Source organism: Pseudomonas sp. ARP3 (assembly GCF_001029595.1).
Taxonomy (GTDB): Bacteria; Pseudomonadota; Gammaproteobacteria; order Pseudomonadales; family Pseudomonadaceae; genus Aquipseudomonas; species Aquipseudomonas rhodesiae.
On sequence record NZ_LEKF01000006.1, the window covers coordinates 1 to 57,671 of the forward strand.

Here is a 57,671-nt window from a genome sequence, read left to right on the forward strand (position 1 = left end):
CCCGCCGATCCCGTTCAGCGACGATACCCCCAACTACGAACTGACCCGCCCTGCCCCCAGCCCGCCCTCGGCGGTGAACTGGCTGGGCACCGACGATCAGTCGCGGGATGTGCTGGCACGGGTGATCTTCGGCGCGCGGGTCTCGATTCTGTTTGCCCTGGCGCTCACCGCGATCAGCGCGGCCATCGGCATCGCGGCCGGCGCGTTGCAGGGTTACTACGGCGGCTGGGTGGACTTGATCGGACAGCGCGTGCTTGAAGTGTGGTCCGGTTTGCCGGTGTTGTACCTGCTGATCATTCTGTCGGGGTTCGTGGAGCCGAATTTCTGGTGGCTGCTGGGGATCATGGCGCTGTTTTCCTGGCTGGCGCTGGTGGACGTGGTGCGCGCCGAGTTCCTGCGCGGGCGCAACCTGGAATACGTCAAGGCCGCAAGGGCCTTGGGCCTGGGGGACGGCAAGATCATTGGCCGGCACATCCTGCCCAACGCCATGACTGCGACCTTGAGCTACCTGCCATTCATTTTGACCGGGGCAATTTCCACTTTGAGCGCCCTGGACTTCCTCGGTTTCGGCATGCCGGCGGGCAGTGCGTCCCTCGGTGAATTGATCGCCCAGGGCAAACAGAACCTGCAGGCGCCGTGGCTGGGCCTGACCGCGTTTTTCACCTTGGCGCTGATCCTGTCGCTGCTGGTCTTTATCGGCGAGGCGTTGCGTGACGCCTTCGACCCACGCTCATGAGTGATTGCAAATGAACCTGATCGAGATCCGCGACCTGTGCGTCGCCTTCAACGGCCAGACCGTGGTACACAACTTGAGCCTGGATGTGCGCCCCGGCGAATGCCTGGCACTGGTGGGTGAGTCGGGCTCGGGTAAGTCGGTGACCGCCCATTCGATCCTGCAACTGTTGCCCGAAGCCGGCACTGCCACCACCGGCTCGGTGAAGTATCGCGGCAAAGAGCTGGTGGGCGCCCCGGCGGCGACCTTGCAGAAACTGCGCGGCAACCGTATCGCCATGATCTTCCAGGAGCCGATGACCTCCCTCAACCCGCTGCACAGCATCGAAAAGCAGATCGGTGAAACCCTGTTGCTGCACAAAGGCCTGGACGGCAAAGCGGCGCAGGCGCGTATCTTGGAACTGCTCGACATGGTCGGCATCCAGAAACCGAGGGAGCGCCTCAAGGCCTATCCCCACCAATTGTCCGGCGGCCAACGCCAACGGGTGATGATCGCCATGGCCTTGGCGTGCGAGCCGGAACTCTTGATCGCGGACGAACCTACCACCGCGCTGGATGTGACCGTGCAGCGCAAGATCCTGCTGCTGCTCAAATCCTTGCAACAACGCTTGGGCATGTCGCTGCTGCTGATCAGCCATGACCTCAACCTGGTGCGCAGCATCGCCCAGCGGGTGTGCGTGATGCACGCCGGCGAGATCGTCGAGCAGGCCGAATGCCAGGCTCTGTTCAGCGCGCCGCAGCATCCTTACAGCCGCCTGCTGCTGGATGCCGAACCGGCGGGCGATGCACTGTGCAGCGAGGAACGCGAGACGGTGTTGCAAGTGGAGGACCTGAGCGTGCAGTTCCGTCTCGGTGGCGGGCTATTTCAACGCAAGACCTACCTGCGCGCGGTGGACGGTATCAGCCTCAGCGTGCAACGTGGCAAGACCCTGGGCATCGTTGGTGAATCCGGCTCGGGTAAATCCACCCTCGGCCAGGCGATCCTGCGCCTGCTGGACTCCCACGGCAGCATCCGCTTCCAGGGCCAGGCCCTCGATACCCTCAACCATCACCAGATGCGACCATGGCGCAAGCAGATGCAGGTGGTGTTCCAGGACCCTTATGGCAGCCTCAGCCCGCGCATGTCGGTGCAGCAGATCATCAGCGAAGGCCTGGAGGTGCACGCCCCGTGCAGCCTGGCCGAGCGCGAAGCGCAGGTGATCCAGGTGCTCAAGGACGTGGGCCTGGACCCCGCCAGTCGGCATCGTTACCCCCACGAGTTTTCCGGCGGCCAGCGCCAGCGCATCGCCATCGCCCGCGCGCTGGTGCTCAAGCCGGCGCTGATGCTGCTGGACGAACCCACCTCCGCCCTTGACCGCACCGTACAAAAGCAAGTGGTGGCGCTGCTGCGTGAACTACAGGAAAAATACGGCCTGACGTACCTGTTTATCAGCCATGACCTGGCCGTGGTGCGGGCCATGGCCCACGACATGATCGTGATCAAGGAGGGCAAGGTGGTGGAGCGCGGCGCCAGCTACGACGTGTTCGAGTCGCCGCAACACCCCTACACCAAGGAACTGATGGCAGCGGCGCATATTCCGCTGTAGGACGTTATGGAACTTCACTCACCCTTTTGCTGGCGGCATGGGCATGAACCTCACCGATAACCTCACCGATTACCAACAGGTACGCGGCCTGGCCATCCAGTCGCTGTTCGAAATCATCGAGCAGTCCAGCGAAGGCACGGTGATCGTCGACCGCGACGCCAATATCGTGTGGATGAACGAGCGCTACGCCAAGCGCTTCGGCCTGAACAGCGCGGATGAGGCCATCGGCCAACCCTGCGAGCGGGTGATTTCCAACAGCCTGTTGCGCCAGGTGGTGCGCACCGACCGGCCGATCCTGCTGGATATCCAGGACACTCCCAAAGGCCCGCTGGTGGTGATGCGCCTGCCGATTCACAACGATGCCGGGGCGGTGATCGGTGCCATCGGCTTCGCGCTGTTCGATGAGCTGCGCAACCTGTCGCCATTGATCGAGCGCTACATGAGCATGCAGCAGGAACTGGCCTCCACCCGCTCGTTGCTGCGCTCACGCCAGAGCAAGTACACCTTCGCGCACTTTATCGGTACCAGCGCCGCGAGCCTGGAAGTCAAACGCCGGGCGCGGCGCAGCGCCAAGACTGAGTCGCCGGTGTTGCTACTGGGGGAAACCGGCACCGGCAAGGAGTTGCTGGCCCAGGCCATTCATGGCGCCTCGTCACGGGCACACAAGGCATTTGTGAGCATCAACAGCGCGGCGATCCCCCATGACCTGCTCGAAGCCGAGTTCTTCGGCACTGCGCCCGGCGCGTTTACCGGCGCCGACCGCAAGGGCCGCCCCGGCAAGTTCCAGATTGCCCAGGGCGGCACGCTGTTTCTCGACGAAATCGGCGACATGCCCCTGCCGCTGCAAAGCAAACTGCTAAGGGTGTTGCAGGAAAAGGAGTTCGAACCGGTCGGCTCCAACGAGATGCTACACAGCGACGTACGGGTGATTGCGGCCACGTCGATGGACCTTGAGGCGGCGATCAAACGTGGCGAGTTTCGCGCGGACCTGTATTACCGCCTTAATGTGCTGCCGATCCAGGTCCCGCCCCTGCGCGAACGCTTGGAAGATATTCCGGCGCTCAGCGAGGCGATCCTGGAAGAACTGCGCAGCCATCACGAACTGGACCGCGAAGCCCTGGACTTATTGGCCCAGCATGCCTGGCCGGGGAATATCCGTGAGTTGCGCAACGTACTGGAGCGCGCGGCGCTGTTAAGTGATGACTTGATATTGAACGCCCAGGAAGTCCGTGCGGCCATTGGCACCTTCAGCCCGGTGGCACGTAGCACTGCCGTGATGGCGGAGGAAGGTGAAAGCTACAACGCGGCGCGGGAGCGGTTTGACCGGCAGGTGATTGTGGCGGCGCTCAAGGCCTGTGATGGGAATGTGGTGGAGGCGGCTAAGCGGTTGGGGCTGGGGCGGTCGACGTTGTACAAGAAAATGGTCGCGCTAGGTATCACCTGATCTCCAATCAGAGACTTAACTCTCAATAAATAGACGACCACTGTGGGAGGGGGCTTGCCCCCGATGACAGTGGGCCAGTCAGCACATCTGATACCGATACACCGCTATCGGGGGCAAGCCCCCTCCCACATTCGGCCCGGGATTGTCTCTAGATTGAGACACAAGCAGAAGCCAATTTAAAAATATTCATACATTTCAACAAGTTAAGTAATTGGCACGCATCTCGCTATAGCCCTTCCCCACCGCGTCACCACAAAAATAACAATCCTATCTGGAGACACACCATGAGTGTGATCATTGCCCTGGCAGCCCTCGCGCTGCTGATGCTGGCTGCCTACCGTGGCTATAGCGTTATCTTGTTCGCCCCCATCGCCGCCCTAGGCGCGGTGCTGCTGACCGACCCCTCCGCCGTCGCCCCTGCCTTTACCGGGGTGTTCATGGAAAAAATGGTCGGCTTTATCAAACTGTATTTCCCGGTGTTCCTGCTCGGTGCGGTGTTCGGCAAGCTGATCGAACTGTCGGGGTTTTCCCGTTCGATCGTGGCCGCGGCGATCCGTTTGCTCGGCACGCGCCAGGCGATGCTGGTGATCGTGCTGGTCTGCGCCCTGCTCACCTACGGCGGCGTCTCGCTGTTTGTGGTGGTGTTCGCGGTGTACCCGTTTGCGGCGGAGATGTTCCGCCAGAGCAATATCCCCAAGCGCCTGATCCCGGCGACCATCGCCCTGGGTGCGTTTTCGTTCACCATGGACGCCCTGCCCGGCACGCCGCAGATCCAGAACATCATCCCCAGCACCTTCTTCAACACCACCGCCTGGGCGGCGCCTTGGCTGGGGCTGATCGGCACGATTTTCGTGTTCTGCGCCGGCATGCTTTACCTGGCGCGCCAGCGCAACAAGGCCCAGCGCGCCGGTGAAGGCTACGGCACCGAACTGCGCAACGAGCCGGAAACCGCCGAGAACCTGACGTTGCCCAACCCGTGGATCGCGCTGTCGCCGCTGATCCTGGTGGGGGTGATGAACCTGCTGTTCACCCACTGGATCCCGCAGTGGTACGGCAAGACCCACAGCCTTAGCCTGCCGGGCATGAGCGCGCCGGTGACCACCGAAATCGCCAAGCTCACGGCAATCTGGGCGGTGCAGGCGGCGTTGCTGGTGGGGATTATCGTGGTGCTGGTGTTCGGCTTCTCGGCGATCAAGAGCAAACTCGCCGAAGGCAGCAAAAGCGCGGTCAGCGGTGCATTGCTGGCGGCGATGAACACCGCGTCGGAATACGGCTTCGGTGCGGTCATCGCTTCGTTGCCGGGCTTTCTGGTGCTGGCGGACTGGCTTAAGGGCATCCCCAACCCGTTGGTCAACGAGGCGATCACAGTGACGTTGCTGGCCGGTATCACCGGTTCCGCCTCGGGCGGCATGAGCATCGCCCTGGCGGCGATGTCCGAGAGTTTTATCGCGGCGGCCCACGCGGCCAATATCCCCCTTGAAGTGCTGCACCGGGTCGCGGCCATGGCCAGCGGCGGCATGGACACCCTGCCCCACAACGGCGCGGTGATCACCCTGCTGGCGGTCACCGGCCTGACCCACCGCGAAGCCTACAAGGACATTTTCGGCATCACGATTATCAAGACCCTTGCGGTGTTCGTGGTGATCGGTACTTTCTATGCCACTGGCATTGTGTGAGGTGAACATGACGACATTGAACGGCAAGACCGCCCTGGTCACCGGTTCCACCAGCGGCATCGGCCTGGGCATTGCACTGAGCCTGGCCAAGGCCGGCGCCAACCTGATCCTCAACGGCTTCGGCGACGCCAGTGCGGTAATCGCCCAAGTGCAAGCCTATGGCGGACAGGTCGGCCACCATCCGGCGGACGTCAGCGACCCGGCGCAGATCGCCGACATGTTTGCCTATGCCGAGCGTGAGTTCGGCGGTGTGGACATACTGGTGAACAACGCCGGCATCCAGCATGTGGCGGCGGTGGAAGACTTCCCGGCCGAGCGCTGGGACGCCATCATCGCGATCAACCTGTCGTCGGTATTCCACAGCACGCGCTTGGGTCTGCCGGGCATGAAGGCCAAGGGTTGGGGGCGTATCGTCAATATCGCTTCGGTGCATGGCCAGGTCGGTTCGGTGGGCAAGGCAGCTTATGTGGCGGCCAAGCATGGCGTGATCGGCCTGACCAAAGTGGTGGGCCTGGAGACCGCCACCAGCAACGTGACCTGCAACGCGATCTGCCCCGGCTGGGTGCTGACGCCGCTGGTGCAGAAACAGATCGACGATCGCATCGCCCAAGGCGTGGACCCGCAGCAGGCGCAGCACGATCTGCTGGCGGAGAAACAACCGTCGCTGGAATTCGTGACCCCGTCGCAACTGGGCGAGCTGGTGCTGTTCTTATGCAGCGAGGCCGGCGCCCAGGTGCGTGGCGCGGCCTGGAATATCGATGGTGGCTGGCTGGCCCAATAGATCAAACACAGCGAAACGCTGTCGTTTGCAAGACGTGCATAAGAACAAGAGACCCTGCTGATGTCCGAGATCCTCTGGCAACCCTCCCCGGAACGCATCCGTACGACGCGCATGGACCAGTTCCGGCGCTTTATCAATGATCGCCACGCCGTGCAGCTTAGCGACTATCCGGCCCTGCACCAGTGGAGCATCGACCAGCGCGCCGAGTTCTGGCAGGCCATCGTGGCGTTCTTCGATGTGCAGTTTCGCAGCCCGCCCAACGCCGTACTGATCGAAGGGGACGCTATGCCCAGCGCTCAGTGGTTCCCCGGCGCGACCCTGAACTTTGCCGAGCATTTGCTGCGTCGCCGCGACCATCACCCGGCCGTGATCGCCATCGGCGAAGACGGCCAGCGCGAACAACTGACCTACGCCGAACTCGCCGCCCATGTCGCCGGCTTGCAAAACAGCCTGCGAGCGGCGGGCGTTGGTCTGGGTGACCGGGTCGCGGCGTGCATGCCCAACACCTGGCAGACCCTGGTGGGTATGCTCGCCACCACCAGCCTTGGGGCGATCTGGTCGTGCTCCTCGCCGGATTTCGGCACCCAAGGCGTGATCGACCGCTTCGGCCAGATCGAACCCAAGGTGCTGATCACCTGCGCCGGTTATCGGTATGCCGGCAAAATCATCGACCAAAGCGCCAAGCTCAATGAAATCCTCGAACGCCTGCCGTCCCTGGAACAACTGATCGTAGTGCCCTACGCACGGCCCGAGGCACGGGTCGAGGACTATCGCACCCGGGCCCGCGTCACCCTGTGGCAGGACGCCTACCAACCCGGCGGCGAACCGGCGTTTGTCGCTGTGCCGTTCGATCATCCGCTGTACATCCTGTATTCCAGCGGCACCACCGGAGTGCCCAAGTGCATCATCCATGGCACCGGCGGTGTGTTGCTCACCCATCTGAAGGAACATGGCCTGCATGCCGACCTGTCCCGCGACGATTGCCTGTTCTACTACACCACCTGCGGCTGGATGATGTGGAACTGGCTGGTCTCGGTACTGGCCCTGGGCGCCACGGCGGTGCTGTATGACGGCTCGCCGTTTCATCCGGGGCCCGAGCGCTTGATCGACCTGATCGATGCCGAACGTATCAGCGTGTTCGGCACCAGCCCCAAGTTCCTCGCCACCCTGGAAAAGGCCGGGCTGCAACCGCGTCTGAGCCATGACCTGAGCAGCCTCAAGGGCTTGATCTCCACCGGCTCGCCGTTGTCGCCCCAGAGCTACGACTACGTCTACCGCGAGATCAAGGCCGAGCTGTGCCTGTCGTCGATGTCCGGCGGCACCGATATCGTCTCCTGTTTTGTGATCGGCAACCCGGTGCTGCCGGTGCGCCGTGGCGAAATGCAATGCAAGAGCCTGGCGATGGCCATCGAAGTGTGGGACGAGAAGGGCCAGCCGTTGATCGGCGAAAAGGGGGAACTGGTGTGTACCCGTCACTTCCCGGCCATGCCCATCGGCCTATGGAACGACCACGACGGGCAGAAGCTGCGCGCGTCGTATTTCGCTCAGTTTCCCGGCGTGTGGGCCCAGGGCGACTACGCCGAGGAGCGCGCCAATGGCAGCCTGCTGATCCATGGGCGCTCGGACGCGGTGCTCAACCCCGGCGGCGTGCGCATCGGCACCGCCGAGATCTATCGCCAAGTGGAGAAGGTGCCCCAGGTGCTGGAGAGCCTGGCCATCGGCCAACGCTGGCAGGACGATGTGCGGGTGGTGCTGTTTGTGCGTCTGGACGATGGCGTCGAGCTGGATGACGCGTTGCAACAGCAGATCCGCCAGGTGATCCGCGCCAACACCACGCCACGCCATGTGCCGGCGAAGATCCTCGCCGTCCATGACATTCCGCGCACCATCAGCGGCAAGATCGTCGAACTGGCGGTGCGCAATGTGGTGCACGGCGAACCGGTGAAGAACACCGATGCCCTGGCCAACCCCCAAGCACTGGAGGCTTTTCGCGACCGTCCCGAACTGGCGTGAAGATGAAAGGTTTCAGCCCGGAGCAGCTGATTTGCAAGACAAAACGCCAATGCGTGCTATTTTTCCCGGGTAGTCACCCAGGGCCGACTCACGGGATAATGGGTGTTTTCATCTTTCAAGGCGTTACGCTCAGGGCTTTTTCATGAATGGAACATCCACCGGTAGCGAAGCCGCTGCATTGATCGCGCGGCTGGACTGGGCACACAGCCCGCTCGGTGAGGCCAATGACTGGCCGCAAAGCCTGCGCACAGCGGTCGACATCGTGATCAACTCTCCGATGCCGATGCTCCTGTTGTGGGGCCACCAACTTATTCAGCTGTATAACGATGGCTTCGCCCGACTGGCGGGCAACAAGCACCCCGGCGCCATGGGCCAGCCGGCACACCAGGCTTGGCCGGAACTGGAGAGCTTCACCGCACCGATCTACAACGCCGTGATGGAGGGGCAGGTGCGCACCTTCAGCGAGCAGCGCTTTGTGCTGCAGCGCAACCAGCGCGATACCGAGATCTGGCTGGACCTCACCTACAGCCCCATCCGCGACGAAAGCGGCGAGGTCGCTGGCATTCTGGTCACCGCCATCGAAACCAACGAGCGGCGCAGCAAAGCCCTGGAGCTGCAACAGCGCTCCGAGGCCAGCCTCAAGGCCCAGCACAACAGCGAGGAGCGCCTGCAACTGGCCCTGGCCGCCACCGACGCGGTGGGCACCTGGGATTGGGACATCGGCGAAGACCATTTCATCGCCGACGCCCACTTCGCCTACCTGCACGGTGTCGATCCGGCGGACGCCGGCCTGTTGCCCATCAGCGATTACCTGCAAGGCGTACACCCCGAAGACCGTGGCACGGTGACGCGCAGTATCAAGTATTGCATCACCAACGGCACCGAATACGCCGAGGAATACCGCCTGTTGCAGCCCGATGGCGAGGTGCGCTGGGTGTTCGCCCGCGGCCGCTGCTACAAGGATCAACAGGGCCGTCCGGCGCGCTTCCTTGGCGCGGCGCTGGACCTGACCGAACGCAAGCACACCGAACAGGCCCTGCGCCAGAGCCAGACCGAATTGCAGCTGATCATCAACGCCATGCCGGTGCTGATCGGTTATGTGGACCACGACGAGCGCTTTCGCCTGAACAACAGCGCGTATCTGGAGTGGTACGGCAAGACGCCCGAGGAACTGTACGGAAAAACCATCCGCGAAGTGCTCGGCGAGGAGGTGTACGCCGGGCGCGCGGACAAAATCGCCGCCGCGCTTAAGGGCAAGGCTTGTAGCTTCCTCACCGTCACGCCGCACCGCGATGGGCGGCCGCGGCACGCACTGATGAAGTACCTGCCACGCTTCAGCAACGACGGTTCGGTCAATGGTTTCTACATCTTTGTGATCGACGAGACCGAACGCAAACTCACCGAGGAGGCCTTGCGCCACCTCAACGAAAACCTCGAAGAACGGGTGGCCCAGCGCACCCAGGCCCTGGCCGAGGCCAACCAGCGCCTGCAAAACGAAATGTACGAACGTGAACGTGCCGAAGACGCCCTGCGCCATGCGCAAAAAATGGAAGCGGTGGGCCAGCTCACCGGTGGCATCGCCCACGACTTCAACAATATGCTCACCGGCATTATCGGCAGTCTCGACCTGATGCAGCGCTATATCGCCGCCGGGCGCAGCGATGAAATCGGCCGTTTTACCGACGCCGCCGTGGCCTCCGCCCATCGCGCCGCCGCCCTCACCCACCGGCTGCTGGCGTTCTCGCGCCGCCAGTCGCTGGACCGCCGCCCGTTGGACCCGAACCAATTGGTGGCATCCCTGGAAGACCTGTTTCGCCGTACCAAGGGCGCGCATATCACCCTCAAAGTGAAGCTGGGCCAGGACATCTGGCCGGTCAACACCGACGCCAGCCAGTTGGAAAACGCCCTGCTCAACCTGGTGATCAATGCCCGCGATGCCATGCCCGATGGCGGCGAGCTACTGATCGAAACCGCCAACAGCTACCTGGACGGCACCGACATCACCACCCTCGAACCGGTCAAGGCCGGCGATTACGTGATGCTCGGGGTGTGCGACAACGGCACCGGCATGGCGCCGAAAATACTCGCCAAGGCGTTCGACCCGTTCTTCACCACCAAACCCATCGGCCAGGGCACCGGCCTGGGGCTGTCGATGATCTACGGCTTTGCCCAACAGTCCGGCGGCCATGTGACCATCCAGAGCGCGCCGGGCCAGGGCACCTGTGTGCGCCTCTACCTGCCGCGCCTGCACGGCACGTCACTGGAAAGCAGCCTGCCGGCCAGCCTCGGTGAAGCGCCGGTGGCTTTGGCGGGCGAAGCGGTGGTGGTGGTCGAGGATGACCTGGCGGTGCGCATGCTGGTGGTGAACCTGCTGGACGAATTGGGCTACACCGCGCACCAGGCGGCGGACGCCCGGACCGCCCTGCCGTTGCTGGAATCGGACCTGCGTGTGGACCTGCTGGTGACCGACGTCGGCCTGCCGGGCATGAACGGCCGGCAACTGGCGGAAATCGCCCGCCAGCACCGTCCGGGCCTCAAGGTGCTGTTTATGACCGGCTACGCCGAAACGGCTGCCGAGCGCCAAGGGTTTCTGGAGGATGGCATGGACATGGTGGCCAAGCCGTTTTCCATCGACCTGCTGGCCACCAAAATCCGCGGCATGATCGGCGTCGACGAAGGACTTCAGGCATAATCGCGCGCCGTCGCACACCTGGTAGAGATCAATGAAAGCCCAAGCCCGTCATATCCTGGTGAAAACCAGCGAAGAAGCCGAACAACTCAAGCAGCGCATTGCCAAGGGCGAAGCCTTTGATGTGCTGGCCAAGAAGTACTCCACCTGCCCGTCGGGCAAACGTGGCGGTGATTTGGGTGAGATCCGGCCGGGGCAGATGGTGGGGGCGATCGACGCAGTGATTTTCAAGAAGCCGCTGCGGGTGGTGCATGGGCCGATCAAGAGCAAGTTCGGGTATCACTTGGTGCAGGTGTTTTATCGCGATTGAGGGATGCCTTTAGGGTCCCATCGGGGGCAAGCCCTCTCCCGCATATATCTGGAGCAATGCAATCGACTGTGGGAGGGGGCTTGCCCCCGATCCGCCGAAGGCGCCCATTCACCCCTGGGGAATCAATGCCCCCGGCACCTGAATCACCCGACTGGCCAGACGATGTCCAGCCAATGCCGCCGCCTCGGGTGAACCACCCTGGAGCCGGCTGGCCAGATATGCCGCGCTGAACGAGTCCCCCGCCGCCGTGGTATCCACCACCTTACCGACCTTTAACGCCGGTACAGAAAACCGCCCGCCGTTGCAGCGGATCAGGCACGCATCTGCGCCACGCTTGAGCACCACCTCGGCGATGGCTGGATAGGCCGCGAACACCTGCTCGGCGTCCTCATAACCAAACAATGCGCGCTCGTCATCTTCGGTGAGCAAGGCGATATCCACTTCGGCCAGCACCGCGTGATACGCCGCGCGGGCCGCTTCCACGCTGGGCCACAGGCGCGGGCGATAGTTGTTGTCGAACACCACCCGGCCACCACGGCGGCGGGTTTCGATCAGGGCTTGCAGCAGGCGCCCGCGGCCGATCTCACCGAGCACGGCCAGGGTGATGCCGCTGAAATACACCACGTCGTAGCCGTGCAGCGCCGCCAGAACGGGCTCGGCGGCGGGCGTAGTGAAGCAGTCGCGCACGGCGGCTTCGTTGCGCCAATACAGAAATTTGCGCTCGCCTTGGGCGTCGGTCTGGATGCAATACAAACCCGGCAAACGCCCCGGCAAGCGTTGCACCAGGCCCAGACCGAGACCTTCGTCGGCCCATTGCTGGCACATCGCATCGCTGAAGCTGTCATCGCCCAGGGCGGTGACGTAGTCGACGCCGCCACCAGCGCCCAGCTCACGGCGCAGGTACACCGCGGTGTTGAGGGTGTCGCCGCCGAAGCTCTGGTGCAGGCTGCCGTCGGCGCGGTGTTGCAGTTCGATCATGCATTCGCCGATCAGGGCGATGCGAGGGGTTGTGTTCATGCCTGAGTCTCTGGTGTGGCTGAGGGCCCCATCGGGGGCAAGCCCCCTCCCACATTGGAACGCATACGGTGGGGGGCTGCGCGGGTTAGAAGCAGGTGTGCAGGGATTCGATCACTTGCAATTGCTCATCCACCAGGCAGCCGACGTGCCATTTATCGAAGGTCAGGCACGGATGCGAGGTGCCGAAGGAAATGATGTCGCCGATGCGCAGCTCCACGCCCGGCGCCACGGTCATAAAGGCGTGCTGATCCATCACTGCGGTGACGACGCAGGCGCTCACGTCATCGCCTTCAGCCGGCAGGACACCGGCCTTGTAGCGCTTGAGCGGCACCGGCAGGCCGGCATCGTAGGCCACGTCACGCTTGCCCAGGGCGATCACCGCAAACCCCGGCTCCGGCAGGGATTGCATGTGGGCCCAGACTTCCAGGGCTGGGCGCAGGCCCTCGTTGAGATCGCTGCGACGGTCGAGCACGCAGCATTGCGCGTCTTTGTAGATGCCGTGGTCGTGGGCCACGTAGCTGCCGGGGCGCAATACGCTGAGAAAACGTCCGGCGGCGTTCTGCGCTTCGAACGACTCGGCAATCAGGTCGTACCAGGCCGACCCCGAGGCGGTGACGATGGGCTTGGCCAGATCGAACGCGCCGCTGTCTTGCAGCTCCATCGCCAGGCGCACCAGGCTCGCGGCGAAATCGCGGATACCGCGGATGGCGTGCTCGCCGTGGATCACCCCTTCGTAACCTTCGATGCCCGTCAGCGCCAGGGCCGGCTGGGCCTTGATCGCCCGGGCCAGGTCGCGCACTTCCTGCTCGCTGCGGCACCCGCAACGGCCGCCGACCACACCGTATTCGATCATCACGTTCAGACGCAGGCCGCGGGCAGCGAAAAACAACCCGAGGTCGGCGACGTTATCCGGGTGATCGACCATGCAATGAAAATCGAAATCCTGATCGGCCAACAGGTCAGCGATCAGCGCCATATTCGGCGCGCCCACCAACTGGTTGGCCATCAATACGCGGCGCACGCCACCGGCATAAGCAGCACGGGTCTGCACTGCGCTGGCCAGGGTAATGCCCCATGCGCCCTGCTCGATCTGCCGTTTGAACAGCGCCGGCATCATGCTGGTCTTGCCATGGGGCGCCAGCTCGGCGCCGCTGTTGCTGACAAACGTCTGCATCCAGCGAATGTTGTGTTCCAGGGCGTCACGGTGCAGCACCAGGGCCGGCAGGCTGACGTCGCGGACCAAGTGGGCGCCGATGGCGGCAGCGCCTTTTTCGACGGCATTGAGGGCAGGCATAAGAGGTTCCTATTCGTTGATGCGACGGGCCAGGTTGTTGGCGCTGTCGATCAGCACCCGGCGATAGTCGCTGTAGTTGTTGAGGGCGTCGGCCCGGGGCGCGACGATGCACAGGGTCGCGATGCTGACCCCTTGGGCATCCCGCACAGGGGCGGCGAAGCAATGGGTGAAGGTGTCGGCCACGCTGTCGAACGAGAAAAAACCGTCGAGGCTGGCTTGACGAATCTGCGCCAGGAAAGTCTCCAGCGGCAGGCGCTGACCGTCCGGCAGGATGAAATCTTCGGGGTCGATCAGGTCGACAATCTGCTGATCGCTCAAGTGCCCCAGCAGCAGACGCCCGGAGGCGGTCCAGGGGATGGGCGCGTTTTCGCCGATATCCGAGGAGATGCGGAAATGCCGCTCGCCTTCGCGCATCAGCGCCACGGTGTATTTGCGCCCATTGAGCAGGCACATCTGGGCGGTTTCGTGGGTCTGGCTGACGATTTCCTGCAAGGCATGGTCGGCCTCGCGGGTCAGGTCGAAATGGCGCAGGTGCGCCTGACCGAGAAAGTACAGTTGGCGGCCGAGGTAGACGTGGCCGTCCTTGCCCACCGTTTCCAGGATGCGCCGTTCCAATAACGAAGCGACCAGTTCATAGACCGTGGACTTGGGGCTGCCGATGCCGCTGGCTATATCGTTCGGGCGCAGCGGTTGGCCGATTTCCTTGAGAAAATCGAGGATATCGAACGCTCGGTCCAGGCCTTTGGCGCGGCGTTTGATGGTGTCTTCGGTCATGATGGTTTTCGGTCCGGTGGAATGTGGGGGGAGCCACTCCCTCCCACATGGGTTCTGTATGGAAGTCGAAGCATTTAGCCTTTTTTCTTGTAGGCCACGCAATCGATCTCGACCTTGCAATCGACCATCATGTTGGCCTGCACACAGGCCCGCGCCGGGGCGTGTTCCGGGGCGAAGTATTCGCCGAAGACTTTGTTGAAACTCCAGAAGTCCCGCGGGTCTTCCAGCCATACGCCGACCCGTACGACGTCTTTCAATTCATAGCCGGCCTCTTCCAGAATCGCCACAACGTTGCGCAGGGTCTGGTGGGTTTGCTCGACAATGCCGCCGGTGATGATTTCGCCGTCCACTGCTGGCACCTGGCCTGACACGTATAACCAGCCATCCGCCTCCACGGCACGCGCGAAAGGCCGAGGCTGGCCACCGCCGGCAGTGCTGCCGGCTCCGTAACGAGTGATGCTCATAACAATGTGCTCCTGATTAAAAACGAATGTTCTTCAAAAATTCCGCCAGGCGCGGCGATTGTGGACGTTCGAAGATGTCCTTCGACGAACCCTGCTCCTCAATACGCCCCTGGTTCATAAACACGATCTGGTCGGACACTTCATAGGCAAAACGCATTTCATGGGTGACCAGCAACATGGTCATGCCCTCTTCCGCCAGGCCCTTGATCACACTGAGCACTTCGCCCACCAGTTCCGGGTCGAGGGCTGAGGTGACTTCGTCGAACAGCATCAAGCTGGGGTTCATCGCAATCGCACGGGCAATCGCCACACGCTGTTGCTGGCCGCCGGACAACTGGCCGGGAAAGTGATTGCGCCGCTCTAAAAGTCCTACACGCTCCAGCCATTTTTCCGCGAGAGCAACGGCTTGGTCCTTAGGCATTTTCTTAACTTTCAATAAGCCCAAGGTTACGTTCTGCAACGCGGTCAAATGCGGGAACAGGTTGAACTGCTGGAACGCCATGCCGGTCATCGCCCGGTGCTGGGCAATCACGCGCTCCGGGTGACGCACGCGTTTGCCGCCGACGTCGCTGTAGCCGATCGACTCGCCGTCCAGGGTGATCTGGCCGCCCTGGAACTCCTCCAGCAAATTGACACACCGCAGCAGCGTGGTCTTGCCCGAACCGCTGGAGCCGATCAAGGTCACCACATTACCGCGCTGCATCGACAGGTCGACGCCCTTGAGCACTTCTACCTCGCCGTACTGTTTGCGCAGGCCGCGAATATTCAGCAGCGGTTCGGTTGTGTGAGATTGGTTCATGGCAAGGCCACCCGCTTTTCAATGTAGCGCCCGAATAACTCGATGGCGTAGTTGATGACAAAGAACAAAAACCCGGCGAACAGGTAGAACTCCAGGGTCATGAAGGTACGCGCGATCACTTGCTGGGTGCTCAGTAGCAATTCGGCCACGCCGATCACCGACAGCAAGGTCGAGGCTTTGACAATTTCCGTGGAGGAATTGACCCAGGTCGGTAGGATCTGGCGCAACGCCTGAGGTAACAGCACGTAGCCCAGGGATTGTCGGAACGTCAGACCGATCGCCTTGCCCGCTTCCAGTTGCCCACGGGGAATGGCTTGCAGTGCGCCACGTACGATTTCCGACACATGGGAGCCACAGAACAACGTCAGCCCGACCGCGCCGGCCTGGAATGCGCTGATCTGCCAGCCGAGCGCCGGCAGCATGTAGAAGCACGCCAGCACCAGCACGAACACCGGCGTGCCACGGATCAGGTCGACATACAGGCGAAACGGTGCACGCATCCAGAACTTGCCATAGGTCAGGATCAACCCGGCGACGATACCGATCAGCGTGCCGAAAAGAATGGCCAGCGCCGACACATAAACACTGGCCTGAAACCCCGCCCACAGGGTGTCTCGGGCGATCCACAACTCGTGCAGCCAACTGGGAGATTCGTACATGGGGAACCCTCCTTAACGACGGATCGCCAGACGTTGTTCCAGGTAACGGAGCAACAAGGCAATGAGGTAACAGGCGGCCACGTAGAGCGCGGTCGTGACCAGCCAGGTTTCAATCACCCGGTAGCTTTCGACGTTGATCTTGCGGGCGTAATAAGTCAGTTCCGGTACGGCGATCGCGGCGGCCAGGGAGGTGTCCTTGAACAGCGAGATAAAGTTGTTCGACAGCGCCGGCAGCACGTTGCGCAGCATCACGGGCACGGTGATATAGGCGCGGATGCGCCACTCGCCCAGGCCGATGGCCAGGCCGGCTTCGCGCAAGCCCTTGGGAATGTTCAACAGCCCGGCACGGAACACTTCGGTCAGATACGCCCCGGCGTAAAGCGACAAGGTGATGATGAACGAAGGGATTTTGTCCAGACGAATGCCCAGGCTGGGCAAGGCAAAGTAGATCAACAGGATCAACACCAGAATCGGTGTATTACGCACCACCGTCACGTACACCGACGCCAGGATGCGCAAGGCGCGGTGCCTGGACAGCATGGCAAACGCCATCAGCAGGCCGATCACGCAGCCGATGGCGATCGACAGCAATGCCAGTTGCAGACCCAACCCGAGCCCCGCCAGCAAGGTGTCGAAATCGCGCCAGACGGCGGCAAAGTTCAACTGATAATTCATGGTCAACGCTACCTGAGAGGGGCGCCGGTGGCGGCGCCCCGGTTTTCACACGTCACTTGAACTCGACAGGGAAGCCAATCGCCGGCTCCGGCAGGTCCACGCCGAACCATTGCTTGAAGGAGGCTTTGTAGGTGGGAAATTCCACACCAGTCATGGCTTCATGCAGTGCCGTGTTGACGAAGTTCAGCCAGTCCTGATCGCCGCGTTTGACCGCGCAAGCATAGGTCTGCGGACTCCAAGCGTAGGCCGGGCTGCGGTAGCGGCCGGGGTTTTGCACCATCAGGTATTTGACCGAGGACTGGTCGGTGGCGGCGGCGTCCGCGCGCCCGGAGTTCACGGCCTGGTACATCAGGTCAACGCTGTCGTATTGATCGACCTTGGCCTTGGGCAGCGCCTGGTGCACCAACTCTTCGGCATACACGTTCTGCAGCACGGCGACGGTAACGCCATCGCCAGCGGCCTGCAGGTCGTCGATTTCCTTGTACTTGCTGTTGTTCGGCAGCAGCAGGCCCACACCCTCGCGGTAGTAAGGCAAGGTAAACGCCACCTGCTGCGCGCGGCTGGCGGTAACGGTGATGAACTGGCAACTCATGTCGACCTTGTCGGTCAGCAGGTTGGGAATCCGCGCGTCGGACGATTGCACCACGAACTCGACCTTGCTCGGATCATTGAACAGACCTTTGGCCACGATGCGACCGATATCAATATCGAACCCTTGCAACTTGCCATCCGCTCCCTGGAAGTGCCACGGCGCATTGGTACTGCCTGTACCCACGATCAGATGCCCACGCTTGAGCACATCATCGAGCTTGCTGCCCGCCGCCTGCGCAACGGTGGCGAGGGAAGCCGATGCGGCGAAGAGAAAAACACACGCTTTGAACACGGAAGGTCGGTGATGCATGACAAGCACTCCAGAGGTTGTGTATTCCGCTATACCGGAACCTAGTATGTAACAACGGAATAGACAGCAGAAAGTGTGCCATAGGCGAAGGCGAAAACATACGCTGAAGGGAAATACCATGCAGATCAGTAACATAGCTCTGCGGCGTTATACGGCGATGAGCCAGCATTTGCGGCATGAGTGCTACCCGGGGCCCCAGTTTGGGTGAGAACGCCTCAATTGAGGGCGATGGTGGGCGTGGAAAAATGGGCCTGGAGGGCTAGGCTGTGAAGGGTGTGGGCCGGCTGAGGTTGAGGGGGTGGTGATGAAGGTCAGCGTTATAGGTCTGGTGTTTTTTGCGTTGGTGGCCGGGAATGCGTTGGGCAGCGAGGATCGTCGCGCGTGCAAGGAGGAGTTGGCCAGACTCAAGGAGTCGTTCGATGCCAATTACACCAGTCAGAACCATCACGATTATCGTCGCGCCAAGGCCTCTCGCGATAACGAGGAATACAGGAAGTGCGCCAACCAGGCACGCAAGGCGCGGGAACGCGCGGAACGGGAGGAGGACCTGTAAAGGTTGACAGTAGACGCAAGGGCGAGCCCGGATTAGCGTTGGGCACAACCAGCACTTTCCAGGAGGATCATCGCCATGGGGTATGCCACTGCAACCATCGCCGATGCCGACGAATACCAACGGCTACTGAGCACGCCACATCCGGTTTTCATGCTGTTTGTGTCCGAGCGTTGCTCGGCTTGCGCGGGTATCGGCCCTCTGTTCGTTGAGACAGCAGCCCAATACCCACAGATTCGCAGCCTGGTACTCGACTGTGCCAACACGCCGAGGCACCCCCTCGTGACGGGGACCCCGACGCTACTGATCTACTCACGCGGAACCATGATGGAAACGCTCAAGTATTTCGGGCCTGAGGACAAGCGGCGAGAGCTATTGCAGGACACGTTCAAACGCTATGCCCCTCACCACGTTGCAAAAACACCTGCGTCACCCGCCGTTCCTCCACCGCCACCACCGTCAAACGCCAACCCTCATGCTCCAGGCAGTCGCCCACCACGGGTAGACGATCGAGCAGGCTCATCACCAGTCCCGCCAAGGTTTGGTAATCCGCGGTAGCGACCGCGTTGAAGCCGATGCGCTGGCGAACCTGGTGGAGGTTCAGCGCGCCATTGGCGCGAAAGCCTGCGCCTTCCTCGACAATATCCGGCCCTTCGATTTCGCTGGCGTCCGGCAGTTCGCCAGCGATGGACTCAAGAATGTCGGTCATGCTCAGCACCCCCATAAAATCACCGAATTCGTTGATCACAAAGGCGATATGGGTCGACTCCTGGCGCATCTGTTCCAGCGCATTGAGGATCGAAAAACTGTCCAACAGGTTGATCGCCCGGCGTGCCAAGTGCTCCAGGTTCGGCTCGTTACCGGCCAGGTATTCCTTGAGCAATTCCTTTTTGTGTACGAAGCCTAATGGCTCATCAACGGCACCGTTGCGGATCAACGGCAGCCGCGAGTAGGACGAATGCATCAGTTTCAGGCGAATCGTATCGAGATCGTCCGACAGGTCGATAAAGTCGACTTTGGCCCTCGGCGTCATCAAGCTGCGGATCGGTCGCTCGGCCAGTTGCAGCACGCCGCTGATCATCACCCGCTCACGGCGGTCAAACAGCGGGCCTTGCGCTGCATCGGGCTCGCCCAGCAGATCGGCCACGTCCTCACCCACCTCTTCCACCGCCAGGCTGCGTCCGCCCAACAGGCGCATGACCGCATGGGCAGTGCGCTCACGCACCGGCAGCACGCCCTGGGCCGACTTCTTGCGACGGGCACGGGCAATCTGGTTGAACACCTCGATCAAAATCGAGAAACCGATGGCCGCATACAGGTAGCCCTTCGGAATATGGAAGCCCAGGCCTTCGGCGGTCAGGGCAAAGCCGATCATCATCAGGAAGCCCAGACACAGCATGATCACCGTAGGGTGAGCGTTGACGAAGCGAGTCAACGGCTTGCTCGCGACGATCATCAACCCGATGGAAATGATCACCGCGATCATCATCACCGCCAGTTCGTCCACCATGCCCACGGCGGTAATCACCGCGTCCAGGGAGAACACCGCATCGAGCACGACGATCTGCGCCACAATCGGCCAGAACAGTGCGTATGCCGCGGTACCCGAACGTTGCGCCACATGCCCCTCAAGGCGTTCATGCAATTCCATGGTGGCCTTGAACAGCAGGAATACACCGCCGAACAGCATGATCAAGTCACGGCCCGAGAAGCTCTTGTCGAACACCTCGAACAGCGGCTGGGTCAGCGTCACCAGCCAGGAAATACTCGCCAGCAGGCCCAGGCGCATCAGCAAGGCCAGGGACAAACCGATCAACCGCGCTCGGTCGCGCTGCTCCGGCGGCAGCTTGTCCGCCAGGATCGCAATAAACACCAGGTTGTCGATACCCAGTACCAGTTCCAGCACAATCAAGGTCAACAAGCCGAGCCAGGCCGTTGGATCCGCTAACCATTCCATTTATAAAGTCTCTTGGTTGAATTCAGAATGCCGGACATGGCAAAGCGCGGTCGTAGGACCGGCACAAGATCAGCAATCGAAAAACGGGATGTTTCAGCGGGAACGGCAGCAATAAACGTCTTGGGGAAAGACGACTGGGGGGCTCCGAGAGGGTATTCATGCAAGTCCTGCAATGAGAAAAGGACTTAAATCCTACATTCGAAACATGAATTTCCCACAACGCAAAACCATTACAAAATCTGTACCCGAAGCGTAAACCCCGTGAGAGGCGGGCTTACCCCGATGGCCGTTCTTCAAGTTCGCATAGGTTGATTGATACACCGCTATCGGGGCATAGGCATCTACTTGCCCTTCGATGAAAACAAAACCTGAAAAAATGCGGCCTTTGGGGTGAGCAGGCTTGCCCCGCGCTTGGCTGCAAAGCCGCCCCCGGGCCAAGCGCCTCGGTGTGCCAGATAAACCCTATTTTTTGGAGAGGGCTGCTTCGCAGCCCAGCGCAGGGCAAGCCTGCTCACCACGGCGTTTTGCATCAGCCTTTAGATACTTACGGCTATCGGGAGCAAGCCACCGCTCCCACATTGGTGTTACCAGAAGCGCTGCTGAGTCAACCGGCTCCACCACGTCAACAACACGCGGTCCACCGAACCACTGGCCGCCAGGCCAACGCGCTCCTGCAAGCTCTTGCGCTCGGCATAGTGCAGGTGAAATACCTCGGCCGTCTTGGCCTTGGTCGCCAGGTATTCATCGCTGGTCTGCAACTCATCAACCAACTGTTTATCCAGCGCGGCCACACCCAACCACACCTCACCGGTCGCCACTTCGTCGATGGCCAACTGCGGGCGATAACGCGAAACAAAGTTCTTGAAGAGTTGATGGGTGATGTCCAGGTCTTCCTGGAATTTCTCCCGGCCCTTCTCGGTATTTTCGCCAAACACCGTGAGGGTGCGCTTGTACTCGCCGGCGGTGAGCACTTCGAAGTCGATATCGTGCTTTTTCAGCAGGCGGTTGACGTTGGGCAACTGCGCCACCACACCGATGGAACCCAGGATGGCAAAGGGCGCGCTGATGATCTTCTCGCCAATGCACGCCATCATGTAGCCGCCGCTGGCCGCCACCTTATCGATGCACACGGTCAACGGCACGCCGGCCTGGCGGATACGCGCCAGTTGCGACGAGGCCAGGCCATAGCTGTGCACCATGCCGCCGCCGCTTTCCAGGCGCAGCACCACCTCATCCTTGGGCGTGGCCAGGCTGAGCAATGCGGTGATTTCATGGCGCAGACTCTCGGTGGCCGAGGCCTTGATGTCGCCGTCAAAGTCCAGCACGAACACCCGTGGCTTGGCCTCGGCTTTCTGTTTGCCCTTCTTCTTTTCGGCCTTGCCCTCGGATTTTCGCTGGGCCTTTAGCTGATCCTTGTCGAGCAGGGTCGACTCCAGGCGCTCGCGCAGCTCCTTGTAAAAATCGTTGAGTTTGCTGACCTGCAATTGACCGGCGGACTTGCGCCGCCCCTTGCTGCGCAGCGCCGCGAAGCTGATCAGCACCACCAGAATGGCGACCACCAGGGTGACGGTTTTAGCTAGAAAACTTGCGTACTCGGCAAGAAACTCCATAAGACACCTATGAGGCTCGAAAGCCGCAGTCTACGGGGATTGTCGCCACCGTGTCTAACACTGTTAACCCGGCCAATATCCTACAAAAATAGCGACAAAGTCCTACTTGCGTAGTTCGATTCCCACATCATTTTCAGACCCGAAGCCCAGCAAATACAAGAGAAAACGACTTTAAACTCTCCGTTGAACACACCCACACAGGAGCGACGCCGATGCGCCCCCAGCACCTCGATACCCGCGCCTGGCTGCTCATGGCGCTGTGCATCGCGTCGAGCGCCAGCCTCCCTGGCGTGGCAGCCTCCGCACAGCTCAACCCGGTCGACCTGCGTGCGCAAGAGTTCGAGCGTCGAACCCGCGAGCAACTGGAACGCGAGCAGCGCCTGCGCCTGCTTGAGCGTGAGGCCACAGTGCAATCGGAGCCCGCCGCCCCGCTCCCGCAGTCGTCCGCCACCGAACCGTGCTGGCAGATACGCGGCCTGCGCCTGACGGGCAATACCCTGCTCAAGCCGGCGCGCCTGCGCACGGTGCTGCAATCCCACCTCAGCGCGTGCATGGGCGCGTCGCCTATCAACCAATTGTTGGCGGCACTGACCGCGCTGTACGTCGAGGCCGGCTATATCACCAGTCGCCCCTACCTGAAACAGCCTCCAGAAGATGGCCAGCGCCTCGACATCGTCATCGAAGAAGGCTACCTCGAAAGCATCGAACTGGCGGATCCGGACCTACCGGTGTCGTTGCGCGGCGCGTTCCCCGACATGCTGGGCCGGCCGCTGCAACTGCGCGAGCTGGAACAGGGCCTCGATCAGTTGAACCGCCTGCGCTCAGTCGATCTGACGGTGGATGTACTCCCCGGCCAGCAACCTGGGGCCTCGCACCTGTTGCTGCGCCCGCGCCCCGCTGCGCCGCGCTTGAGCAGCAGCGCGAGCTACAACAACCGTGGCACCGAGGCGACAGGAAGGCACACGGCGCTACTCCATCTGGCGTACGACAGCCCGCTGAGCCTGAATGACTTCATCAGTGTCAGCGCCAGTACCTCCCTGGGCGACAGCCACCGCTACAGTCGTTCCCAGGGTATCTACTACACCTTGCCCTACGGTTTCTGGACCCTGGCCTTGAGCGCCAGCCAGGCCCACTACCGTTATGGCATCGCCCTGCCCAGCCAGACCGTCAGCGCCAATGGCCAGGCCCATCAATACGGCCTCGCCCTCAACCGCCTGCTGTGGCGCGATCAGCACACGTTGCTCAATGGCAACCTGCGCCTGAACACAAAACGCTCGCAAAGCTACATCGCCGATACCTACCTGGCGATCCAGAGCCCGAGCCTGACGGTGGCCGAGGCCAGTCTCAACCTGTTGAGGCTGGCGGACGGCATCTGGAACGCCAATGCCAGCTATGCCCAGGGCCTCGACGGCTTGGGCGCCGACCGCGACAGCCGGCGTGAATCCCGGGACTTGCCCCGCGCGCAATTTCATAAATACCGCGTCGACGTCGATTACACGCGGCACAACCCAACCGCCGACGGTGTGTGGAACAGCCAACTCGCACTGCAATACAGCCCCGACCCACTGCCGAGCCTGGAACAGTTGCTGATCACCGACCATTACGCGGTACGCGGCTTCCGCCTCGCTGCGCTGGCCGCCGCCAACGGCGCGGTGTGGCGCAACACCTTGAGCCTGCGCCGACACCTGCTGGGCCAGTTGCAGATCAGCCCGCGCGTGGGGGTGGACCTGGGCTGGAGCCAGTACCTCAAAGGCGCCGATATCCAGCGTGTAGGCGGGGCCAGCGTTGGCCTGGCCTTGAACCACCGCACCTGGCAAGTGGACGTGGATTACCAGCGCGGGCTGTTCGGCCCCGCGCTACCGATCAAGGAACGAGGTTTCTGGCTGATGGAGTTAAGCCTGCACTTATAACGCCTCCCCCAATAACAACAAGAAGGTCAAGCCATGACTAGTCATTGCCGTTTTCCATCGGTTCATCTCAAACCCTCCCATCCCCTGCGTTGGGTGATCTGCAGCCTGCTGTCGATTCACTATGGCCATCAGGCGTTCGCCGCCGATGTGGTGCCGGTGAGCGGCAATGCCCAGCGCTTCACGGTGAAGGATGTACCGGTATTGAACATCGTCGCGCCCAACCAGGCTGGGGTTTCCCACAACCGATTCGTGGACTACAACGTGCAAAGCGCAGGTCTGGTATTGAACAACGCGGTGGCGGCGGGACGCTCGAAACTGGCCGGGCAGTTACCCGCCAATCCGCAGTTCAGCGGCCGGGCGGCCGGCTTGATCCTCAACGAAGTGACCAGCCGCAAGGCCTCCCATATCAACGGCCCGCAGGAAGTGTTCGGGCGCGCGGCCGACTACGTGCTGGCCAACCCCAACGGCATCACAGTCAACGGCGCCAGCTTTATCAATACACCGCGCGCCAGCTTTGTAGTGGGCAGCCCGGAACTGGAGGGCGGCAAGCTCAAGCGCCTCACCACCTTCAACGGTGCCAACCCCCTCAATGTGGGCGAGCGAGGCGTGAGCAACAGCGCCGGCGCCCTCGACCTGATCGCTCCACGCATCAGCACCCACGGTACGCTCACCGCACGGGACGATCTCAACGTCTTGATCGGGCAGAATCGCCTGCGTTACGCCGACGCCGTCATCGAAAGCAGCGGCCGGGCAAGCGCCCGCCCGGTCGACGCGCAGCTGTTGGGCGCCATGCAGGCCGGACGCATCAACATTATCAGCACCGCCGACGGCGCCGGGGTCAAGATCGCCGCGCCGCTGACAGCGCGCGGCAATCTCAAGGTGACGTCGGCCGGCAACCTGTCCATCTCCGGCAACCCTGAGCCGGTGCGCACCCGCATCAGCAGCACCAACGGCGACGTCGCCCTCGCCGCCCACAACGATCTGACACTGTCGGCGGTTGAGGTGCAGGGTCGCGCCATCGACGCCAGCGCCGGACGCCATCTGCGCCTTGAGGCCAAAACCCGCAAAAGCCAGAGCCAACAGCAAGAGTCCTGGAAAAAGAAGGTGTTGTTCATCACTACCGAAACCTACGACAAGACCACCACCCAGATCGACGTCGAACACGTCGGCACCCAGCTCAAGGCACGCACCGATCTGACGCTCAAGGCCGGTGGCGATCTGCAATTGTCGGCCTCCAGCGCCAGCGCCGGTCGCAACCTGCACGCCACGGCCGGCAGAGACCTGCGCCTTAGCGCTTTGAACGACTCCCAGACCACCCGCGAAACCCTCAACCACCGCAAGGGCCTATGGCGTGGGGATTACGACACCTCGCGCACCACCGAAACCGCCCGCGCCAGCAGCCTGTCAAGCAACGCGGCGATGAGCGTACGCAGCGGCAAGAACCTGACGGTGCTCGGCAGCCAGGTCCAGAGCCAGGGGGACCTGACGATCGAGTCCGGCAAACAGGTCAATGTCGGCGTCACGCGCGCTGCCCAGCAACGCACGCAGAACAACTACGAAGGCGACCTGCTCTCCGGCGCCGTGTTCGGCAAAAACGACAAGGACAACCGCAGCGAAGACCAATCCATCGGCAGCCGCGTCAGTGCCCAGGGCACCTTGCGGGTCACCTCCGACGATGTGCTGATTACCGGCAGCCAGGTGCTGGGGCAGCAGGACGCGGTATTGATCAGCAACAGCGGCTCGCTGACGATCGACGGCAGCCAAAGCCTGGTGCACTCGGAAAAGTCGCGCTCCGACAGCAAACTGTTCGGCCTATTCAAGGACCAGACTGACGAGCGGAAAAACGCCAGCAACCTGGTGCGCAGCCAGGTGAAGTCCCAGAGCAATCTGCGCCTGCAAAGCGCCAGTGATCTGAATGTGATCGGCGCGGATGTCGAAGCAAAGGCCGAGTTGAAACTGACCGCCGCGGGCGATATCAACTTGCTAGCGGGCACGAGCCGCGACACCACGGTCACGCAGACCACCCGCAACGGGTTCACCTCTTCCGCCACCGAGACCAAACAAGCGGCGCCCGGCATCAAGGGCTCGAAACAATTTCAAGCCGGGGTCGGCTATAGCCAGGAGCACAACACCACCACCCAAGACAGCCTCACCCATGAAGGCAGCCAACTCAAAGGCGCCACGGTGGACATCACTGCCGAAAATACCGTGCGGGTCAAAGCCTCGGACGTGAGCAGTACCCAGGGCGATTTGAACATCGCCGGCCACGCCATCGAACTGCTCAGCGAAGCCGACACCACCACGCGCGTCAGTGAAACCGATACCTTCGGCCTTGGCCACTTTGTCACCGGCGGCATGGATCGAGCCGGCGGCGGTTACAAGGTCGGTCAGGAAGAGGTGATTACAAGCAGCGCCTCCACCACCGTCAAATCGAGCCATCTGAGCAGCGCTGGCGATCTGAATCTGGTTGCCGACAAGGGCCAGGGCACACTGTTGACCGAGGCCGCGCAGGTCAAGGCTGACAAAGACCTCACCCTCAGCGCCGGCAGCGTGGAAAACCGCGCGGTCTCCAACAGCACCGTCGAAACCGAGCAGGTCAAGGGCTGGACCGCCAGTATCGGCAGCAACATCGAATACAAAGACCTCACTCGCCCGGTGCAAAAACTGGTCGAAGGGGTGGATCAGAGCAAGTTCTATCAACCCTCGGTGCTTGACGCGATTGAACCACCCAACCTGGGCGTCGACCTGGCCGTCAATGTGCTGAACACCCGCGCCGAGAGCGGAGGTACCACAGCGGTGGTCAGCACCTTCGAAGGTGCCACCGTCAACGTGCAGGTCGAGGGTGCATTGACCGATACAGGCACACGCTACACGGCCACCGAGGGAGGCGTGTCGATCAAGGCCGACAGCCATACCTTCAACGCAGCCGAGAACAGCAGTTGGCAACAGGACAACGGCACCGACACCGACGTTTCGTTAAGGCTGTACACCACCACCGGCCGCGACCTGAATGCGCGGGTTCTGGGCGTGGGCGGCAGTTTCGACCTGGGTAACACCACCCGTACCGCAGTGCCAGGCAGCATCGAGGGCAAACGCGGCATCAGCGTGCAGTTGGGCAGCGACGGCCGCTACGAAGGCAGCCGCTTCGACGCGGGACGCGGTGATTTGAAGATTCAGGCCGCCGGTTCGCTGACCTTCAACCAAGCCCGCGACTGGCAGGGTTCCGGCGAAGGCACCTTGAGCGGTTTCGGCTGGGTTGAACTGGGCAGCAGCCCAGGCACCAGCAAGAAAGCCAACGCGGGCTTCCAGTTGGATAAATCCGACTTGAGCGTCGAAGACTCCCAAGGCCGCAGTGCCGATTTGATCGCCGACGGCGTGATCGAAATCGACGCCGGGCAGGACCTGACCCTGCACGGCGCCAAAGTCGGCACGCCCAACAGCGGCGATATTCGCCTCACCGCCGGAAACCGCTTTGAGTTCCTGGCCGGGGTCGATACCCACACGGCCAATGGCGACGGGATCGGTGGCGGGGCTCGCGTCAGTGCCAAAGCGACCCAGGCTGACACATCCAGCAGCAAGAGCGGCAGCGCCGGTGCCCAGTTCAGCCTGGCTGACATCGACGAACACAGCGTGTTGCAGCGCGGTGGCACGCTCGATAGCGCGGGCACCGTGCGTATCCAGGCCGATCATGTGCGCCTGCAAGGAGTGCAGGGCCAGGCCCAGGCGTTTGAGCTGGCGGCCACCGGCGGCGACTTGGTGCTGGAGTCTGCGGTCTCCAACGAGCACCGCAACAACCGCACTATCGCCGGCGGCCTGGGTGTGAGCGGCACCCGCAGTACGGACCCGGCCAATAACGGTTCCGGCCTGTTCGCGCGCGCCAAGGGCGGCGTGGACCAACTCAGCAGTCAGACCCACGACAATACCCGCCTGCGGGCTGATCGCATTCAACTCGACAGCCGCGGCGATACGCAGTTGCTGGGGGCCACCGTCACGGCGCGCGAGGTCAGCGGCACAATCGACGGCGACTTGGTGGTGCAGAGCCGTCAGGATCAGGTGGAGGGCTTGAAGGTGCAGGTCGACGCGCAATTGACCACGGAAAAGAACCCGGCGGGCGCGGTCGATAAGCTCAGCGTGGCCGGCGGGCCATGGTCGGGCAAGCTCAAGACCGCCGGAAAGAACCTTTACGAAAAAACGGCCGACAAGGCGCGCACGCTCAAGGACAAGCTGCTCAGCAAGGTCGGTGGCTCACCCGCGACCCAGGCCGGTACTGGCGCGGCCACGGGGTCGTCCACGTTAAAGAACCTGCTGTTTCAAAATCCGGCTTACCGCGACACCACACCCACACTGCTGGGGGACTTCAGCTGGTTCAGCAATAACAAGGTCGCCGAGGCGTCCGGCATCAACGGCGGCGACGGGGTAACGCTGCATGTGGGCGGCGCAGTCGACCTGACCGGCGCGCGCATCGCCTCCAGCCATGGCCGCGTGGCACTGGGCGAGGCGAAGATTACTGGCCGCGACATCCAAGGCCGCGACACCCGCACGGATTTCTCGCTCAACGCCTCGACCTCGCCCCAGCAACTGGGCACAGCGCTCTACGCAGCGTTCAATAACCCCCGTGATCCGCAAAGCCAGCGCGATGAGCATTTCAACTTGGGCCTGTTGCGTACCGGCGGCCACGATCAAGGCCAACACCTGATCAGCGGAGTCGATCAATAAGCGCGTTAAAAACATCCAGGCCCCTGTGCACAGGGGCCTTGCTCAGTTGCTCCAACACGCTTTTAAAACAAGCGTATGTTTTTCCATTGACAGCTCCCCGGCATCCTCATAACCTCGCCAGACTTTCAACGTACCGGGTGAACGGACGTGGGCAGCATCTATTTGATTCGACATGGCCAGGCCTCCTTCGGTGCAGACGACTATGACGTGCTGTCCCCCATCGGCGTGGAACAAGCGCAAGTGCTCGGTCGCCACCTGGCGGACATGGGCCTGGTGTTCGACCGCTGCATAGCCGGCGACCTGCGCCGCCAGCAGCACACCGCCACAGCCGCGTTCGATCAATACCGCACCCTCGGCCTGCCGACTCCCACCCTGGAAACCGACAGCGCCTTCAACGAATTCGATGCCGACGCCATCATCCGCGCCCTGCTCCCCGACCTGCTCGACAGCGAGCCCGATGCTTTGGACATTCTGCGCAATGCCGCACAAAACCGCGGCGAGTTCCAACGCATCTTCGCCCTGATCATCGAACGCTGGCTGGCCGGCACCTACGACCCACCAGGGCTGGAAAGCTGGCTGGGGTTTGTCGAGCGCGTCCAAGGCGGCCTGCAGCGTCTGCTGGAAGCAGCCGAGAACACCCACAAAATCGCCGTGTTTACCTCCGGCGGCACCATCACCGCCCTGCTCCACCTGATTACCCGCATCCCTGCCGCCCAAGCCTTCGAGCTGAACTGGCAGATTGTGAACACCTCGCTCAACCAGCTGAAATTCCGCGGTCGCGAGGTGGCCCTGGCTTCCTTCAACAGCCATACCCACTTGCAACTGTTGAAGGCGCCGCAGCTCATCACCTTCCGATGAACCGCGGCCAACCGTGACCCCAAGGTCACTGGACTCCACCCTTAAGGATCGAAACCATGACTGACGTAGCCAAAGCTGTAGAAGCAATGAAAGCCAAATTCAACCCAAGCGCTGCCGAAGGCTTGGACCTGGTGTTCGGTTTCCGCATCGACGACACCAAGAACTTCTCCCTGGTGGTCAAAGACAAGACCTGCGAACTCAAAGAAGGCGAAAACCCAGACGCCCAAGTCACCCTGGTGATGGACAGCGACACGCTGGAAGGCATCGTCGACGGCACCACCGACGGCATGCAGGCGTTCATGGGCGGCAAGCTGCGCACCGAAGGCGACATGATGCTGGCGATGAAACTGAGCGAACTGTTTCCGGCCTGATAAGTCGATGTTCAAAGAATCCCGCCCCCCCGGCGGGATTTTTCGTTCAACCTGGCGGCCTCCGACTAACCGGATACCGGCCTTATTCCCCTCAAGCCTTCGGCGCAACACTTAATAACAACGCCACCAATGCACTCCACCCGGTTTGGTGTGACGCCCCCAGGCCGCGGCCGGTTTCGCCATGGAAATATTCGTGAAACAACACCAGCTCACGGCTGAGGGGATCAGTCTCCAACTGCGCATACCCCGCCATCGACGGGCGTGAACCGTTTTCATCCAATAGAAACAAGCGAGTCAACCGCTGGCTGAGGCCGTCGGCCACTTCTCCCAGTGACGCCAGATAACCGCTGCCCGCCGGGTACTCCACCGAAAAGTGATCGGCGTAATAACGCTCAAACTCGCGCAGCGACTCGATCAGCATGTAGTTGATGGGCATCCACAACGGCCCGCGCCAATTGGAATTACCGCCGTACAGCCGCGAGTCGGATTCACCTGGCTGGTAACGCGCGCACAACGTATCGCCATTTATCTTCAGTGCCAGGGGTTGGTCCGCGAACGCCTTGGATAGTGAGCGCACGCCAAACGTTGAGAGAAACTCGTCGTCAGCCAGCATGCGCCGCAGCAGATCCTTGGTGCGTTCGCCACGCAGCAGCGCCAGCAACAGGCGATTGCCCTGTCCCGGCTCGTTCCAGCGCGATACCAGTGCGGCCAAATCGGGCCGGTGGTGCATAAACCCCAGCAGGCGCTCGCGTAGCCCAGGCAAACCTTCATGCTCGCGTTGCTCCAACACCAGCACGGCAAACAGCGGCATCAGGCCGACGATGGAGCGCAGGCGTACCGGTTCGTTCTGGCCGTCTGGGCGACGCAGCACATCGTAGAAGAACAGGTCCTGCTCATCCCATAGGCCTTCCTCGCTATCGTCGACCCGGTTGATGGCACCGGCGATATACAAGAAATGCTCGAAAAATTTCACCGCAATATCCACATACACGGCATTGCGCTTGGCCAACTCCAGAGCGATACGCATCAAATCCAGCGCATAGGCCGCCACCCACGCCGTGCCGTCGGCCTGATCGAGCTGATAGCCAGGCGGCATCGCAGCCGAGCGATCGAACAGGGCGATGTTATCCAGGCCCAGGAAGCCGCCCTGGAACAGATTGCGCCCCTCAGCGTCCTTGCGGTTGACCCACCAGGAAAAATTCAACAGCAGCTTGTGGAAAATCCGTTCAAGAAAGTCCAAATCACCGATACCGGTCAGCGCCTTGTCCTGCTGATACACGCGCCAACTGGCCCATCCATGGACCGGCGGGTTGGCATCGTCGAAACGCCATTCGTACGCCGGCAATTGGCCGTTGGGATGCATAAAGCGATCTTTGACCAGCAGTAACAACTGGTGCTTGGCATACCCCGGATCGATCAACGCCATGGCAACGGCCTGGAACCCTTGGTCCCAGGAGGCATACCAGGGGTATTCCCAAGTGTCGGGCATGGTCAGGATGTCGAAATTGGACAGGTGCCGCCAATGGCTATTGCGCAGGTGCAAGCGCTCGGGCGGCGGCGCAGGTTGGGTGGGATCGCCGTCGAGCCATTGGTTGACGTCGAAGTAGTACAGCTGTTTGGACCAAAGCAACCCTGCCAGGGCCTGGCGCTGCACATTGCGCGCGTCTGCGTCGCTGATGCCGTGTTGCAATGCCGCGTAAAAGTCATCCGCTTCCCGGCGGCGTTGTTCGAACAGTTTGCGTGCATGGACCTGGGGCGCTTCCACGGGGGCGAAGCGCAGGTACAGGGTCTGGCTCGCCAGCCCTGGCAGATCGAGGATGAAACGCGCGGCGACCTTGGTGCCGGCGTCGCGACGAATCGCCGAATGCGCCGCGTTCACCACGTAATCGTTGATGCCGTCCTTGAACGGCCCCGATGCTGGCTGCCCGTCGAAGCGAGTGGTGTTGCTCTCGTTTTCACAGAACAGCCATTCCAGCCCGTCCTGGCCCCAGGCGCTGAGCCAGCGATCCGGCAATGCAGGATGACGCGCCAACACCTGCTCGCCGTCCAGGCTCAACCGTGGTTTGGGTGCATCGAAGGTCCAGCTCCAGTCATTGCGCGCCCACAACTGAGGCAGCACCTGCAGGCGCGTCGGCTGCGGCGAGCGGTTATGCACGATGACGCGCATGAAAATATCGTCGGGCTGGTGCTTGGCGTATTCGACGCTGACATCGCAATAACGGTTGTCCTCGAACACCCCGGTATCGAGGATTTCATACTCGGCATCGCCCAAGCCTCGTCGGGCGTTCTCGGCGACCAAATCATCATAGGGGAACGCTGCATGCGGGTACTTGTAGAGCATGCGCATGTAGGCATGACTCGGCACGCCATCGACGAAAAAGTACAGTTCCTTGACGTCCTCCCCGTGGTTGCCTTCAGCGTTGTTCAGGCCGAAAAGACGCTCCTTGATGATCGGGTCGCGCTCGTTCCATAGCGCCAGGCCCAGGCACCAATGCTGCGCCTTGTCGCTGAACCCGGCCAGACCATCTTCGCCCCAGCGATAAGCGCGGCTACGTGCGTGATCATGGGGAAAGAAACGCCAGGCATCGCCGTCGGCACTGTAGTCCTCTCGTACCGTGCCCCACTGGCGCTCACTTAAATACGGGCCCCACACGCGCCAGGCATCGGCGCCCTCACCCACCAGGCGCTGGCCCTCGATCGTTTGCAGAATAGATGCGGTCATCCAACCCTCCAACAGGCACTGGTTGGCGGCCAGTGTAGAACCCATCCCCGTATCAATGCACATGAACTCGGTTTTACCTTGACTCATTCGTTTGCAGAATGAAGTCCAGAGGATTCTTCGTTTGCAAGCCGCCTCGGGGCTCAACAAAATCCGGACAACGGCCACGCCCTCTTTCATTGTCATCAGGAATTTTTCTATGCCAGCCAGCGCCCATGTCAGCCCCGACGAGATCCGCAAGGGTTTTTCCAAGGCCATGTCCGAGATGTACCGCGCTGAAGTCCCGCTGTATGGCGCGCTGATGGAGCTGGTGGCGCAGGTCAACGCGCAGACGCTGGAGGCTGATCCGCGGCTGGCACAGCACCTGCAGCGCACCGGCGAGATGCAACGCCTGGATATGGAACGCCACGGCGCGATTCGCCTGGGCACGGCTGCCGAGCTGGCAACCATCCGCCGTTTGTTCGCGGTTATGGGCATGCAGCCGGTGGGTTATTACGACCTGACGCCGGCGGGCGTGCCGGTGCACTCCACGGCATTTCGTGCGGTGCATGAAAGCGCGCTGCAAACCAGCCCGTTCCGCGTGTTCACCTCGCTGCTGCGCCTGGAACTGATTGAAAATCCCGACCTGCGCGCCTTCGCCGAAAACGCCTTGGCCAAGCGCTCGATCTTCACCCCGAGCGCCCTGGCGCTGATCGAACAAGCGGAGCGAGACGGTGGCCTAAATGTCGAGGATGCCGATGAATTTATCCGACAGGCCCTGGAAACCTTCCGCTGGCACCACACCGCGACCGTCACCGCCGCGCAGTACCAGCAACTCAGCGACCAACACCGCCTGATCGCCGACGTGGTGGCCTTCAAAGGCCCGCATATCAACCATCTGACCCCGCGCACGCTGGACATCGACCAGGTGCAAGCGGCCATGCCCGGCAAAGGCATCACACCCAAGGCCGTCATCGAAGGCCCGCCACCCCGCCAGTGCCCGATCCTGCTGCGCCAGACCAGCTTCAAAGCCCTCGACGAACCCATCGCGTTCACCGACGCCCAAGGCAGCCACAGCGCACGTTTCGGCGAAATCGAGCAACGCGGCGTCGCACTCACGCCCAAGGGCCGCGCGCTGTATGACCGACTGCTGAACGCCGCCCGCGATGAACTGGGGGCGTTCCCCAGCGAGGCGAACGCCGGGCGCTATGGTCAACTGCTGGCGCACCATTTCCAGGCCTTCCCCGACACCTACGCGCAACTACGCGAACAGGGCCTGGCCTACTTTCGCTACTTCGCCACTGCGCAAGGCCTGGCGGCACGCGGCAACCCCACACAACCCCGTACCCTGCCGGAGCTGATCGACGCAGGCCATATCGATGTGGAACCGCTGGTGTACGAGGACTTCCTGCCGGTCAGCGCGGCGGGGATCTTCCAGTCGAACCTGGGGGAGGCTGCGCAGAGCCACTACACAGCCAACTCAAACCAGGCTGAATTCGAAAAAGCCCTCGGCAGCCCGACGATTGATGAATTGAAGTTGTATGGGGAGACACAACAGCGGTCGGTGAATGAGTGTATGCGGGCGTTGTTGGAATAATCGCTGCCTTTCAAACACTTCGGGACAAACGATGTAGGAGCGAGCGTGCTCGCTCCTTGGTTCTGCTCAGCCCAACTGCGCCACAATCTTATCTTTGACCAACAAGCGTTTTTTCTTCAGTTTCTCCACGTCTTCATCGCTGGCACTTGCTCCTTCGGCCTTTACCACTTCCGCGTCGGCGACGTCGTATTGGTCGAGCAGCGAATCCAGGCGTTTGTCACTTGCCCTGCGTTCGTGAACGGCCTCCTTGCTCAACCCCAAATCCTGATACAGGTCGTGTTTCACTGGCATGGCGTACCTCCGCATGTTGATCGATGGCTTACGACCTTGAAGCTAGACCATTCTCACGGGCTTTGTCATGTCCTGGGTGAATCTTGCCCCGTTCGTCGCGGCAGGTGAGATGAGATCAAACCTTTTACGACGCCCTGCCCTCCACTGCAGATCGCAACCCGAGGGAGACCGGTTCATGACTCATCCAGCCACTGCTGTCGACACTCAATGCATCAACACCCTGCGTACCCTGGCGATGGATGCCGTGCAGAAGGCCAATTCCGGCCATCCCGGCACGCCCATGGGCCTGGCGCCGGTGGGGTATACGCTGTGGAGCCGATTTTTGCGCTACCACCCGGAGCAGCCTGATTGGCCTAACCGAGATCGCTTTGTGTTGTCGGTGGGGCATGCCTCGATGCTGTTGTATTCGCTACTGCACTTGGCCGGGGTGGTGGAGGTTGATGCCCACGGGCAGCGCACCGGCCAGCCGGCGATCAGCCTGGACGATATCAAGCAGTTCCGCCAAGCCGACTCGAAGACGCCGGGGCACCCGGAATACCGCATGACCACCGGTGTCGAGACCACCACCGGCCCGCTGGGCCAGGGGTGCGCCAATAGCGTCGGCATGGCCATGGCCGAGCGTTGGCTGGCTGAGCGTTTCAACCGCGACGGCCAGGTGCTGTTCGATTACAACGTCTACACCCTGTGCGGCGACGGCGACATGATGGAAGGCATCAGCAGCGAGGCCGCATCCATGGCCGGCCACCTGAAGCTGGATAACCTGTGCTGGATCTACGACAACAACACCATCAGCATCGAAGGCCATACTGAGCTGGCGTTCAGCGAGGACGTGATCAAGCGCTTCCAGGCCTATGGCTGGCACACGCTGCATGTCACCGACGCCAACGATCTGGGGGCCTTGAGCCAGACGCTGCAAGCGTTTCAGGCCAATACCGGGGCGCCCACCCTGATCGTGGTCGACAGCGTGATCGGCTATGGCTCGCCCCATAAGCACAACACCGCCGCTGCCCATGGCGAACCCTTGGGCGATGAAGAAATCCGCCTGACCAAGGCCGCCTATGGGTGGCCCGAGGATGCCCAGTTCCTGGTGCCCGATGCCGCACGCACGGCATTGCGCGATGCGCTGTATGAGCGGGCCGAACCGTTGTTCCAACAATGGAATCAGACCCTGGCCAGCCTGGACCCACACCGTGCCGACGAACTGCGGCGCATGCGCGCCGGCGAGATGCCTGCGCACTGGCAAGACGAATTGCCAACCTTTGAAGCGGACGCCAAGGGCGTCGCCAGCCGCGCTTCCGGTGGCGAAGTACTGAATGCCTTCGCCCGACAAATCCCCTGGCTGCTTGGCGGTTCGGCGGACCTGTCGCCGTCGACCAAGACCAACCTCACGTTCGACGGCGCCGGGCGTTTCAGCGCCGACGACTACAGCGGGCGCAACCTGCATTTCGGCATCCGCGAGCACGCCATGGGCGCGATCGCCAACGGTCTGGCGTTGTCTTACCTGCGGCCCTACACCTCCACCTTTCTGGTATTCAGCGACTACATGAAGCCGCCGATCCGCCTGGCGGCAATCATGGAGCTGCCGGTGGTGTTCGTGTTTACCCATGACTCGATCGGCGTGGGTGAAGACGGGCCGACACACCAACCTATCGAACACCTCACCCAGCTGCGCGCCACCCCAGGGCTGTTGACCCTGCGCCCGGGCGACGCCAATGAAACCCTGGAATTATGGCGGGTCGCCCTGGCACAGACCCACCGGCCCAGCTGCCTGGTGTTGTCGCGCCAACCGTTGCCGACGCTTGACCGCAGCCGCTATGCGGCGGCCTGTGGTGCGGCCAAGGGCGCCTATGTGCTGGCGGCGGCTGACCAGCCTGAGGTGATCCTGATAGCCACGGGCAGCGAGGTCAGCCTGGCCGTGGCCGCCTATGAACAGCTCAAGGCTGAAGGGATTGCCGCGCAGGTGGTGTCGATGCCCAGCTGGGAGCTGTTTGAAGACCAGGATCAGGCCTACCGCGACAGCGTATTGCCGCCTGCCGTGAAGGCGCGCGTGGTGATCGAACAGGCCGGCCCTCTGGGTTGGGACCGTTACGTCGGCCAGACTGGCGCCAAAGTGGTGATGAACAGCTTCGGCGCCTCGGCTCCATTGGCCAAATTGCAGGAGAAGTTCGGGTTCACGGTTGAGCATGTGGTGAAACAGGCCAAGGCTCAGATCGACCTTAACCAGCACTGATCAAAACCTGTGGGAGGGGGCTTGCCCCCTCCTACCTTTGGCCCCCATCACTTATTAGATCATCGCCTTGGCAAGGAACGGCGCAGTCCGGCTCTTTTTGCTTTTGGCCACCTTCTGCGGCGTGCCGCAGGCCACCACGTTGCCGCCCAGATCACCGGCTCCCGGGCCGATATCGATCACCCAGTCGCTCTGGGCCACCACGCGCATTTCATGTTCCACCACAACCACCGTGTGCCCCGCGTCCACCAGTTGATTGAGCTGGCTGAGCAAGCGGTCGACGTCCCGTGGGTGCAGGCCGGTGGTGGGTTCATCCAATACATACAAGGTGGCGCCACGGGCATTGCGTTGCAGCTCGGTGGCCAATTTGATGCGCTGCGCTTCGCCGCCGGACAGCTCCGTCGCCGGTTGGCCCAGGCGCAGGTAACCCAGGCCGATATCCCGCAACACCTCCAGCGAACGCAGCACGCCCGGCTGTTCGGCAAACACCTCCACCGCCTGGTTCACCGTCAGCCCCAGCACCTGGGCGATGCTCATGCCTTGCCACTTCACCGCCAGGGTTTCGGGGTTGTAGCGCGCGCCATGGCAGGTTGGGCACGGTGCGTAGACGCTGGGCATAAACAGCAACTCGACGCTGACAAAGCCTTCGCCCTCGCAGTTGGGGCAGCGGCCCTTGGCGACGTTGAACGAGAATTGCCCGGCATCGTAGCCGCGCTTCTTCGCCGCTGGCGTGGCGGCAAACAGTTTGCGCACGTTGTCGAACAGCCCGGTGTAGGTCGCCAGATTGGAACGCGGCGTGCGGCCAATGGGCTTCTGATCCACCTGCACCAAACGCCGGATATGTTCCAGCCCAGCGCCGATACGTCCGCCGCTTGCTTGCGGCGCGTCATCTTCCAGGCTTGGTTCCTCGTCGCTTTCCACCACGCGTCCAAGGCCACTGCCCACCAGTTCGAGCAGTGCCTGGCTGACCAGGCTGGACTTGCCTGAACCGGAAACCCCGGTGACGGCGGTAAAGCAGCCCAGCGGAAAATCCACCTGCAAATCTTTAAGGTTATTGCGCGTTACGCCCTCCAGCGTCAGCCAGGCGCTAGGCTCACGACGCGCGGCAGTGGCCGGACGCGGTGCGGCGAACAGGTACTCGCGGGTCTGCGACGCCTGCACCTCGGCCAGGCCGGCGGGCGGCCCGCTGTACAGCACTTGCCCGCCCTGCTCGCCGGCAGCCGGGCCGACATCGATCAGCCAATCGGCGCGGCGCATGGTTTCCAGGTCGTGCTCGACTACAAACAACGAATTGCCCGCCGCCTTCAACCGCTCCAGCGCGGTAAACAAGGCTTCGCCATCGGCCGGATGCAGGCCAGCCGATGGTTCGTCCAGCACATAAATCACCCCAAACAATTGCGAGCCCAACTGAGTGGCCAGGCGCAAACGCTGCAATTCGCCGGACGACAAAGTCGGCGTGCTGCGTTCCAGGGACAGGTAGCCCAAACCCAGTTCGATCAGTGTATTAACGCGTTCCAGCAGATCCTCAGCGATACGCTGCGCCGCCAGACGCTTTTCCACCGACAGTTTCATGCGGTCTTCGCCCGCCGCCACCGGTCGCAGCAACTCGGCCAGCTGCGTCAACGACAGCTGGGACAACTCGCCGATGTCCACCCCGGCAAATTTCACCGACAACGCCGCTCGGGTCAGGCGTTTGCCCTCGCACAGCGGGCAAGGGCTGCCCTGCATAAACTGCGAGACGCGCTTTTTCATCAGCGCGCTCTGAGTGTGGCTGAAGGTGTGCAGGATATAGCGCCGCGCACCGCTGAACGTGCCTTGGTAACTGGGTTCCAACTTGCGCTTGAGCGCCTCGCGGGTCTGCTCCGGGGTGAAACCGGCATACACCGGCACCGTTGGGGTTTCTTCGGTGAAGAGAATCCAATCGCGCTGTTTTTTCGGCAGGTCGCGCCACGGAATATCCACGTCATAGCCCAGCGTCACCAGGATGTCGCGCAGGTTCTGGCCCTGCCACGCCAACGGCCAGGACGCCACCGCGCGCTGGCGGATGCTCAGGGACGGATCGGGCACCATCAGCGCCTCCGTTACCTCATACACGCGGCCCAGCCCATGGCATTGCGGGCACGCGCCCTGGGGCAGGTTCGGCGAGAAATCCTCGGCATACAGCATGGCCTGCCCTGCCGGGTATTGACCGGCGCGGGAGTACAGCATGCGAATCAGGCTCGACAGGGTGGTCACGCTGCCCACCGATGAGCGTGCACTCGGCGTGCCGCGCTGCTGTTGCAGGGCCACCGCCGGCGGCAAGCCTTCGATGCTGTCCACATCCGGCACGCCCACCTGGTCGATCAAGCGCCGTGCATACGGCGCCACCGATTCGAAATAGCGGCGCTGAGCCTCGGCATACACCGTGGAAAACGCCAGGGACGATTTGCCCGAGCCGGACACGCCAGTGAACACCACCAGGGCATCGCGCGGGATGTCCACATCGACGTTGCGCAAGTTGTGTTCGCGAGCGCCGCGCACGCGCACAAAGCCAGCGGCCTGGGCCGTGAGCGGCGGGAGGTTGCGTTGTGAGGTCATGGTCAACCTTATCGAGCGGTGAGCACGCTGCGCACCCGTTGCGTCAAGGCTTCGGGGCTGTAGGGCTTACTCAGCAGATGAATGTCGGGGGTCAGCAGATGGTTGTTGGAGAGGATGTCGCGGGTGTGGCCGGAGGTGAACAGTACCGGCACCGGCGGAATCTGCTCCCGCGCCCACTCGGCCAGGTCGGTGCTTTTGACCCGGCCCGGCATCACCACATCGGTGAAAATCAGCTCCGGTTGCAGGCCCGCTTGCAACTGGCGCATGGCCTGGTCGCCATCTTCGGCGGTGAGCACGGTGTAGCCCGATTGTTCGAGCACCTCCACCACGGTCAGGCGCACGCCCTCGTTGTCTTCCACCACCAGGATGGTTTCCCGGCCACACTCAGAGACCACCGGCTCGGCCGGCACCTCCAGGCACTCCTCGCCCAGGCTGCGCGGAAAATACAGCTGCACCAAGGTGCCCTTGCCCTCTTCGCTGCACACATCCACATGGCCGCCACTCTGACGCACAAAGCCGAACACCATACTCAGGCCCAGGCCCGTGCCGTGGCCATCACGCTTGGTGGTGAAGAAGGGTTCGAACACTTTGGACTGGATGGCCGGCGACATGCCCACCCCGGTATCGGCCACGGACAGACGCACGTATTCGCCAGGGTTGACGCTTTTGCCCACGCAATCGTCGGGGTTGAGGATGATGTTTTCGCCGCTGATGCGAATCACACCTTCGCCTTTCATGGCGTCCCGGGCATTGATCGCCAGGTTGAGCAAGGCGTTTTCCAACTGGTGACGGTCGACGTGGATGCACCAGGGGTCGCGGGGCAATTGCACGTCGATATGAATGGTTTCGCCCAAGGCGCGTTGCAGCAGTTCACCCAGGGTTTCGTAAATACGCAGCGGGTTGTACACCGCTGGCGACAGCGGCTGGCGCCGGGCAAACGCCAGCAATTGGGCCGACAGCTTGGCGCCACGGTCCACGGCGGCAATCGCAGCGCTGACCCGGCGTTGCACATGCTCATTGTGCGGCTCATGCCGCGCCAGCAAATGCAGGTTGCCGGAGATCACTTGCAGCAGGTTGTTGAAGTCGTGGGCCACGCCGCCGGTGAGGCCGCCAATGGCTTCCAGTTTTTGCGACTGGCGCAACTGGTCCTCGGCGGCGGAACGCGCCTGCACTTCGGCGGCCACCCGCTGTTCCAGGTTGTGCGTGAGTTCTTGGCGCACCTGCTCGGACTTCACTAGTTCGGTGGTCTCCACCACAATCGCCAACACCCCGGCCGGTTGCTGGTCATCACCGGCGACGGGGCTGTAGTACAGATCGAGCCACACGGTCTCCGGCAGGCCGTTGCGCAACAGCACCAGGTCTTTATTGTTGAACGACAAGGTGCCGCCGGCCAGGCAGGTGTCCACCACATGCCGATTAAAATCCGCCACTTCCGGCCAACCCAGCTCCACCGGCGTGCCCAATAGATAAGGGTGACGTCCACCGGCAAAAGCCGAGTAACTGTCGTTGTAAATCATGTAGCCCGCTCGCCCCCACAGCATCACCATCGGCACCGGAGACGCCAGCATCATTTGCACGGTGCAGGCCAGGCTGGTGGACCATCGATCGATCGGTCCAAGATCGGTAGTTGACCAGTCGAATGCGCGAATACGATGGGCCATTTCACCGGCCCAACCTTCACAGCCGTGTGGGTTGGATAAAAATTGCATCGTTCGGCTCTGCGCAGAGAAAGGACGGTCGCAACAGTTGGAGCGCACCGGGGGCGGATCGTTTCATTTGCATACGTTAGGGGCAATTCGCCGCATATGCTACTGGGCTCAACGAAAATCCCGGCTGCGCACATCCATACCATCGAGCAAGGCGGACAGATCGGTCAGCCGCCCGGCGATCAGGTGCCTCACCTCGCCTACCGCTTCCCAGCGGCCATCGACTTTAAGCAGGCGCGAGCCGACCAGAGCCAGGCGCTGACGTTCGGCAAGGTCGCGCCAGACCACTACATTCAAGTTGCCGAACTCATCTTCCAGGGTCACGAAGGTCACCCCGCTCGCGGTGCCGGGCCGTTGTCGCCCGGTAACCAGCCCGGCAACGCTGACATTGCGCCCATGCTCCACCGCCATCAGCTCGCGGGAACTGCGGCAGCGTCGTTGACGCAACTCGGCGCGCAGCAGCGCCAGTGGATGCGGGCCGAGGGTGGTGCCCAGGGTGGCATAGTCGGCGTGCAGGTCTTCGCTGACCGTGGGCGCCGGTAAGACCACCGTGTCTTCGTCGGGGCTGGGCAGGCCGGCAAACAATCCCAGTTGCTTGTGCACGCCTGCCACCTCCCAGCGTGCGCGGTGGCGATTGCCGGCCAGGGCACGCAAGGCGCCGGCATCGGCGAGCAGGGCCTGGGCTCGTGAGTCCAGCGCGGCGCGACGGTCCAGGTCGGCGATGTCGCTGAATATTTGCTGCCGGCGCGCCGCTTCGATGCGCCGCGCATCCTCTTCACGAAACCCCGAGATCAGGCGCAAGCCCATGCGAATCGCCGGTTGCGCGCCATCGATGGGTTCCAGGCTGCAATCCCAGTCGCTGGCCTGCACATCCACCGGGCGGATCTGCAAGCGATGGCGCCGCGCGTCCTGCAGGATCTGGTCCGGGCTGTAGAACCCCATGGGCCAACTATTAATCAGCGCGCACGCGAACGCCGCCGGTTCATGGCACTTGAGCCAGCAACTGGCGTAGGTCAGCAAGGCAAAACTGGCCGCATGGGACTCGGGGAAACCGTAGCTGCCAAACCCCTTGATCTGCTCGAAGATCTGCGCGGCGAATGCCTCGGTGTAGCCGTTTTTCAGCATGCCATCGCGCAACCGCTCGCGATGGGGCTCAAGGCCGCCGTGGCGTTTCCAGGCGGCCATGGAACGGCGCAACTGGTCGGCCTCGCCGGGGCTGTAGTCGGCGGCCACCATAGCGATCTGCATCACTTGCTCCTGGAACAGCGGGATGCCCAGGGTGCGTTGCAACACGGTTTTCAGTTCGGGCGACGGGTAAGTCGTCGGTTCTTCATGGTTACGCCGCCGCAGGTACGGATGCACCATGCCGCCCTGGATCGGCCCGGGCCGCACAATGGCGACCTCGATCACCAGGTCATAAAAGACCTTGGGCCTGAGCCTTGGCAGCATGGCCATCTGCGCCCGCGACTCGATCTGGAACACGCCAATGGTGTCGGCCTTGCTGATCATGGCGTAGGTGGCCGGGTCGTCCTTGGGAATGCTGGCCAGCGACAGGTCGCGACCGCGATGCTGGCGCAGCAAATCGAAGCAACGGCGGATCGCACTGAGCATGCCCAAGGCAAGGATATCCACTTTGAGCAGGCCCACCGCGTCAAGGTCGTCCTTGTCCCACTGGATAATCGTACGCTCGGCCATGGCGGCGTTTTCCACCGGCACCAGGGTGTCCAGCGGGTACTCGGAAATCACGAACCCACCGGGGTGCTGGGACAGATGCCGAGGGAAGCCGATCAGCTGCTGGGTCAAGGTCAGCACCCGATGCAGGATCGGCGTATGCGGGTCGAAGCCTGCTTCGCGCAGGCGCTCCAGGGGCGGTGCGTCGTCACTCCAGCGCCCGCAGCAATCGGCCAGGGCGTTGATCTGATCCGGCGGCAACCCCAAGGCCTTGGCCACGTCACGCACCGCGCCGGCAGCGTGATAAGTGCTGACCACCGCGGTCAGCGCCGCGCGGTGGCGGCCGTAGCGCTGGAATACGTATTGCAGCACTTCTTCGCGGCGTTCGTGTTCGAAGTCCACGTCGATATCCGGCGGCTCGTTGCGCTCCTTGGATAAAAACCGCTCGAACAACAGGTTGGTCAGGCTCGGGTCGATCTCGGTGATGCCCAGGGCAAAGCACACCGCCGAATTGGCCGCCGAGCCACGGCCCTGGCACAGGATCGAACGGCTGCGGGCGAAGCGCACAATGTCATGCACCGTGAGGAAATAGCTTTCGTAGCCCAGATCGCTGATCAGCCCCAATTCGTGGTCGATCTGCATTGACGTCTTGGCCTCGACGCCGTGGGGCCAGCGCCGCGCCATGCCTTCTTCGGTGACGGCGCGCAGCCAGGTTTTAGCGGTATGCCCCTCGGGCACCAATTCACGCGGGTAGTGATAGCGCAACTGGCCGAGGTCGAAGGTGCAACGACGCGCGATGGCCAGGCTTTCGTCGAGCAGCGCTTGCGGGTACAGCGCGCCGAGGGCGTCAAGGCTGCGCAAGTGCCGCTCGCCGTTGGGGTGCAGGCGCGTGCCGGCCTCAGCCACGCTGACGTGATGACGGATGGCAGTCATGGTGTCTTGCAAAGCGCGGCGCCCACGTACGTGCATATGCACATCGCCACAAGCCACCGCTGGTATTTGCAGACTGGCGGCCAGGTTCAGGCGTTGCTGCAAGTGGCGTGCATCGTCCTGCCCGCAATGCAGATGCACCGCCAACCACAGGCGTTCGGCGAAGGTCTCGCGCAGCCATTGGATCGACGCCTGGGTGTCATCGTCAGCCGCCACCCACAACGCCAGCAGGCCGGGCATCGGTTGATCGAAATCGTCTTGCAGCAGGCGATAACGGCCCTTTTCGGCGCGGCGGCGGGCCACGGTGATCAACCGGCACAGGTGCTGGTAGCCGCTGAGGTCTTGCACCAGCAGCACCACTTTCGGGCCGTTTTCCAGGCGCACTTCGCTGCCGATGATCAGCGGCAGTTCCACCGCCTTGGCCGCCTGCCAGGCGCGCACGATGCCCGCCAGGCTGCACTCATCGGTAATTGCCAGGGCGCTGTAGCCTTGGGCCTTGGCCCTTTCGAACAACTCCAGGGCACTGGATGCACCGCGCTGAAAACTGAAGTTGGACAGGCAATGCAGCTCGGCGTAGCTCATGCAAACCAGCCTTGCAGCCACAAGCCATCGCTCTGCCCCACGTTGCGGAAAGCCCAGCCGCGTTGGCCGGTGCGGGTCTGCACCAAGTAATAATCGCGACGGATATCGGCGCCGTCCCACCAGCCGGATTCGATACGCTCCGGGCCCATCAGGATATGCACGCCCTGCTCGGCCAATGGGCTCGGTTGCGGCAGCAGCCAGCCGGGGCGCTGCACCTTGTTCAAGGCTTGGCAGGCACGCGGGTCCGCTGCCGCTTGCCAGGCACACTCCGGGCGATGATCGGCATGAAAGCGCAGGCCCTGCACAGCGTCATCCCCCAGGCGCGCGCGCAGGCGTTCGCGCAATTGCTCCCAGGGCAGGGTTTGTTGCGGGCGCTCGTCGAACAGGTCCTGACGCTGCGGCACAAACACCGGCAGGTCTTCGGCCAGCAGGCGAAGGCTGCGCACCGGGGCGCTGACTTGCACCTGCTCCAGGCGCCCGCGCGCCAGTTCGAACAGCATGCCCGGTTCGCGCTCGGCACTGAGCAGGCCGACTTTGATGACGCTGTCGGCGGCCTGGGCATGTTCCAGATGCAGATCGAAACGCTGCACGCCACTGTCGCGACCGCAGAGGAATGCGGACAGATCGGCGGTCAAACGGCGCAAAGGGAATAGCAGCGCCTGATGGGAATGCACGTCGAAGTTCAGTTCGATGCGCACGTCAAACCGGTCGGGTGGCTGGTAGAAGTCCAGAGCCAACGGGCGCTGGCCGCTCAAGGCATCCAGGTGCTGGAGCAGACCGGCGTCAAACCGCCGCGCCAGGGTGTGCCGAGGCAAGGCCTGCACGTGGGCCAGGGTACGCAGGCCCATGCGCGATAACGCGGTAGCCGCCTGCGGCTCCAGGCCGGCGCGGTCGATGGGCAACGGGGCCAGGGCCTGCTGCAAAGCGGCGTCATCGGCCACAGCCAGACCATCATAGAGATTGGCCAACACCCGCGCCGCCGCGGGGTTGGGCGCGGCGACAATGCGGTGGCGAAAGCCCAATTCAGTCAACTCCTTGCGCAGGCGCGCTTCGAACAGCGGCCAGGGCCCGAACAGCCCCAGGCTCGATTCGATTTCAAACAACAAGGCGCGGGGGTAGTACACGCTGACCTGAGAACTGAAACGGTAGGCCCAGGCCGCCAGGAATTGCTGCCAACGCTCAATTTGCACGGGGTCGTATTCGGCGCTGGCAAAGGTCTTGACCAGCGCATGTGCCGCCGTCAGGGACTGGCCAGGCCGTAAGCCCAACGCACGCGCGGCGGCATTGACGGTTTGCAGGACGCGCCGCTGCGGCGTACCGGCAAGCAGCGCCAAGGGCGCATCCGGCTCGGGATGCAGGCGCTGCACCCCGTCCAGCGCCAATTGCGGGAAGACAATACACACCCAGCGCATGGCAAGCTCAGTGCCCGGCCAACGCAATCGGCGCCGGATGGGCCAGCCCGCCGCGACACTTGAGCACGCGCACCTGGGCGGGCCTGGCCTCGACGGCCAGGCGCAACGCGGCAGGCGATGGGTTGATTGCTTCACTCAGGGCACGCCAGGCAAAAGCCAGGGTCTGGCCGGTTTCGGCCGCCACCTGCAAGCGGCGCAAGGCACGGTCATCGGCCTTGTGCGGCCAGCACAACACGGCGCCGCAACTGCCGGAACGCAGGCACTGTTCCACAGCCCACAGCACGTCGCGCTCCTCGGCCTGCACCAATGAGAGCTGACGCACGTCCACCCCGGCGTTCTGCCAGGCATGGGGGTACGGCGTATAGGGCGGCGCCACCAGCACGATGCGCTCCCCCGCCGCCGATAAGCGCGCCAGGGTCGGCAGCACCAGTTGCAATTCGCCCACGCCGTCCTTGGCCATCAGGATTTCACTCAAGGCCGAGGCCGGCCAACCGCCGCTGGGCAGCACCGCATCCAGCGCCGCCAGCCCGGTGGGATGCAGGCTGGCCGGTGGCGCGGCGGGCCGGCCCTTCCAGACGCGGCCACCATTGAACAGCGCGTCCAGGGCAACCACGGCGCCCATCAGCCTTGCCTCACCAGGCCGCAGAACACCCCTTCGATGGCCAGGTCCTGGTCGGGGCCCACCACAATGGGTTGGTACGCGGGGTTGCGGGGCAGCAGACGCACCGTGTCGGCGTTGCGTTCAAAACGTTTGATGGTGACTTCGCCGTCCAGGCGCGCCACCACGATCTGCCCATTCAAAGCCTCGGCACTGCGCCGCACGCCCACCAGGTCGCCGTCAAGGATGCCGTCTTCGATCATCGAGTCGCCCTGCACCCGTAGCAGGTAATCCGGTGTTTTGGCGAAGGTAGCCGGGTCCAGTTGCAGGCGGCTGTGCACTTCGGCATCGGCGCCAATCGGCAGACCGGCGGCCACACGGCCAAGCACAGGCACATCCAGCCATTCGGGTCGCGCCGGCTGATTGAGCAGGCGAATACCACGGGCCTGGTTGGGGTTGACCTCGATAAAACCGGCTTCGGTCAGCGCCAGCACATGCTTGCGCGCCACGCTGCGCGAGGCAAAACCGAACGCCTCGGCGATCTCGGCGAGGCTGGGGGGCTGGCCTTGCTGCGCGATGCGGTCGCGGATAAAGGTCAGGATGGCGGTACGGCGGGGGGTCAGGGTCGTCATGGAGTACATTTGTACTCCTGTGGGAAATTTCTGACAATAGCCGTCAGTCGGGGTTGCGTTGACCCAGCGAAAAGTTGATCAAGCAGGTAAGGGAATAGTCCGCAGCGGTCGCACCGACTTGTAGGAGAAGCTCGAATAGATCTCTTTGACGCACGGCAACGTCTGTAGCACCTCGCGGGCAAATTCGCCGAACGACTCCAGATCCTTGGCCACCACCTCCAGCAAGAAGTCATAGCGCCCCGACACGTTATGGCAGGCCACGATTTCCGGAATATCCAGCAGCCGCTGTTCAAAAGCGCGGGCAATCTCCTGGGTGTGACTCTCCATCATGATGCTGACAAATGCCGTCACCCCATACCCCAGCGCCTTGGGCGACAGGATCGCCTGGTAACCGCTGATTACCCCGCTTTCCTCCAGGTTTCGTACCCGGCGCCAGCATGGCGAGGTGGTTAGCGACACACGCTCGGCCAGTTCGGCCACCGTGAGACGGGCATTGCTTTGCAGGGCGTTTAACAAGGCTTTATCGGTACGATCGAGGTGAGTGGGCATAGCGTGCCTCTAAACGTTATTTTTATTGGCTTTTCATCCCCTGATACGGGATTTGGCAGCAAACTTGGCAAAGTTCGGCCGCGATTTCGAGCATAGCATTGTAGGAAACAAGGAGCGCCCGACATGCACAATAAACACAAGACATTCGGCTTTTCCACACGCGCCATCCATCACGGCTATGACCCCAAAGACCATCACGGCGCCCTGGTGCCGCCGATCTATTTGTCCGCCACCTTTGCCTTTCCCACGGCCGAATACGGCGCTGCCTGTTTTGCCGGTGAGGCCAACGGGCATTTCTATACGCGCATTTCCAACCCCACCCTCGCGCTGCTGGAATCGCGCATGGCCAGCCTGGAGAACGGCGAGGCGGCGGTGGCGTTCAGTTCCGGCATGGGCGCAATCGCCGCGACGTTCTGGACGCTGTTGCGGCCCGGCGATGAGGTGATCGTCAGCCAGACCCTTTACGGCTGCACCTTCGCCCTGCTGCACCACGGCATCGGTGAATTCGGCATCAAGGTGCGCCACGTCGACCTGACCGACCTGGCTGCGCTGCAGGCCGCGCTCAGCCCTGCCACGCGCATGATCTACTGCGAAACCCCGGCCAACCCCACCCTGCAACTGGTGGACATCGCCGCCGTGGCCGCCCTCGCCCACCAGCAGCCGAATGTGACCGTGGTGGTCGACAACACCTACTGCACTCCCTACCTGCAACGCCCCCTCGATCTCGGTGCCGACGTGGTGGTGCATTCGGCCACCAAGTACCTCAGCGGCCACGGCGATATCACCGCCGGCATTGCCGTGAGCAACCAGGCCCTGGCCCAGCGCATTCGCCTGCAAGGCCTCAAGGACTTGACCGGCGCAGTGATGTCGCCACAGGACGCGGCCTTGCTGATGCGCGGTCTCAAAACGCTGGGCCTGCGCATGGACCGCCATTGCAGTAATGCCCAAGCCGTGGCCGAAGCCTTGCAGGCCCATCCCGCCGTCGAGCACGTTACCTACCCCGGCCTGCCGTCTTTCCCACAGTACGCGTTGGCAAAACGACAGATGGGCCAGGCCGGCGGCATGCTGGCCTTCGAGCTAAAAGGCGGCATCGACAGCGGCCGGCGCTTTATGAACGCCCTGCAATTGTTTACCCGCGCGGTCAGCCTGGGGGATGCCGAATCGCTGGCCCAACACCCGGCGAGCATGACCCATTCCACCTACACCCCGCAGGAACGCGCGCAGCACGGTATCAGCGAAGGTCTGGTGCGGTTGTCGGTCGGGTTGGAGGATGTGGCCGACCTGCTGGCGGATGTGCACCAGGCGTTGGCCAAGTGCATGCGCGTGGCGCCGCGTGCCAAGGCGATGGCGACCCACGCCGCGAGATAACGGCGCAGGCCTGACGCGGGCAAGCCCGCCCATACAAGACATCACGTGGCATTGAGCCGGTCTCAAACCCTCGGTGCCATATGCTCGGCAATCCGCGCCCGTAACCAGCGCTCCGCCGGGTCATTGTCGTGCACCCCGCTCCAGACCATCGACAACTCCGCCGCATCAATCGCAAACGGCGGGTCCTCGGCGCGCAGGGTAGTGCCCTCGGTCAAAGCGCATGCCGCGTAGTCCGGCACAGTGGCGATGATCTGCGTGCCCGCCAGCAACGCCCGCAACCCGCTGAATTGCGGCACCGCCAGTACCACCCGCCGGGCGCGGCCGATGCGCGCCAGGTCCAGGTCGATATTGCCGCTCAAGTCCCCGGAGAACGACACCATTGCATGGGGGCGCTGGCAGTAATCATCCAGGCTCAGCGGCGCCACGCCGTCATCGCCGCGCAGCACTTTGCACGGTATATCCCGCAGCTTCTTGCGCTTGGCGTTCGCCGGCAATTCGGTGGTGTAGCTCACGCCTACGGAAATCTCGCCACTGGCCAGCAGCGACGACATCAACAGGTAATTGGCCCGGCGGACCACCACGATGATCCCCGGCGCTTCTTCGCGCAGTTGGCTAAGCAACGGCGGAAACAGGCCGAACTCGGCGTCATCGGACAAACCGATGCGGAACACCGCGCAGCTGGTGGATGGGTCGAAATCCTTGGCGCGGCTGACCGCGCCGGAAATGGTGTCCATGGCCGGTTGCAGCTCCTTGAGTATCGCCACTGCCCGTGGCGTGGGCTCCATGCCCCGTCCGTTGCGCAGCAGCAACGGGTCGTCGAACAGATCGCGCAAACGCCCCAGCGCTGCGCTTACCGCCGGTTGGCCCATAAACAGTTTTTCAGCGACTCGGGTCAGGTTCTTTTCGAACATCAAGGCTTCGAAAATCACCAGCAGGTTCATGTCGACGCGGCGCAGGTCGTTGCGGTTCATGGCGCTATCCAGACGGTTATCAGGCCGCCAGCTAAGCACGTAGCAGCGGCATCGGGATTGCACGCCTGTGCTGTCTTTTTCGCCAGGAAAAACCGCCTCACCTGGCAAAATTAACAACGATTAACTCGTCAGGCACAGGCACCGGCGCCAAGAATGCAGCCGTCTACACTGCATCCATTCACCGGGAACGCTCCCATCGACTGCGGATACCTGTCATGGCCCGACTTGAGTACTGTGCGCCTCGCTTGCCCGCCACTGGCGGCCTGTGCCCTCGGCGCGAACGCATCGCCAAACAACTGATCCTGGCCAACCTCGGCGAAAGCCTGACCATCGCCGAGCTGGCCCAGGCCTGCGCCCTGTCGCGCAGCCATTTTTCTCGCGCTTTCAAGTGCAGCACCGGGCTGTCGCCCCAGGAATGGATCCGCCAACAGCGCATCCAGCGTGCCAAGGAGCTGATCACCACGTCCTCCCTGAGCCTCACGCAGATCAGCCTGGAGTGCGGGTTCTGCGACCAGGCGCACTTCTGCCACATGTTTACCCGCAGCGAAGGGGTCAACCCAATGACCTGGCGAAATCACCAACTGCGTCACAAGCCCCATGTGATCGCCGCCTAGTGATCCAGACACGCCTGGCCTATGCTGGCCGCCTACCGTTCCCAGAGCATGGCCACCCATGAACGACCTCCGCGATCAGGCCGTGCAGTTCGGCCCCTACCGTATCCACCCGCGCCAACGCCTGGTGCTGGAGGCCGGTCGGCCGCTACGCCTGGGGCGGCGCGCGGTGGATATCCTGCTGATCCTGCTGGAGCAGGCCGGCAACGTGGTGAGCAAGCAGGAGCTGATCGCGCGGGTGTGGCCGACAAGCGTGGTGGAGGACGGCAACCTGCGGGTGCATATGGCGGCCTTGCGTAAAGCGTTGGGCGATGGCCAGGCCGGGCAGCGCTATATCGTCACCGTGGCCCAGCGCGGCTACAGTTTTGTTGCGCCATTGAGCATCGAACCGATGAGCCTACCCAGCGACGGTGCGCCTCAACGCCCGTGCCACAACCTGCCCCTGCGCCGCACTCGCATGATCGGGCGCCAGGCCTTGATCGACCGCCTGGTGCAACAACTGCCCACGCAACGCTTTATCACCCTGACCGGCGCCGGCGGCATCGGTAAAACCACCGTCGCCCTGCGTGTGGCGGAATTGCTGATCGGCCACTACCGCGACGGCATTCACCTGCTGGACCTGGCGCCGCTGAGCACGCCATCGATGATCCTGCCCAACCTCGCCGCCCTGCTCGACCTGGCGCCGGTCGAACAAGGGCCGCTGGTGGCTTTCGCGCGCAGCTTGCAGGAGCGCCAGTTGCTGCTGGTGATCGACAACTGCGAACACCTGCTGGACGACATCGCACTGATCAGCGAAACCTTGCTGCGCCACGCGCCCCACCTGCACATCTTGGCCACCAGCCGCGAAGCGTTGCGCGCCGAGGGCGAGTCGGTGCAACGCCTGGAGCCGCTGGCCTGCCCACCCGCCTCCGGCAACCGTGCCCAGGCCCTGGGTTACCCGGCCTTGCAACTCTTGATCGAGCGGGCCATGGCCCATCAGGACAGCTTTGAACTGAGCGACACCGAGCTGCCCCTGGCCATCGATATCTGCCAGCGCCTCGATGGAATTCCCCTGGCCATTGAGCTGGCGGCGGCGCAGATCGAGCGTTTCGGCCTGTCGGGATTGCTGGCGCAAATCAACGATAACGTGCGCCTGCTCAACCGTGGCCAGCGCAGTGACCTGCCCCGTCATCACACCCTGCGCGCAACCCTGGACTGGAGCTTCAACCTGCTCAGTGCCGGCGAGCAAATCTGCCTGCGCCGTCTAGCGGTGTTTCGCGGCGGCTTCAGCCTGGCCAGCGCAACGGCGGTGATTGCCGGCGCAGCGCTCGCCCCGGCCGAGGTACCCGGCTCGATCAGCCAACTGGTGGGCAAATCCCTGCTGAACGTAGAACCCAGCGATGACGATATGGTGTATCGCCTGCTGGACATCACCCGCACCTACGCCCTGGAAAAACTCAGCCTCGCCGGCGAGCTGGACGCCACCCGCGAACGTCACGCGGCGCGTTGCCTGGCGCTGATGGAACAGGCACAGGCCGATTGGTCGCTACTCGCGACCCAGCCGTGGATCGACCGCTACGCCCCGCTGCGCGAAGACATCCGCGCGGCGCTGGACTGGGGCCTCGGCACGGGCGGTGCGTCGGCGCTGGCGATCAAGTTGACGGTCAGCGCCATGCCGCTGTGGCAGGAACTGTCGCTGCTGCGCGAACACGCTTTGTACGTGGGCAAGGCCCTGGCCCTGATGGACAAGGCCCAAGCGCCCTGCCCGCGCCTGGCGATGCAGCTGCAACTGGCCTTGGGCAGCCTGGTTTATCACGCAGTCGGCGGCGCGGCCCAGAGCGGCACGGCATTCGCCGAAGCCGCGCGCCTGGCCGAGCAGAGCCAGGACCTGGGCGGCCAGTTGCGCGCGATCTCCGGGCAAATGGCGGTCGACCTCTGTGGCGGGCGCTATGACCAGGCGCGGGCCCAGAGCGTGCAGTTCGATCGCCTCGATCCGCGCACCGATCCGCTGCTGGGCTTGAGCAATCAGCGCCTGCAGGTGCTGGCCCAGCATTTCACTGGCGACCAGGTCCTGGCCCGCCAGAATGCCGAACAGCTGATCCAGCGCATGGCCCACAGCGGCCACTTGAACCGGTTCGCCCACGGCATCGGCATACAGTACGACCAGAATGTTGCTTCATTGACCGTCCTGGCGCGCATCCTATGGCTGCAGGGTTACCCCGAACGCGCCTGGCGCACCGCCAGCCAGGCATTGGAGCTGGCCGTGCAGGTCAACCACGGCACCTCGATCTGCTACACCCTGGCCCTGGCCGGCGTGGTGATCGCACGCTACAACGGCGACCAGACGGCAGCGCAGCACCTGCAAGCGCTATTGCTGGAACAGTCGCATAAACATGGGGTGCATTTGTTCCAGACCTGGGCCGGGCATTACATCGGCATCATGGAACGCAGCGACCTGCAAGGTCTGGGGCTGATCGAAGACATTCTGGTCACGCTCGGCGCCTGCCCGGTCGATGCACAGAACGCCGCGCGTGCACGCACGGGTGCCGCCGGTTGGTGCGCGCCGGAACTATTGCGGGTAACCGCCGAGCAGATGTTGGGCCAGGGCGATACATTGGCCGCCGAGCCCCTGCTGCGCGAAGCCCTCGACCTGGCCAACACCCAAGGCGCCCTGGCCTGGGAACTGCGCAGCGCCGCATCGATGGCACGGTTGTGGCAAAGCCTGGGCCGCGCGGATGCCGCCCGCGACCTGCTCAAAGGCGTGTACGAACGGTTTAGCGAAGGGTTCGCCACGCCGGATCTAGTCGACGCTCGCCGCCTGCTCGACCAGTTGCAGGACAAACGGCCGGCCTGAACCCAGCCCCAGGTAATGCCCATAGCCCTGCTGCAAACGTTGCACTTGCCGTGGGTCGCGCAACTGCATCAGGGCATAGTTGCGCAGGCAATTGAGCAGGCGGTAACGCGGCAATCCGGGACCAGGCTCCACGCTGAGCAGCGAGACATTCACCAAGCGTGTCAGCAGGTACGCCAGGTCGGCATGCTCCAGTTCGGTGCCGGCCACCAACGCGCTCAACGTCGGCAAGTTCACCGCGTGCTTGAACAGCCCCAATTGCAGGAACAACCAGCGCTCCGGCAGGCTCAGGCGCTGGTAGGTCCAATCCAGGGCTGCCGCGAGGGACTGATGCCGCTCAACCGCCGTGCGGCGCCCCCGAGTCAAGACCTGTAAGCCCTTGCACAGCTGCGCCTGCACGCCACGCATGCCTAGCGCGTCGACCTGCGCCGCCGCCAGCTCCAGTGCCAGGGGAATGCCGTCGAGGCGTCGCACGATATCGCGCAGCGGCGCCAGATCCTGAAGACGCAACTCAAAGCCTTGCTGCCCGGCCCGCGCGCGCGCCACGAACAGCTGCACCGCCGGGCAGGCCAACGCCTGTTCGACACTGGCCAGTGCCGCCGGTGCGGGCACCGCCAGGCGCGGTACGCGCAGCACCCATTCGCCGGGAAGGTGCAGCGGTTCACGACTGCTGATCAGCACGCTGACCCGGGGCGCAAGTTCACGCAATACGCGCAGCCACTGCCGGCACGCGACCAATAGCAGGTCAATGCCGTCGAGCACCAACAGCAACTGGCGCGACGCCAAGTGCCGTCCCAGCTCATGGGCGCTGCTCCCGGCTTGCAGCTGCAGCACCGCGGCCACCTGCTCCAGCATCGCCTTCGGCGTCTGCACCGTGGCCAGGTCGACCCACCATACGCCGTCGCGATAGCGCGGCAAGACCCGCTCGGCCAGGGCCAATGCCAGGGTGCTCTTACCCACCCCGGCGCAACCTGTGAGGGTCATCAGGCGTTGGCCGGACAGACGCCGCACCAGCACGCCTAATACTTCGTCACGGCCTATCACCGGCGTCAGCCGAGCAACCAGGTTGTGGCACGGCGTCGCCACCGAAGGCAGTGCGCCGTGCACCGGTGCCGCGAAGCAATAGCCGCGATGAGGATCATTGAGGATGTAGCGTTGCCCATCGAACGCCCGGCGCAACGCGGCGATATGCACACGCAGGTTGTTCTCTTCCACCACGCTGCACGGCCAGACGCGCTCGATCAAGGTCGCCTTGTCGATGAATTGTCCCGGCGCTTCGAGCAGCACCGCGAGGATGTCCAGCGCGCGCCCGCCAAGCGGCACCGGCCAACCCGCCTTGCTGACCAGGCGTTGCTGGCGGTGAAAGACATAAGCACCAAAGCGCAGTGTGCCATCAGCGTCCATCGACTGAGGGTTGTTCATGTCTCGTCATCGCGCTGAAACACCCGTTCTTGGGCGTTCGCGCATCCTTTTCCATGGGCTTGGCGTTATCTTGCCAGTTGGCAATGACAGGACAATGCTGGCACAGGGAGCGATACGGACAATCCGGTGCGCTAGACGGACATGGTGTCGTTAACTGAACTGTTGTCGGTATTGGGTCGGGGTCAGGCCGAGTTTTTCACTGAAGAGAAAGCGCATATGCCGCACGCTGCCGAAACCGGCGTGGAACGCCACGGTCTTGAGCGGCAGCTCGGTGGTTTCCAACAAGTGCCGCGCGCGGTCGATGCGCGCACCTTGCAGAAAGGCCATGGGCGTCATCTGCACATCCTTGGCGAACAACCGCGCAAAGTGGCGCGCGCTCATATCAACCAGAGCGGCCATGGATTCGACGGTGAAGGACTGTTCAAGATTGGCCAGAACATGGTTCTGCACTCGGGTGATCGGGGTTTCCTGGGGCGCCACGGCCGAGGTCATCGGGCTGAACTGAGCCTGGCCGCCCTGACGCTTCATCACCACCAGCAGCACCTTGGCCACTTCCACCGCCACCTGTTTGCCGTGGTCCTGAGCCACCACCGACAACGCCAGGTCGATGCCCGCGGTGACCCCGCCGGAAGTGATCAGGCGCCCGTCCTGCAAGTAGATGCGATCGGTCTCCACGATAGCCTTGGGGAACGCCTTGATCAGTCGCTCGGTGTAGTGCCAGTGAGTGGTGACGCGATGACCGTCCAGCAGCCCGGCGTACCCCAGCACAAAGGCGCCGGTGCAGATCGAACCGAAGCGCCGCGCCCGTGGCACCGCCGCCCTGAGCCACGGCAGCAACGCCGGGTGGCACTCGTTGTAGGCGCCAGGGCCGCCGGGCACCAGCAACAGGTCATAAGCGTCCAGGGCCTGCTCCAGCAACAGGTCGGCCTGCACCATCACCCCATTGGAGGCGCGCAACGGGCCAGACTCGGTGCCCAGGGTGAGGATTCGATAATGCTGCGCAGGGGGCAGGTAGCGATTGGCAATGGAGAACACTTCGAGCGGCCCGGCCATGTCGAGCAGGAGGAAGTCCGGGAACAGCGCCATGGCCACGGTTTTCATTGTGCGGAGGGTCCATAGAGAAGAAGGCGGCGCTCATTATTGCACGCTCGCAACTGTCAACCGCAAGTGGACAGTTATTCAGTTTTCATCTTCTTAATGAATTAAAAGACAACCAGTAACCTTCTCCTCAACGCCAGCGCACTGCATGTCGCAGACCGCGCTCACTTGAGGACAAAGACCATGCTGACCCTACGCAAAGCATCCGAACGCGGCGCCGCCAATCATGGTTGGTTGAAGTCGTTCCACACCTTCTCGTTCGCCAACTACTGGAACCCCGCCGAGCAGGGTTTTTCCGACCTGCTGGTGATCAACGATGACCGCGTCGCCGCCGGCAAAGGCTTCGGCCAGCACCCGCACCGCGATATGGAGATTTTCTCCTATGTGCTCGAAGGCGCCCTGGAGCACAAGGACACCTTGGGCACCGGCTCGGTGATCCGCCCCGGCGATGTGCAACTGATGAGCGCCGGCAGCGGCGTGGCCCACAGCGAGTTCAACCACAGCCAGACCCGAGGCGTGCACTTCCTGCAGATCTGGATCGTGCCCTCGGTGGCCGGCGCAGAGCCGCGCTATCAGCAAGAGCACTTCAGCGAAGCGCAAAAACGCGGACGCTTGCAGTTGATCATCTCGCCGGACGGCGCCGACGGTTCCCTCAGCGTGCGCCAGGACGCACGGGTCTACGCCGGGCTGTTCAACGCCGAAGAAACCGCGACGTTGGACCTGCCACCGGCGCGGTATGTGTACATCCATGTGGCTCGCGGCAGCGTTGAGGTCAACGGCCAGCGCCTGGAAGAAGGCGACGGCGCCCGGGTGCGGGATGAGCGCCAGATTCGCCTGAGCCAGGGCGAGGACGCCGAGGTGTTGGTGTTCGACCTGCGACCTCAGGAACTGCCACAGATGCCATGACCGACCGCGCGGTGGCCCGGGAAACCGGGCCATCGCTGGCGTCGATAGTCACCATCAGCCCAATGAAGTTCTCTTAAAAAAAGCAACGCGTAACATCCAACCCATACACAGCAACACCCCAACTTAATGACTCGGAGCACACTCTCATGAAACGCCAACTCTTGCTTAGCCTTGCTTTCTCGGTACTCGCTGCCAACGCATTCGCTCACCCCGTGTTGGCCGAAGGCGGCGCGGATCGCCTGATGGAAAACCGTGTCGCCGAAGGTGGCGCCGACCGTTTACAGGAACGTGGCCTGGCTGAAGGCGGTGCGGATCGTTTGCAGGAACGCGCTCTGGCCGAAGGCGGTGCGGATCGCTTGCAGGAACGCGCTCTGGCCGAAGGCGGTGCGGATCGCTTGCAGGAACGTGCTCTGGCCGAAGGCGGTGCGGATCGTTTGCAGGAACGCGCTCTGGCTGAAGGCGGTGCGGATCGTTTGCAGGAACGCGCTCTGGCTGAAGGCGGTGCGGATCGTTTGCAGGAACGTGCTCTGGCCGAAGGCGGTGCGGATCGTTTGCTGGACAACCACGCTTAACCCCCTCGCTGTTTGCGAGGCACCCCAAACCGGCCTGATCAGCCGGTTTTTTTTCGCCTGGCGTTCTGCTCAATTCACCCAATTGCACGATTTGCCTGAAATCAGTCATTTGCGGACCTACCCCAGCCCTCGTCTGCTTATTAAAGTGCCGCTTTTGATCAAGGCTCGGATGGACTGATGAATCTGTGGTTTCGCTTGCTGTATATGCTGTGCCGTCGCCCGTGGCGCACACCTGCCCATGGCCTGGCCACCACGGTGGTGCGGATGCGCGTCTGGCCTCTGGACCTGGACATCAACCGGCATGTCACCAATGGTCGTTATTTCACCCTGGCGGACGTAGCGCGCATGGACTTCGTGCTACGCACCGGCGCCTTTCGCGTCGCCCTGCGGCATAAGGCATTGCCGATCGTGGGCGATACCTGGGGCAAATTCCGTCGCGAATTGAAACTGTTCGAAGCGTTCGAAGTGCACACCCGCATGCTCGGCTGGGACCATAAGTGGAGCCTGATGGAACATCGTTTCGTCAGTCGCGGCCGCGTGGTTGGGGTGGTGGTAATGCGCGGGCTATTCCGCTCGGCCAAAGGCACCTTGCCGCCGAGTGAGTTTGTTCGGGAACTGGGGCTGGAAGAAGCTTCGC

Annotated in this window: 43 protein-coding genes and 1 pseudogene (1 of these 44 running past the window's edge); 22 read left to right on the forward strand and 22 right to left on the reverse strand. The window is 62.8% G+C overall.

Annotated features, from left to right (window positions below; all coding sequences use genetic code 11):
* The 8 genes from ABX75_RS09115 to ABX75_RS09150 form a co-directional block, all read left to right on the forward strand.
* Positions 1-736, forward strand: a 736-nt coding sequence (locus tag ABX75_RS09115) for an ABC transporter permease (protein WP_047881794.1), incomplete at its 5' end; no start/stop codon positions are given.
* Between the two features lie 10 nt (positions 737-746).
* Positions 747-2,318, forward strand: a complete 1,572-nt coding sequence (locus ABX75_RS09120) for an ABC transporter ATP-binding protein (RefSeq protein ID WP_047881795.1) — start codon at positions 747-749, stop codon at positions 2,316-2,318.
* 43 nt (positions 2,319-2,361) lie between these two features.
* Positions 2,362-3,762 carry a sigma-54-dependent Fis family transcriptional regulator gene (locus ABX75_RS09125; RefSeq protein WP_047881881.1) on the forward strand — a complete coding sequence of 467 codons (1,401 nt, stop codon included), beginning with the start codon at positions 2,362-2,364 and terminating at the stop codon, positions 3,760-3,762.
* Positions 3,763-4,046: 284 nt separating this feature from the next.
* Positions 4,047-5,438: a GntP family permease gene (locus ABX75_RS09130; RefSeq protein WP_034098319.1), complete on the forward strand. Its 1,392-nt coding sequence runs from the start codon at positions 4,047-4,049 to the stop codon at positions 5,436-5,438.
* Between the two features lie 7 nt (positions 5,439-5,445).
* Entirely contained in the window at positions 5,446-6,219 is a 774-nt protein-coding gene (locus ABX75_RS09135; protein WP_034113961.1) for a 3-hydroxybutyrate dehydrogenase, read from the forward strand.
* A 60-nt stretch (positions 6,220-6,279) separates the two neighbouring features.
* Positions 6,280-8,232 carry an acetoacetate--CoA ligase gene (locus ABX75_RS09140; RefSeq protein WP_034098321.1) on the forward strand — a complete coding sequence of 651 codons (1,953 nt, stop codon included), beginning with the start codon at positions 6,280-6,282 and terminating at the stop codon, positions 8,230-8,232.
* Between the two features lie 142 nt (positions 8,233-8,374).
* Entirely contained in the window at positions 8,375-10,924 is a 2,550-nt protein-coding gene (locus ABX75_RS09145; protein ID WP_034098323.1) for a PAS domain-containing sensor histidine kinase, read from the forward strand.
* 31 nt (positions 10,925-10,955) lie between these two features.
* The gene (locus ABX75_RS09150) at positions 10,956-11,231 is read left to right on the forward strand and encodes a peptidylprolyl isomerase (protein ID WP_034098324.1); all 276 of its coding nucleotides are present in this window, start codon (positions 10,956-10,958) and stop codon (positions 11,229-11,231) included.
* Between the two features lie 108 nt (positions 11,232-11,339).
* Here the strand turns inward: ABX75_RS09150 and ABX75_RS09155 are convergent, their stop codons facing one another.
* The 8 genes from ABX75_RS09155 to ABX75_RS09190 form a co-directional block, all read right to left on the reverse strand.
* Positions 11,340-12,248 (reverse strand): sugar kinase, encoded by a 909-nt coding sequence (locus ABX75_RS09155; protein ID WP_047881796.1) that lies wholly within the window; start codon positions 12,246-12,248, stop codon positions 11,340-11,342.
* Between the two features lie 85 nt (positions 12,249-12,333).
* Positions 12,334-13,542 carry an amino acid deaminase gene (locus ABX75_RS09160; RefSeq protein ID WP_047881797.1) on the reverse strand — a complete coding sequence of 403 codons (1,209 nt, stop codon included), beginning with the start codon at positions 13,540-13,542 and terminating at the stop codon, positions 12,334-12,336.
* Between the two features lie 9 nt (positions 13,543-13,551).
* Complete coding sequence (locus ABX75_RS09165; RefSeq protein ID WP_034098328.1) at positions 13,552-14,316, reverse strand: IclR family transcriptional regulator; 765 nt, start codon at positions 14,314-14,316, stop codon at positions 13,552-13,554.
* Between the two features lie 74 nt (positions 14,317-14,390).
* Positions 14,391-14,780: a RidA family protein gene (locus ABX75_RS09170; protein ID WP_034098329.1), complete on the reverse strand. Its 390-nt coding sequence runs from the start codon at positions 14,778-14,780 to the stop codon at positions 14,391-14,393.
* Between the two features lie 16 nt (positions 14,781-14,796).
* The gene (locus ABX75_RS09175) at positions 14,797-15,579 is read right to left on the reverse strand and encodes an amino acid ABC transporter ATP-binding protein (RefSeq protein ID WP_034098330.1); all 783 of its coding nucleotides are present in this window, start codon (positions 15,577-15,579) and stop codon (positions 14,797-14,799) included.
* Positions 15,576-16,238, reverse strand: a complete 663-nt coding sequence (locus tag ABX75_RS09180; protein WP_034098332.1) for an amino acid ABC transporter permease — start codon at positions 16,236-16,238, stop codon at positions 15,576-15,578. The genes ABX75_RS09175 and ABX75_RS09180 overlap by 4 nt, the downstream gene beginning before the upstream one ends.
* A gap of 12 nt (positions 16,239-16,250) precedes the next feature.
* Complete coding sequence (locus tag ABX75_RS09185) at positions 16,251-16,913, reverse strand: amino acid ABC transporter permease (protein WP_034098333.1); 663 nt, start codon at positions 16,911-16,913, stop codon at positions 16,251-16,253.
* Between the two features lie 52 nt (positions 16,914-16,965).
* Positions 16,966-17,814 (reverse strand): transporter substrate-binding domain-containing protein, encoded by an 849-nt coding sequence (locus ABX75_RS09190; protein WP_034098334.1) that lies wholly within the window; start codon positions 17,812-17,814, stop codon positions 16,966-16,968.
* 304 nt (positions 17,815-18,118) lie between these two features.
* Here ABX75_RS09190 and ABX75_RS09195 point away from each other — a divergent pair, with 304 nt between their 5' ends.
* Together ABX75_RS09195 and ABX75_RS28355 are read left to right on the forward strand one after the other, a co-directional pair.
* Positions 18,119-18,367 (forward strand): hypothetical protein, encoded by a 249-nt coding sequence (locus ABX75_RS09195; protein ID WP_034113974.1) that lies wholly within the window; start codon positions 18,119-18,121, stop codon positions 18,365-18,367.
* A 75-nt stretch (positions 18,368-18,442) separates the two neighbouring features.
* Positions 18,443-18,712: pseudogene (locus tag ABX75_RS28355) on the forward strand (thioredoxin family protein); the annotation flags it as partial.
* Positions 18,713-18,752: 40 nt separating this feature from the next.
* Here ABX75_RS28355 and ABX75_RS09200 read toward each other — a convergent pair.
* On the reverse strand, positions 18,753-20,321 hold the full coding sequence (locus ABX75_RS09200) for a TerC family protein (protein WP_047881798.1): 1,569 nt from the start codon (positions 20,319-20,321) through the stop codon (positions 18,753-18,755).
* Positions 20,322-20,905: 584 nt separating this feature from the next.
* On the reverse strand, positions 20,906-21,931 hold the full coding sequence (gene sohB, locus ABX75_RS09205) for a protease SohB (protein ID WP_034098338.1): 1,026 nt from the start codon (positions 21,929-21,931) through the stop codon (positions 20,906-20,908).
* A gap of 212 nt (positions 21,932-22,143) precedes the next feature.
* Here sohB and ABX75_RS09210 point away from each other — a divergent pair, with 212 nt between their 5' ends.
* From ABX75_RS09210 to ABX75_RS09225, 4 genes are all read left to right on the forward strand, one after another.
* Positions 22,144-23,841: a ShlB/FhaC/HecB family hemolysin secretion/activation protein gene (locus ABX75_RS09210; protein WP_047881799.1), complete on the forward strand. Its 1,698-nt coding sequence runs from the start codon at positions 22,144-22,146 to the stop codon at positions 23,839-23,841.
* A gap of 33 nt (positions 23,842-23,874) precedes the next feature.
* A complete protein-coding gene (locus ABX75_RS09215; protein WP_053060077.1) occupies positions 23,875-28,557 on the forward strand; it encodes a hemagglutinin repeat-containing protein in 4,683 nt (1,560 codons plus the stop codon).
* A gap of 147 nt (positions 28,558-28,704) precedes the next feature.
* Positions 28,705-29,415, forward strand: a complete 711-nt coding sequence (locus tag ABX75_RS09220) for a histidine phosphatase family protein (protein ID WP_034098340.1) — start codon at positions 28,705-28,707, stop codon at positions 29,413-29,415.
* Between the two features lie 56 nt (positions 29,416-29,471).
* Positions 29,472-29,786 carry an SCP2 sterol-binding domain-containing protein gene (locus ABX75_RS09225; RefSeq protein WP_034098342.1) on the forward strand — a complete coding sequence of 105 codons (315 nt, stop codon included), beginning with the start codon at positions 29,472-29,474 and terminating at the stop codon, positions 29,784-29,786.
* A 91-nt stretch (positions 29,787-29,877) separates the two neighbouring features.
* Here the strand turns inward: ABX75_RS09225 and ABX75_RS09230 are convergent, their stop codons facing one another.
* Positions 29,878-32,508, reverse strand: coding sequence for a glucosidase (locus tag ABX75_RS09230; protein WP_047881883.1), 2,631 nt, complete (start codon positions 32,506-32,508; stop codon positions 29,878-29,880).
* A gap of 196 nt (positions 32,509-32,704) precedes the next feature.
* Here ABX75_RS09230 and ABX75_RS09235 point away from each other — a divergent pair, with 196 nt between their 5' ends.
* Positions 32,705-34,081, forward strand: coding sequence for a VOC family protein (locus ABX75_RS09235; RefSeq protein WP_047881800.1), 1,377 nt, complete (start codon positions 32,705-32,707; stop codon positions 34,079-34,081).
* A gap of 66 nt (positions 34,082-34,147) precedes the next feature.
* On the opposite strand, the gene ABX75_RS09240 is transcribed toward ABX75_RS09235, so the two are convergent.
* Positions 34,148-34,372: a DUF465 domain-containing protein gene (locus tag ABX75_RS09240; RefSeq protein ID WP_034098345.1), complete on the reverse strand. Its 225-nt coding sequence runs from the start codon at positions 34,370-34,372 to the stop codon at positions 34,148-34,150.
* Between the two features lie 175 nt (positions 34,373-34,547).
* On the opposite strand from ABX75_RS09240, the gene tkt reads away from it, so the two are divergent.
* The gene (gene tkt, locus ABX75_RS09245) at positions 34,548-36,602 is read left to right on the forward strand and encodes a transketolase (RefSeq protein ID WP_047881801.1); all 2,055 of its coding nucleotides are present in this window, start codon (positions 34,548-34,550) and stop codon (positions 36,600-36,602) included.
* Positions 36,603-36,656: 54 nt separating this feature from the next.
* On the opposite strand, the gene uvrA is transcribed toward tkt, so the two are convergent.
* From uvrA to ABX75_RS09280, 7 genes are all read right to left on the reverse strand, one after another.
* The gene (gene uvrA, locus ABX75_RS09250; RefSeq protein ID WP_047881802.1) at positions 36,657-39,176 is read right to left on the reverse strand and encodes an excinuclease ABC subunit UvrA; all 2,520 of its coding nucleotides are present in this window, start codon (positions 39,174-39,176) and stop codon (positions 36,657-36,659) included.
* 8 nt (positions 39,177-39,184) lie between these two features.
* Positions 39,185-40,885 (reverse strand): ATP-binding protein, encoded by a 1,701-nt coding sequence (locus ABX75_RS09255; RefSeq protein WP_047881803.1) that lies wholly within the window; start codon positions 40,883-40,885, stop codon positions 39,185-39,187.
* 108 nt (positions 40,886-40,993) lie between these two features.
* Positions 40,994-44,086 (reverse strand): error-prone DNA polymerase, encoded by a 3,093-nt coding sequence (locus tag ABX75_RS09260; RefSeq protein WP_207268971.1) that lies wholly within the window; start codon positions 44,084-44,086, stop codon positions 40,994-40,996.
* Positions 44,062-45,477, reverse strand: a complete 1,416-nt coding sequence (locus tag ABX75_RS09265) for a DNA polymerase Y family protein (RefSeq protein WP_047881805.1) — start codon at positions 45,475-45,477, stop codon at positions 44,062-44,064. The genes ABX75_RS09260 and ABX75_RS09265 overlap by 25 nt, the downstream gene beginning before the upstream one ends.
* 7 nt (positions 45,478-45,484) lie before the next feature.
* The gene (gene imuA, locus ABX75_RS09270) at positions 45,485-46,099 is read right to left on the reverse strand and encodes a translesion DNA synthesis-associated protein ImuA (RefSeq protein ID WP_034113993.1); all 615 of its coding nucleotides are present in this window, start codon (positions 46,097-46,099) and stop codon (positions 45,485-45,487) included.
* Positions 46,099-46,716: a transcriptional repressor LexA gene (gene lexA / locus ABX75_RS09275; RefSeq protein ID WP_034098359.1), complete on the reverse strand. Its 618-nt coding sequence runs from the start codon at positions 46,714-46,716 to the stop codon at positions 46,099-46,101. The genes imuA and lexA overlap by 1 nt, the downstream gene beginning before the upstream one ends.
* Before the next feature lie 69 nt (positions 46,717-46,785).
* Positions 46,786-47,256 (reverse strand): Lrp/AsnC family transcriptional regulator, encoded by a 471-nt coding sequence (locus ABX75_RS09280; protein WP_034098361.1) that lies wholly within the window; start codon positions 47,254-47,256, stop codon positions 46,786-46,788.
* A 123-nt stretch (positions 47,257-47,379) separates the two neighbouring features.
* On the opposite strand from ABX75_RS09280, the gene ABX75_RS09285 reads away from it, so the two are divergent.
* Positions 47,380-48,624, forward strand: coding sequence for a methionine gamma-lyase (locus ABX75_RS09285; RefSeq protein WP_034098362.1), 1,245 nt, complete (start codon positions 47,380-47,382; stop codon positions 48,622-48,624).
* Between the two features lie 62 nt (positions 48,625-48,686).
* Here ABX75_RS09285 and ABX75_RS09290 read toward each other — a convergent pair whose 3' ends face one another.
* Positions 48,687-49,595: a LysR family transcriptional regulator gene (locus ABX75_RS09290; protein ID WP_034113998.1), complete on the reverse strand. Its 909-nt coding sequence runs from the start codon at positions 49,593-49,595 to the stop codon at positions 48,687-48,689.
* A 215-nt stretch (positions 49,596-49,810) separates the two neighbouring features.
* Between ABX75_RS09290 and ABX75_RS09295 the strand changes: the two genes are divergently transcribed.
* Both ABX75_RS09295 and ABX75_RS09300 read left to right on the forward strand, forming a co-directional pair.
* A complete protein-coding gene (locus tag ABX75_RS09295) occupies positions 49,811-50,209 on the forward strand; it encodes a helix-turn-helix domain-containing protein (RefSeq protein WP_034098366.1) in 399 nt (132 codons plus the stop codon).
* Between the two features lie 58 nt (positions 50,210-50,267).
* The gene (locus ABX75_RS09300; protein ID WP_047881806.1) at positions 50,268-53,039 is read left to right on the forward strand and encodes a winged helix-turn-helix domain-containing protein; all 2,772 of its coding nucleotides are present in this window, start codon (positions 50,268-50,270) and stop codon (positions 53,037-53,039) included.
* Here ABX75_RS09300 and ABX75_RS09305 read toward each other — a convergent pair.
* Positions 52,986-54,458: a winged helix-turn-helix domain-containing protein gene (locus ABX75_RS09305; protein ID WP_047881807.1), complete on the reverse strand. Its 1,473-nt coding sequence runs from the start codon at positions 54,456-54,458 to the stop codon at positions 52,986-52,988. The two genes, ABX75_RS09300 and ABX75_RS09305, sit on opposite strands and share 54 nt — an antisense overlap.
* 150 nt (positions 54,459-54,608) lie before the next feature.
* Positions 54,609-55,559 (reverse strand): GlxA family transcriptional regulator, encoded by a 951-nt coding sequence (locus ABX75_RS09310; RefSeq protein ID WP_047881808.1) that lies wholly within the window; start codon positions 55,557-55,559, stop codon positions 54,609-54,611.
* A 180-nt stretch (positions 55,560-55,739) separates the two neighbouring features.
* Between ABX75_RS09310 and ABX75_RS09315 the strand changes: the two genes are divergently transcribed.
* The 3 genes from ABX75_RS09315 to ABX75_RS09325 all read left to right on the forward strand — a co-directional run.
* Positions 55,740-56,462, forward strand: coding sequence for a pirin family protein (locus ABX75_RS09315; RefSeq protein ID WP_047881809.1), 723 nt, complete (start codon positions 55,740-55,742; stop codon positions 56,460-56,462).
* A 146-nt stretch (positions 56,463-56,608) separates the two neighbouring features.
* Positions 56,609-57,034 carry a hypothetical protein gene (locus ABX75_RS09320; RefSeq protein WP_047881810.1) on the forward strand — a complete coding sequence of 142 codons (426 nt, stop codon included), beginning with the start codon at positions 56,609-56,611 and terminating at the stop codon, positions 57,032-57,034.
* A 177-nt stretch (positions 57,035-57,211) separates the two neighbouring features.
* Positions 57,212-57,671, forward strand: the 5' portion of a protein-coding gene (locus ABX75_RS09325) for an acyl-CoA thioesterase (RefSeq protein WP_034098377.1). Its footprint extends 86 nt past the window's final position; 460 of the gene's 546 nt are visible here — the first part of the coding sequence; it begins with the start codon at positions 57,212-57,214; its stop codon lies off the right edge, out of view.

Excerpts from the sequence above, each read along its gene's own strand:
- ABX75_RS09210 (WP_047881799.1), top strand. The coding sequence starts at position 22,144 with ATGCGCCCCCAGCACCTCGATACCCGCGCCTGGCTGCTCATGGCGCTG.
- ABX75_RS09225 (WP_034098342.1), top strand. The coding sequence starts at position 29,472 with ATGACTGACGTAGCCAAAGCTGTAGAAGCAATGAAAGCCAAATTCAAC.
- ABX75_RS09145 (WP_034098323.1), top strand. The coding sequence starts at position 8,375 with ATGAATGGAACATCCACCGGTAGCGAAGCCGCTGCATTGATCGCGCGG.
- ABX75_RS09160 (WP_047881797.1), bottom strand. The coding sequence starts at position 13,542 with ATGCCTGCCCTCAATGCCGTCGAAAAAGGCGCTGCCGCCATCGGCGCC.
- ABX75_RS09140 (WP_034098321.1), top strand. The coding sequence starts at position 6,280 with ATGTCCGAGATCCTCTGGCAACCCTCCCCGGAACGCATCCGTACGACG.
- ABX75_RS09255 (WP_047881803.1), bottom strand. The coding sequence starts at position 40,885 with ATGCAATTTTTATCCAACCCACACGGCTGTGAAGGTTGGGCCGGTGAA.
- ABX75_RS09195 (WP_034113974.1), top strand. The coding sequence starts at position 18,119 with ATGAAGGTCAGCGTTATAGGTCTGGTGTTTTTTGCGTTGGTGGCCGGG.
- ABX75_RS09215 (WP_053060077.1), top strand. The coding sequence starts at position 23,875 with ATGACTAGTCATTGCCGTTTTCCATCGGTTCATCTCAAACCCTCCCAT.
- ABX75_RS09170 (WP_034098329.1), bottom strand. The coding sequence starts at position 14,780 with ATGAGCATCACTCGTTACGGAGCCGGCAGCACTGCCGGCGGTGGCCAG.
- ABX75_RS09235 (WP_047881800.1), top strand. The coding sequence starts at position 32,705 with ATGCCAGCCAGCGCCCATGTCAGCCCCGACGAGATCCGCAAGGGTTTT.
- ABX75_RS09320 (WP_047881810.1), top strand. The coding sequence starts at position 56,609 with ATGAAACGCCAACTCTTGCTTAGCCTTGCTTTCTCGGTACTCGCTGCC.
- ABX75_RS09125 (WP_047881881.1), top strand. The coding sequence starts at position 2,362 with ATGAACCTCACCGATAACCTCACCGATTACCAACAGGTACGCGGCCTG.
- uvrA (WP_047881802.1), bottom strand. The coding sequence starts at position 39,176 with ATGACCTCACAACGCAACCTCCCGCCGCTCACGGCCCAGGCCGCTGGC.
- ABX75_RS09120 (WP_047881795.1), top strand. The coding sequence starts at position 747 with ATGAACCTGATCGAGATCCGCGACCTGTGCGTCGCCTTCAACGGCCAG.
- ABX75_RS09240 (WP_034098345.1), bottom strand. The coding sequence starts at position 34,372 with ATGCCAGTGAAACACGACCTGTATCAGGATTTGGGGTTGAGCAAGGAG.
- ABX75_RS09200 (WP_047881798.1), bottom strand. The coding sequence starts at position 20,321 with ATGGAATGGTTAGCGGATCCAACGGCCTGGCTCGGCTTGTTGACCTTG.
- ABX75_RS09130 (WP_034098319.1), top strand. The coding sequence starts at position 4,047 with ATGAGTGTGATCATTGCCCTGGCAGCCCTCGCGCTGCTGATGCTGGCT.
- ABX75_RS09185 (WP_034098333.1), bottom strand. The coding sequence starts at position 16,913 with ATGAATTATCAGTTGAACTTTGCCGCCGTCTGGCGCGATTTCGACACC.
- lexA (WP_034098359.1), bottom strand. The coding sequence starts at position 46,716 with ATGTACTCCATGACGACCCTGACCCCCCGCCGTACCGCCATCCTGACC.
- ABX75_RS09310 (WP_047881808.1), bottom strand. The coding sequence starts at position 55,559 with ATGAAAACCGTGGCCATGGCGCTGTTCCCGGACTTCCTCCTGCTCGAC.
- ABX75_RS09265 (WP_047881805.1), bottom strand. The coding sequence starts at position 45,477 with ATGCGCTGGGTGTGTATTGTCTTCCCGCAATTGGCGCTGGACGGGGTG.
- sohB (WP_034098338.1), bottom strand. The coding sequence starts at position 21,931 with ATGGAGTTTCTTGCCGAGTACGCAAGTTTTCTAGCTAAAACCGTCACC.
- ABX75_RS09300 (WP_047881806.1), top strand. The coding sequence starts at position 50,268 with ATGAACGACCTCCGCGATCAGGCCGTGCAGTTCGGCCCCTACCGTATC.
- tkt (WP_047881801.1), top strand. The coding sequence starts at position 34,548 with ATGACTCATCCAGCCACTGCTGTCGACACTCAATGCATCAACACCCTG.
- ABX75_RS09135 (WP_034113961.1), top strand. The coding sequence starts at position 5,446 with ATGACGACATTGAACGGCAAGACCGCCCTGGTCACCGGTTCCACCAGC.
- ABX75_RS09180 (WP_034098332.1), bottom strand. The coding sequence starts at position 16,238 with ATGTACGAATCTCCCAGTTGGCTGCACGAGTTGTGGATCGCCCGAGAC.
- ABX75_RS09290 (WP_034113998.1), bottom strand. The coding sequence starts at position 49,595 with ATGAACCGCAACGACCTGCGCCGCGTCGACATGAACCTGCTGGTGATT.
- ABX75_RS09230 (WP_047881883.1), bottom strand. The coding sequence starts at position 32,508 with ATGACCGCATCTATTCTGCAAACGATCGAGGGCCAGCGCCTGGTGGGT.
- ABX75_RS09295 (WP_034098366.1), top strand. The coding sequence starts at position 49,811 with ATGGCCCGACTTGAGTACTGTGCGCCTCGCTTGCCCGCCACTGGCGGC.
- ABX75_RS09280 (WP_034098361.1), bottom strand. The coding sequence starts at position 47,256 with ATGCCCACTCACCTCGATCGTACCGATAAAGCCTTGTTAAACGCCCTG.
- ABX75_RS09165 (WP_034098328.1), bottom strand. The coding sequence starts at position 14,316 with ATGACCGAAGACACCATCAAACGCCGCGCCAAAGGCCTGGACCGAGCG.
- ABX75_RS09175 (WP_034098330.1), bottom strand. The coding sequence starts at position 15,579 with ATGAACCAATCTCACACAACCGAACCGCTGCTGAATATTCGCGGCCTG.
- imuA (WP_034113993.1), bottom strand. The coding sequence starts at position 46,099 with ATGGGCGCCGTGGTTGCCCTGGACGCGCTGTTCAATGGTGGCCGCGTC.
- ABX75_RS09190 (WP_034098334.1), bottom strand. The coding sequence starts at position 17,814 with ATGCATCACCGACCTTCCGTGTTCAAAGCGTGTGTTTTTCTCTTCGCC.
- ABX75_RS09150 (WP_034098324.1), top strand. The coding sequence starts at position 10,956 with ATGAAAGCCCAAGCCCGTCATATCCTGGTGAAAACCAGCGAAGAAGCC.
- ABX75_RS09155 (WP_047881796.1), bottom strand. The coding sequence starts at position 12,248 with ATGAACACAACCCCTCGCATCGCCCTGATCGGCGAATGCATGATCGAA.
- ABX75_RS09305 (WP_047881807.1), bottom strand. The coding sequence starts at position 54,458 with ATGAACAACCCTCAGTCGATGGACGCTGATGGCACACTGCGCTTTGGT.
- ABX75_RS09315 (WP_047881809.1), top strand. The coding sequence starts at position 55,740 with ATGCTGACCCTACGCAAAGCATCCGAACGCGGCGCCGCCAATCATGGT.
- ABX75_RS09285 (WP_034098362.1), top strand. The coding sequence starts at position 47,380 with ATGCACAATAAACACAAGACATTCGGCTTTTCCACACGCGCCATCCAT.